Source organism: Candidatus Blastococcus massiliensis AP3 (assembly GCF_000582785.1).
GTDB classification, from domain to species: domain Bacteria; phylum Actinomycetota; class Actinomycetes; order Mycobacteriales; family Geodermatophilaceae; genus Blastococcus; species Blastococcus massiliensis.
Window position 1 is genome coordinate 251,856 of sequence record NZ_HG931175.1, and the last position, 43,762, is coordinate 295,617.

Here is a 43,762-nt window from a genome sequence, read left to right on the forward strand (position 1 = left end):
GAGTCTGGCGGCCTTCGAAGGGAGGCATCAAACTGACCAAGTCGGAGCCGTGGGCCATGATCTGAGTGACGAGATCGGCCCGGCTCAGGTCGCTGTAGCGTCTCCGCGCCTGCGCTGGTGGCAGTGCGACGCTGGCCTCCGCTGCCACAGGCATGGCGGTGCCACGTGCGCGCACCCTTCCGCTGCCGGTCAAGACGATGACTTGGTCGTCGTCGGCAGGGATGGATACTTCGACGCTGAAGTCGGCCCACCGCAGCTCCCGCCGCTCGACCCGCACGCGGAGGAACTCCTGCAGCCCGCCGGCGTACAGCGCATCGACGAGCGTGGGGCCGCGCAGCCGGTCGAGGGCGGCCAAGAAGCCGTCCAACTCTCTCGTGGTGAGTTCTCCATGCTGACGGGCGAGGCCGCCGCCGAGGCTCGAGTCCACGGCAGATGCCCTGCGCGACGTCTCGATCAGGGATATACGCGCTCGTACGGCCTCGATTTCTGTTTCGGCCAAAGTCAGCCGTTCCCGGATGCGCGCGAGATAGTCGACAGGGTCACCAATGGCTGGCTGATTCAGCATGTCGAATGCGAGGTCTCTCGCCTGCTCTGCCGCAGCGAGAGCGGTCTGCTCGCGCACCAATGGGTCCGGAGTCGGCATTCGCCGCCGGAAGATGGGCCTCAGGACTGCATAGTCTTCGTCCTCCTGTCGCCGCGGAGACACATTCTGGGTCAGGACCTGGCTGACGACGTCAGCCACTGCCCGGTGCAGTTCGTCGGCCCTGACGGTGGCGCACTTATCCCCCAAGATTCGAGTGCCGTCGCGCCATACCAATGAGCCTTCAGCCGCGGCTTGTCGACGCAACTGATAGGTGTGTTTCGGCTGGCCCGCCTCTCGAGTTTTTCCAGACATGAGCCGGTACTCGAATGGCCCCTCCCGATAGGTGCCGACGGATCCGAGGAAGGGAAGGGTTCCCCGGCTCTGGGCCTCTCGGATGACCACCCCCCGGCTCTCGGCTTCTACCGTCCAATGGTCGAGTGCTGCCTGCGCTCGAGAGAAGTCCTGGTCTGACGCGAACGGCTCCGGCGGTCGAGGAAGGTCGACTCGCATCGATGCCACGGTCTTGCCAGAGGCCTCTCGCCAATAGCGGATGCCGGCTACGGATACATGGGCGCTGTCGGGCAGCGTCATCTCCCACTCGAACACGGACTCTCGCCAGGCAATGAGCCACCTGCGCAGCCGATGGACGTCAAGGCTTCGAGCAGCGGCGAAGAGGCGCTCGCCGGACTCTGTCACGTAGCGAGGCTGTGGAGCCTGGGCAGGCGTCAGACCGAATGCACGGAGCTGCGCCTCGACGGCTGCTGGGTCCCAGGTCCACTGCTTGACCGGGCTGGTCCTCGGCGAGACGAGCCTCGAAGCGTGAAGTACCTCGCGTAGCACGTCCCTCGACTCGTGACCGATGGCGTGGACGAGTAACCGCACGAGGGGCGCTGCGGCCAAGTCGACATGCGGACGAGTAGATGTCCGGTCCCGCCGCCAGCCGGGGGGCAGGGCCGTGTAGGTGAGCGCCAAGTGGTTCTCCCGCGTCCGGGAGAACTTTCCGCCCACCTGTGCTTGCACCAGGTTGTCGCGGTCCAGAGCGGAGAACAGGCCTTGGAAATTCAACTCCAGCTGGCCTTCGGGGCTACGAGGGTCGATCTCCCGCCGGTTGTTGTCGACGACCCTATGGACACTCGTGACAAGCGTCTGATGGATCTCGCCCATGAACTGAAAGGCGCGGATCATCCGTCGGCTCGAGGCAAGGTGGAGATAGTGAGGCTGGTGCAGGGTCACCAACGCCTTGAACACGTCGGTGAACCAGTTGCTCGTGGCGGTGTCCGTTTCCTGGAAGGCCTCCGGCCGGAAGGGAGCTACCTCGGCACGCCGTTCCTCGCTACTCAGGGGCGCGTCCCGGAGCGTTCCGGGGAGCGCGTCAGCGCCGTACGTGATCACACGGCGCCGCCCTCGTCGCGCCTTGCCGGTCACGGTCGCCGATGCGAGAAACACCGCGACGAAGACGTCCTGGTCGCCAGGCTGCCGGTCCCGCTGCACCCACAGCGTCGTGAGGGTCGCACCGTGTGGTCCCTGATAGACCGACGCTCCGTGAGTGGACGGATCCAGGACCAGCTCTTTGCCGATCCGCTGCAGGCGATCGCGTGCCCAGTCGGGCAATGAGGCGTAGGTCTGGCTCAACTGGTGTCCGACGTCCTCGGCCCCGCTGACGTTACTGAGGCGCGCGCACGCCATTCGTCGGCGATCGCTGGTGCGGTGACCGAAACTGGCTTCCGCGATCTCGCGGGGGCTCAAGGACCTACTCATCACTACTGCCTCGTTCGACTTCATTGGTGGCCTGCTGTGGTGTATGCCGTGTGGCGATCGGCAGGTCTAGACCGTCACTGGACGGGCTAGAGGAATTTTCTTCAACGCTCCTGGCCGAGCCGCGCCGTCGGTCACGCTCGCCGTCCCACACGACATCCACCGATCGCATGCAAGCGACCCATCCCGAAAGGACTGCGCTGCGCCGAATCCCCTTTGTTGCCGCGGATGTGAGGGGGGCCTCGTCGGCAGACCTGCCGGTCGTTCGTTCGTCAGGCATCGCTGTTCCAGAAAAACTCGGCGTCGGTTCTGGCTCCCGCACGTGCCATCAGGCGGCGGTACTCATCCCCCGCCCAAGAGGTCATGTACGCGTGTGTCAAACCCCGAGTGGCTGGTAGCGACTGGGCCGGCGGATGCGCCCGATAGCGCCTGATCAAGCGGACCAGTCCCCGCCGACCCGCCCCTCCCCCTTTGCCCTCGATGCAGTTGCAGGACTGGCAGAGCAACCCCCGCACCAACCCGTCGGCGTCGTGCACGTGGTCGAGGCGAATGGCGCGTCCGCGATATGGGGTGTGCGGGTTGAGCGCGGGGTCGTTCAGCGCACAAGCGCCACCCTGGTACACCCAGAGGGCCTGAGCCGCGTTCCGGAAGCGGTTCCAGTCACGCTCGACGAGCGCCTGCTTGTCCGCCTCCGAGACAGCGAGGTCTCCGGCAGGGATGGGTCCCAGGGATAGGCGCAGCCGTAGGAGTGGAGGTGCCTGCTCCACCGGGCTAGGGCTCAGCAGCGGGTCCGAGCGAAGCGAGCATCCGTGGCACACAAGGCCAGCAATCCGTGTGCGGTGCCGGTCCCACTTGATCCGTGCGCTGATCGGAACCTCGTTGCCGCATCGGGCGCAACGGCCGTGCTGCAAGCGGTGCAGCTCATGACGGGGCAGGGACGATTCTGCGTGCAGTGGAAAGAGCGTCAGCTGCAACGGTTCCGTTGCGTTTCTCCGCATGCGGGCGACCGCCGGGCCTCGAGCCCGAGAACGGCGAGGCGCCGCTGGAGGCTGCCCTCCCACGTCGGGCGCCTGAGAAGTTCCGGCGTCTTGCGGGTTGGGGCTTGATGCTGGCTGCGCGGGGGCCTGCCCCGTGTCGTCGCCGTGGAGTTCGTTCACGCCCTGGACGGTGGATGCTCGGTCCGACAGGTGCCCTGGACGGGTGGCGACGAGCGGCCTCGCTCCGACCTACAGGCCGGAGCGAGGCGTCCAGACCCGCCGCCGGGTGTGGACGACCCTCGGGGCCGCCACTGACTGCCCAGAGAGCCCGACGAGCCCCAGCGTGCTGTCATCGCGCTGGGACGGGACGTGCCGTCGGTCATCCGGCGCGTCCACCGCGGAACCTATCGCCGCCTAGCGACAAGTTGCGCACGGGTGAAGTGGCCGACCTCTGAGGGTGGCGACCCGTGCCCGGCCGGAAGGCTGCCGGTGGGCGCGGGCCGTGAAGCTGCAATCCGCCGTGCAACCGGAGCCGCCGTTGACTGCGGCTCGCGTCACAGCCGTCGTTGGAGTCGGTCGAGCAGCTCATCCACGGTGTCCACCGGATGTCCGCCCTGCACGACAGGTACGTAGTGCCAGAGCAGCTGCGTGAGGTCACTGATCAGCACGAGGCAGTGACCGACTTGCAAGCGGCACCTCTCGACGTACAACTGATCACTGGCCTCCGAGCGGATGGAGTCCAACGGCAGTTCCGGGTTGGTGCGCACCCACCCCGCCCATCCGCTCGAGAGCTCACCCGGCTCGACGTCGATCCAGTAGTCGTGCACTACGCGATTCCGAAGGCGCGTGGCCTCAACCACCAACTCCAAGACGCCGGCAGCTGCCTCCTTCACCGTGGCCGGAACTGGAAGCCGGCGGATGCTTGTCCCGCATCTCCTGACCAGGTTGGCGAGCCCCCGTGGCGGCTGTTGCGTGTCTCCCCCATAGCCGAGCGCCGCAAGCGAACCCCACAACCCGCGCAGCGTCAGCTCCATCGCCACGTGCGTCTGCGCGACCGCGCCGATGCTGTAAAGCATGTAGTCGTAACGGCTGAGAGCCGTGGGCTCGGCCGCGGCCCCAGACGTGTCCACGGAACGCATCATGCCGACCAAGGCGTGGAAGCGACCGGGTCTCAGGCGACTCGGCACCGGGTGCCTCACCTGCATTCGACGACAACGCCGACAAGAGTTCCCCGTCGTTTTCCGGGCAACTGAACCTATGGCAGGTGTGATCAACGCGTTTGCCCCTGTTGAGCCCTGGGACTCCGGGGCTGCGCAGATGTCGGCCCACAACCGACCGCAACGCCGCGTCGCGCGCCTCCCACGGACGCGCCCCAGCGACTTCTACTATCCGCCCTAGTGGATGTGGCCGGCAGGAGCCCAGTCGCGACGATGCAGGACGGAGTTTGACCTGCGCATCGATCGGTTGACGAGAGCCACGTGGCACGGGGCGTCACAGCCCCCGGCGGAGCGGAGTGGGCAACTCGATGGACGGGCTCGCGCAGGTTCAAGCACGCATTGCTTCGATCCAGGCGCAGTTTCAGGCACCGGTGCGGGTCTCCGGGCGAGCGCCGTCGGACTGGGCCTCGGTGGCTGCCAGTGCCGGCCTGACCGGGGGGACGACGGACCCGTCCGCCGCCGAAGCCCCGGCAATCTCCAGCATGGGGCTCGATCTCACGGGAGCCGGCGGGGCCGTCGTGGCGAAGGCTGAGCAGTACCTGGGAGTGCCCTACCTGTGGGGCGGTACGGACCCCGCAAAGGGCCTCGACTGCTCCGGGTTTACGCAGCTGGTCTACAAGAGCCAGGGCGTCGACCTGCCTCGTGTCTCCTCGCAGCAGGCGACCGCGGGGCAGCCCGTCGCCTCTCTCCACGACGCCAGGCCGGGCGACCTCCTGTTCTTCGACTACTCACCCAGCCGCCCAGGGATTGACCACGTGGGCATCTACGTCGGAAACGGCCAGATGATCGCAGCCCCGCAGCCCGGAGAGGTCGTGAAGATGCAGTCGGCGGGCCAGCCCACAGCCATCCGACGAGTGCTGCCCGAGGGAGCCGCCTAAGCGGTGTCGGAGGACCGTGGGGACGGCGACCTGGATGTCAGCGGCCGCCCACTGGCTGCGGCTCGGCGCTCGAAGCCGCCCCCGTCGGTGCACCCGGAGCGGGCTCCGGTAGCCGGAGCCGCTTGAGCAGCAACGCGTTCACGGCGACGATCAAGGACGAGCCGGACATCGACAGCGCGGCGATCTCGGGGCGCAGGACGAGGCCGAACGCAGGCGCGAAGACACCGGCCGCGATGGGCAGCGCGATCGCGTTGTAGCCGATCGCCCAGGCCAGGTTCTGCCGCATCTTCCGCAGAGTGCCTCGCCCGATCCGGAGGGCAATAGGAACGTCCAGCGGGTCGGAGCGCATGAGAACCAGGTCGGCGGTTTCGATGGCCACGTCGGTGCCGGCGCCGATGGCGATCCCGATGTCGGCCTGGGCGAGGGCTGGGGCGTCGTTGACCCCGTCACCAACCATCGCGACTCTCTTGCCCTGGCGTTGCAGCTCAGCGACCTTGTCGGCCTTGTCGCCGGGCAGGACCTCGGCGATCACGGTGTCGATGCCGAGGTGCGCAGCGATCCGCTCGGCCGTCGCCTGGTTGTCGCCGGTGAGCATGACGACTTCGATGCCGGATTCGTGCAGCGCGGCCACGGCCGCTTCCGCGGTCTCGCGCGGGGCGTCAGCCAGGGCGATCACCCCGGCACCCTGGCCATCGACAGCGACGAGCACCGCGGTGCGGCCGGCGGCTGCCAACTCGTTGCGCCGCTCGGCGAGGTCTCCCAGCTCGACAGCCTCGGCGTCCATGAGTCGTCGGTTGCCGACGAGCACGCGGCGTCCGGACACGTCGGCGACCGCGCCATGCCCGGGCACGTTGCGGAAATCCGTCGCGGTCAGGCGGGGAACTCCCCGCTCCGTTGCGTGCTGCACGACGGCGCGGGCCAGCGGATGCTCCGACTCTCGCTCGACGGCGGCGGTGAGTGCGAGCATGTCCTCCTCGGACAAGCCGCGGCTGACGACGTCCGTGACCTCCGGCTGACCCTTGGTCAGCGTGCCGGTCTTGTCCATGACGACGGTGTCGATGCGCGCGGACGTCTCCAGAGCCGTGGCGTTCTTGAACAGGACGCCACGCTTCGCGCCCAGCCCTGTGCCGACCATGATCGCGGTCGGCGTGGCCAGGCCGAGCGCGTCGGGGCAGGTGATCACCACGACGGTGATCGCGAAGAGCATGGCCACCTCGATGCTCTCGCCGGCCAGCATCCAGGCCAGGAAAGTGGCGCCGCCTCCGATCAGGGCGACGAGCACCAGCCAGAACGCTGCCCGGTCCGCCAGCCGCTGGCCGGGGGCCTTGGAGTTCTGCGCTTGCTGCACGAGGGCCACGATTTGGGACAGGGCGGTGTCGGCGCCGACCTTGGTCGCCCGGACCCGGAGCGTCCCCGTGGTGTTGATGGAGGCGCCGATGACCTCGGAGCCTGGCGTCTTGGCCACCGGGAGGCTCTCGCCGGTGACCATGGACTCGTCGACCTCGGACTCACCGTCCTCGACGGAACCGTCGACCGGAATACGGGCGCCGGGGCGCACGAGCAGCAGGTCGCCCACCTGGACTTCGGACGTGGGCACCTCGACGGCTTCACCGTCGCGTAGGACGACCGCGCGCGCCGGTGCCAGTTCGAGGAGGGTGCGGACGGCGTCGTTGGCGCCTCCCCGGGCGCGCATCTCGAACCAGTGGCCCAACAGGACGAAGGCGGTCAGGACCGTCGCGGCCTCGTAGAAGACCTCTCCCCCGCCGGTCAGCGTCACGCCGAGGCTGTAGAGCCAGCCGGTTCCCACGCCGACGGCGACCAGCACCATCATGTCGAGGGTGCGGTTCCGCAGGGCCCGGTAGGCACCGTCGAAGAAGATCCAGGCCGAGTAGAAGATCACCGGCAGCGAGAGGATGAGCGAGAAGACGTCGTCCCGCAGGCCGAACGGCGCCGCGGCTTCGAAGCCGAGCACCTCCCGGCCGATCGGCGAGTACAGCAGGATCGGGATCGAGAGCACGGCCGCCAGGAAGAAGCGGTTGCGCATGTCGCGGGTCATGTCGTCCATCGACATCCCGGCGTGATGGCCGCCATGCCCCATCACGTCCTGCGGCGAGGCTCCAGGAGCCGCACCGTGGCCTTCGTGCCCCATCGCGGCGTGGTCGTGCGCCTCGGACGGTGGTGCTGCGTCCGTGTCGGCGTGCGTCCCGTGGCCGGCTCCCGAGGCCGCCGGCTCGGTCATCGGATCGCACATGTGCGCGGGAACCGACTGCCCGGCGCAGTGGTAGCCGCAGTCTCGGACCCAGTCGGTCAGCTCGGCGATCGTCGTCCGGTTGGGGTCATAGGTCACCGTGGCGGTCTGCGAGACGGGATTGGCCTCGACCGCCAGGACACCCGGGCGGCGGGACAGGGCCGACTCGACGACGGTCTTCGATGATCCGCGAAGGATGCCGGAGGCCTCGATCACGGCGGTCGCACTCGCCATGCCGCGCGCATTCTGGTGTGCCGCCTTGGTCATCGCGTTGCTCCTCGCTCGTGTGGCTGTGGAGTCAGGTGACGGTCACGTGCGCCCGCTGATCGCGGACGCGGGCGGCCGAGAGGACTCCGCGTCGCCAGCCGTAGCAGGGCCGCCGTCCGCGCGGGTTGAGGCCTGGGCGGAGAACCGACGCAGCCGCAGGCTGTTGGAGACGACGAACACCGACGAGAACGCCATGGCTGCGCCGGCGAGCAGCGGGTTGAGCAGGCCGGCGGCAGCCAGGGGCAGGGCGGCGACGTTGTAGGCGAAAGCCCAGAACAGGTTGCCCTTGATGGTGCTCAAGGTCTTCCGGGACAGCCGGATGGCATCGGCCGCGGCACGGAGGTCCCCGCGGACCAGCGTGAGGTCACTGGCCTCTATCGCCACGTCGGTCCCCGTGCCCATGGCCAGGCCCAGGTCGGCCTGAGCCAGGGCAGCGGCGTCGTTGACTCCGTCGCCCACCATGGCGACGACCTTGCCCTCGTCCTGGAGGCGCTTCACGACGTCGACCTTGTCCTGCGGCAGGACCTCGGCGATCACCTCGTCGATGCCCACCTGCGCAGCCACCGAGCGGGCGACCGTCTCGTTGTCGCCGGTGAGGAGGATCGGCGTCAGGCCCAGGTCGCGGAGCTGGCGGACCGCCTCGGTCGAGGTGTCCTTGACTGCATCGGCGACGACCAGGACGCCACGGGCAGCGCCATCCCACCCGACGACGACCGCAGTTCCGCCGTCCGCCTCGGCGGCCGCTTTGGCGCGCTCGAGGTCGGCAGGAAGGTGCTGAGACCACTCGGCGAGCAGCCGGGTCCGCCCCACCAGGACCGCGTGCCCTTCCACTACACCCTGGACACCGAGCCCCTCGAGGTTGGTGAAGCCTTCCACGGGCGGCAGCGTGCCGACGCGTTCGGTCGCTGCCTTGGCGATCGCCTGGGCGATGGGGTGCTCGGAGGCGTCCTCCAGCGCACCGGCCAGTCGAAGCAGCTGCTCAGGGTCTCCGTCCTCAGCGACGAGGACGTTGACCAGGGTCATCCGGCCGGTGGTCACGGTGCCGGTCTTGTCCAGGACGACGGTGTCAACCCTGCGCGTGGACTCCAGCACCTCCGGTCCCTTGATCAGGATGCCGAGCTGGGCGCCGCGACCCGTGCCGACCATCAGGGCCGTCGGCGTGGCCAGTCCGAGGGCGCACGGGCAGGCGATGATAAGGACGGCCACGGTCGCGGTGAAGGCGGCGGCGACACCGGCGCCGTTGCCGAGCCAGAAGCCCAGGGTCCCGATGGCGATTGCGATGACGATGGGCACGAATACGGCGGAGACCCGGTCGGCCAGCCGCTGCACCTCGGCCTTGCCGTTCTGCGCCTCCTCGACCAGCCGGGCCATCTGTGCCAACTGGGTGTCCGACCCGATGCGGGTCGCCCGGACGACGATGCGTCCGCCGGCGTTGACGGTGGCGCCTACGACCGCGTCGTCCGGACCGACCTCCACGGGCACCGATTCGCCGGTGAGCATTGAGGCATCGACCGCGGACGAGCCCTCGGTGATGACGCCGTCGGTGGCGATCTTCTCCCCGGGACGGACGACGAACAGGTCGCCGACGGCAAGCCGGTCGACACCGATCCGCTCTTCGCGCCCGTTGCGAAGTACGGCGACGCCCTTGGCCCCCAGTTCGAGCAGCGCGCGCAGGGCTGCTCCGGCCCGACGCTTCGAGCGGGCCTCGAAGTACCGGCCGGCCAGGATCGCGGTGGTAACGCCCGCAGCGACCTCGAGGTAGATGTTGCCGGCACCGTCACCGGCCTGGATGGTCAGCTCGAAGGGGTGCTTCATGCCGGGCATACCCGCCGACCCGAAGAACAGGGCGTAGAGCGACCAGCCGAACGCCGCCAGCGTGCCCATCGACACCAGGGTGTCCATGGTCGACGTCCCGTGGCGGAGGTTCACCCAGGCCGCCCGATGGAAGGGATAGGCGCCCCAGACGACGACCGGCGCGGCCAGGGTGAGGGACAACCACTGCCAGTTCTCGAACTGGAGGGCCGGGATCATCGCCATGGCGATGACCGGCAGGGTCAGTGCCGCCGAGATGAGAACCCGCTGCCGCAGGACCCGCACGGGGTCGTGCTCGTCGGTCACCTGGGTGTCGTCCGCCGCGGCGGGCGGTTCGGGCAGGCGAGCCGAGTATCCGGCCTTCTCCACGGCGGCGACGAGGTCGTCGGTGCTGACGCCGTCGGGGTAGGTGACCTTGGCCTTCTCGGTGGCGTAGTTGACCGTGGCGGTGACGCCGTCGAGCTTGTTGAGCCGCTTCTCGATGCGAGCGGCACACGAGGCGCAGGTCATGCCGCCGATGGCGAGTTCGACCTGGGCGTTCCCGGTGGCGGCCGGGGCTGTGCTGCTGCTCGTTGCGGAGCTCATGGTCTCTCCTGTCAGAGATCTCTGGTGTCGCTGGGAGTCCGGGCCCCGGGGGTGCACTCGTCGTCTGCGCACCCCCGGGTCCGGGGTCACTTGCCGGCGTCGCCGCCCATGTCCATGTCGTCGTGGTCGACGCCGGTCTGCACGGGTGCGTCTGGCCGCTCGGCTGCGGGTCCGAGGGGCTCGACGGCATCGCCGATCCCCAGGGAGCCCAGGAAGACGGCGGCGAGGCCCAGCAGGTAGGCGCCGACCTTGGTGCGTATGTTCACGTCACGTCACGTCCTTCCGCGTCGCGGCGCCGGGCGGCTGTCGGCCCGGGGAAGGGTTACTTGCAGCCGCACCCGCAGCCGGAGCCCTCGCTGGTCGCCATCTGGACGGCAGGCGCCTTGACCTCGTAGCCGGCCTCCTCGACGGCGCCCCGGACGGCGGCGGCGTCGACTGGCTGCTCGCTCGTGACGGTCAGGCCGCCGCTGGCCAGGTCGACGTCGACTCCGGTCACGCCGGGGATCTGGCTGACCTCCTCGGTCACGGACTTGACGCAGTGACCGCACGTCATGCCGGTCACGGTGTAGGTGGCGGTGCTCATCTGGAGTGTCCCTTCGGTGATTGTGCTGATCCGGTGTTCCGGCTTGGGTGGGCGAGGCTGTCAGGGGTCGTCACGAGCGGACGAGGCGGGCGATGGCCTCCGATGCCTCGCGGATCTTCTCGCCGGCCTCAGGCCCGCCGGTGGCGGCCGCCTGGACGACGCAGTGGCTCATGTGCTCCTCCAGCAGCCCGAGGGCCACGGACTGCAGGGCCTTCGTCATCGCCGAGACCTGCGTGAGGATGTCGATGCAGTACTGCTCGTCGGCGACCATCCGCTGCAGCCCTCGCGCCTGCCCTTCGATCCGTCGCAGGCGCGTGAGGTAGTCGTCCTTGCGGTGGATGTATCCGTGCTCGCCCTTGACGTGTCCCGCGTCCATCGAGACTCCTGTGAGTTCTCTCGTCGCTGTCTCACTACACGCGGAACCATACCCCCCTAGGGTTCCCAGTCAAGTCCTATCCCGCATAGTTTCGCGTTACCCGTGTGGGCCCAGGGGTAACGGTCTCGGTATCGGCGTCCGAAGCAGACCGGCCCCTGCGCCGGCATTCAGAGGAGCGAACGTGACCGTTGCCAGCCAGATGCTCGACACCTATCCCAAGGACCTGGGCGGCGTGGACCGGGCGAAGCTTCAGGCGTGCATCGACGCGTGTGTGGAGTGCGCGCAGGCGTGTACCGCCTGCGCGGACGCCTGCCTCAGTGAGGGCATGGTCGCGGAGCTGACGAAGTGCATCCGCACCAACCTCGATTGCGCCGACATCTGCGAGACGACGGGCCGCGTGCTGTCGCGCCACACCGGTTATGACGCCAACGTGACCCGGTCCGTGCTGGAGGCCTGCGCGGCAGCGTGCAAGGCGTGTGGCGATGAGTGTGCGCAGCACGCCGAGATGCACGAGCACTGCCGGATCTGCGCGGAGTCGTGCCGCCGCTGCGAGGCTGCCTGCCGCGACCTCATCGCTACCCTCGGCTGAGCACTCGCTCGAACGGGGCCTCGCCGGGAAGGGGCACCTCCGTCTTAGCGCAACCGTCGCGTGGTTGGGCTTCCCGTCCGCTGGTCGCCTCCGTAAGCAACGAGGTGTCAGTGACGTGCGACGCGGATGGTCGCAGAGCGCATTCTCCGGCCCAGCACGGGACGTGTATGAGGGTTTCATCCTCGGCCATGCAGGGCGCCTCCTCCCCCGTTGAGACGCGAGGGCCGCACTCGCCGCTCGTCCTCCTTGCCCGCATGAGCGAGCGCGACGAGCAGACAGTGCGAACTCCACTTCCGCCGGACCTGCTAGCCGTGGCGCCGCCTTGTCGCCACCCAGAGGGCGCAGCGTCGGCACATGAAGACGCCGGGCGTATCGCCCAACTCGTGAACCGACGATCGAGGAAGGTCCCGACCGCAGCAGCCGCACGCAACGCGCTCCTCGGTGTCAGTCTCTCGCCGGCCGAGGAGCCTCATTGCAGTGCCTCCACAAGTTGCTCGACCGTGGGAGAGCCGCTCAAGCCGTCCGGTGTGCGGTACACACGGCACGACAGTCCCACGGGGCGCTCATGGTCCAGGAAGGGGTCGCGGCCGTTGACGAGGACGGTGGGCGAGCCGCGAAACTGAGCCGCCTCCGCCTCCTCCGGCGTTGACACACGGCGGTACTCCACGTCGGCATCGCCATGGCCGACGCGTGTAAGAGCCTCCCGGAGGCGCCCATCCGTGACGGTCCAGTTCGGACATCCTTCGAAGTACAGGAGCGAAACCCGCACGTTCACCCACCATTCGTCAGATCACTGGGTTTGGCCCGGCCAGATCGTAAGGCGGCGAACCTCGCGCAGTCCCGGCAGATTGACGCGCCAGGCGTTGCCGCCCGGGCGGTCACCGACCAGGCTCCGACGACGCCGCCACAGCAGCCGCAGCGCCTCAGGCCAGGTACGACCTCGAACGGCGCTGGAAGGGCCCACATGGACCGAGTCTGGCGCGGTCTGATGCCGCGTACCAGTTGCGCTGTGGCGGAACCTCTTCCGGACCGCACCGACGTGTTGATGGACTGCGCGGTATGAGGCTGATCGTGCGAGGACGGGACTTGCCGGGCAGCACATTCGCCGAGCACATCAACGTCCACGTGGGGCTCCAGGTGGGCAGTGACCCGGCAGGTCTCGTCCGGGGCGACTCCCCTGACGCATCTTGGGAGACCGACCTGAAGGTGCTGGAGGGCTCCGAAGGCGTCGACTATCGCGGCGAGGCAGTCCAAGGCCGCCGGGGAGAGCGATTCGTCTACCTCACCTGGGGCACCGTCGAGGGCGACGCCTTCACCATGTTCCGCCGCGCCAAGGTGATGCTCAGCGATCTCCCGAAGACCCTCCGGCCCAGGCCAAAGGTCGTGGTGGACATCCCGCTTACCCAGGAGGACGGATCCCCCCGATGCGCTCGGGTCCCTGCCAACCTCATGACGTGGCGCGAAGGCTCTGCTTAGCGGCACGCCCGATAGTGCGGTGAGACGCGCCCTGCTGGCCTCTGAAGCTTGAGCGCGGCGCACTGCGCCTGTCCCGTGCTTGCTCACACCTGACCACGACGCTGACGGTCTAGTTGCTCAGCACCGGGTGGAACGCATAGCCGCCGTCGACCGATTCGACGAGTGCGGTGTCCGTGACGGCGAGGACGTGAACAGCCCCGGCGTCGTCGACACGCAGGTGAACCGCCTGCGGAGCAGCGTCCAGATGTGCGCGCTCCTCCCACGTCACGCCGCCGTCGGTGCTCGCCCAGAAGCGGCCCGCGCTGTCGATGCCGCCAACGGTCCCGCTCTCAGCCCAACTGAGCACGGCCAGCCACGAGGCACCCTCGACTGGCGACCAGGAGGTCCCCGAGTCCGTCGAACGCAGGAGGCCCTGCTCCGTAGCGGCGAGGACGATCTGGCCGTCGGGTGAGGCGGCCAGGGCGGCTGGTTCGGCCGGGATGGCGAGATCCTGCCACCGGCGGTGGTCCGAGGAGCGGCGTAGAGCTCCGTCGAAACCGAGGACGCCCGCGGAGCTGACGGCGAGGGCGTGGAAGTCGGACTCCCCCTCGCGGGACAGGGCCGTCCATGTCTGTCCGCCGTCGGTGCTCTCGATCAGGCCGACCGGTTGAGCCATGTCGACGCCGATCCCCGGGTGTCCGGACGCCAGGAAGTGACCGGGGCCGGCCACCGCGAAGCCCATGAGATCGATGGCGGGGCCGACGCGGGTCGACTCCGCGCGATCGCTGACCCGGAAGAGGCCGTCGTGGGTGGCGAGCACGGTGGTGCCGTCCGCCGGGTCGACGCCGACGCCGTGGATGTGCGCGGAGGGCAACGAACCCGCCGGGACAGCGGGGGTCGCCTGTTCGTCGGCCCCCGAGGCGGTGCAACCCGCCATGACGATTGCGGCAGCCACGCCGAGGACGACCGTGCGCAGCGAGCGTCGCCGGCCCGGGCCGCGGAGTGCGAAAGGATTGAGGGTCACAGGAACGAACTCCCTAGTCCGGTCTGGGCGAGCCAGGCACGCAGCCAGAACATGAGGTCTTCCCAGAATCCTGTGAGCAGCAGGAAACCGAGCAAGAGGAGCAAGCCGCCCCCGAAACGCATCACCGTTCGGGCGTGCCGTCGTGCCCACGCGGACATCCGGACGGCCCGGCGGGCGCCGAGCGCCATCGCGACGAAGGGAATGCCGAGTCCGAGGCAGTACGCCAGGCCGAGGATGGCGCCGCGGACCGCGGACGCCTCGTTGTAGGCAAGGCTGTTGACCGCCCCGAGCGTTGGGCCCATGCACGGCGTCCAGCCCAGACCGAAGACGAAGCCGAGGACTGGTGCCCCCGCGAGACCGCCTGAGGGCAGATGGTGGAGTCGCTTCTCGCGCTGCAGCCAGGGAACCCAGCCGAGGAAAGCCAGGCCCATGACGACGGTGACCACGCCGGCCACACGGGTCAGCACAGGCTCCCATTGGAGGAGGAGTCGTCCGAGGCCACCGAAGAGGGCTCCGAAGGCCACGAACACCACGGTGAAGCCGGCGACGAAGAGCAGCGATCCAACCAACAGTCGCCGCCTCGACAGCCGCGCCTCGGGACCACCGGCGGCCGCGGTCACGGACAGCCGGTTCTGCGCCGTCGTCGTCGCGCCTCCCGCCCGTCCCGCATCGACCGTCGATTGGGCTGTGGTGTTGTCAACGGTCGCGTCGGATCCGGCCAGTCCGGCGATGTATCCCACGTAGCCTGGCACGAGGGGCAGACAGCAGGGCGAGGCGAAGCTGACGAGGCCGACGAGGGCCGCCACGGCCATCGCGAGCAGCAAAGAACCATCGGTGACGATGCCGGCGAAGGTCTCGGCGAGGCCGCTCATGGCCCCTCCTCCGCCAACAGAGTGCTCAGCGCCTGACGGAGATCATCCTGGGTGATGGCGCCCGTGTAGACGGCGGCGACACCTCCGTCGCGGTCGATGAGAATCGTGGAAGGCACGGCATTGGCCGGAAATCCGCGGAAGGCCATGGCGACCTCGCCTCGCGGGTCGAAGAGGGAGGGGTACTCGGCGCCGACCTGGTCCATGAAGGCGATGGCGAGCTGCCGGTCGTCCTTGACGTCGACCCCGAGAAATTGGACGCCCCGGTCCCCTAGGTCCGCGTGAACGGTCTGCAGGTCCGGGGTCTCCACGCGGCAGGGACCGCACCAGGAGCCCCAGAAGTTGATGACGGCGACGTCTCCGGCGAGCTTCGCGGAGTCGAACGAGGCTCCGTCCAGAAGCTCACCGTTGAATGTCGGTGACGCGGCTCGGTTCGCCGGTGCGATGACCTGCCCCCGGGGCGTGACACCGGTGAACTCGTACTCGACGTTCGAAGTACTCGATCCGGCGTCGCCGGACGAACAGCCGGCGAGAAGCGCCGCGCTGAGCGCTGCTGCCGCGACCTTGAGCAGTAGTGAAGCGCCGGCGCGGACCGTCCGGCGCGGGGAGTACGTGGGCATGCGGGGATCCCCTTCGGCAGTGGCCGAGGACGTCGGCGAACAGAAGCGGGTGGCGCTGCCGATCCATGGGCGACAGCGCCACCCGCCGAGGGGAATCAGCTGCCGAGCTCGCTCAGCAGCGTCTCCATCTCCTCTATTTCGGCGGTCTGCGAGGCCACGATGTCCTCCGCCATTTGGACCGCGCCGGGGTAGGTGCCGTCGTCGATCTCGGTCTGCGCCATGTCCACCGCGCCGCGGTGGTGCTCGATCATCATCTCCAGGAACATGCGGTCGAACTCGGCGCCGGAGGCGGCCTCGAGGCTGGTCATGTCCTCCTCGGACATGCCCTCCATGTCGGAGCCACCCATGCTGCCGTGGTCCATGCCGCCCATGCCCTGGTCTTCGGTCTCCTCGGGAACCGGCTCCCCCCACTCCTCGAGCCAAGCGGTCATGTTCTCGATCTCCGGCTCCTGAGCAGCCTCGATCCGGCTGGCGAGGTCGAGCACGCGCGGGTCCTGTGCGCGTCCATCTGCAAGCTGAGCCATCTCCAGGGCGCCGCGGTGGTGCGGGATCATGCCCTGAACGAAGCTCACATCAGCGTTGTTGAAGGCAGCGGTCTCGCTGGCTGGGGTGTCGGAGGTGCTGGCCGCGGCGTCGGAGTTCTCGTTGCTGTCGGAGCAGCCGGCCAGGATGAGAGCGCCGGCGATGGCACCCCCGGCAATACGGACGAGTCGAGCGGTCGTGCGGGTCACTGGTTGTCTCCCTGTCGTTCGGATGAAGGCCTGCTCGTTCGGCTCGTGACCCGAGGGCCATGAGCGGACGAGTCGGCCTAGGTCCGCAGGACGCAGAGGACGGAGAGATCCGGTGGTCGGATGGCGGCGAGAAACTGTTGCGGCCGGCTCAGGGCGCCGGTCGCTCGTGCGCACGGTGGGGCCTGCCGCCGACGAAGGGACGTGACCACGGCCAGCAGTGCGATGCCGGCCAGGAGGATCGCGAGGCACGCCCCCCACAGGTGCTCGGCGACACCGTGCGACTCGGTCGGCGCCTGCTGATCACCGAGCAGTTCGGCGTCGCCCCGTTCGAACAGATCGATCTCGGCGACGGACAGGGTTCCCGTCGCGGCGGCCATGGCAACGTGCGTCGGTGCAGCCGTCTCGCTCGTCGGGCTGTCGGCACCGAGAAAGGGGATGCCGTGCATCGAGAAGACGGCAGCCAGCAGGATGAGGACGGCCATTCGGCGCACCTGCACTCCTCCCGCTCCTGTTCACGTACTAGCAGCCATAGTAGCTGCGTGCTGCCCGCGGCCGCCCGCACTGGGACGTGGCGTCGGCCCCCTCGCCCTACATATGCACTCAGACGATCCGGCGCGCCCCCACGTAACCGGCCATGTCCACGCTGCCGACCTTGACGGGCTCCCCGAAGGTCGACGCGTGCACCATCTTGCCGCCACCGATGTAGATGCCGATGTGGCTGACAGGGCTGTAGAAGTACACCAGGTCCCCGGGCTGCAGATCGGCTCGTCCGACCGCCTGCCCCATCGTGGCCTGCATCCGGCTCGAGTGCGGCAGGTCGATGCCCGCCGCGGCAAAGGCGTACTGCGTGAGGCCGGAGCAGTCGAATGAGTCAGGGCCGGCGGCCGCCCACACGTAGGGATCGCCGAGCTGCGCCATGGCCGTGTCGACGGCGATCTGCGCCGCCTCGCTGTTGGCGGTCACGGTCGCGGGCGGGGGCGCGTCGAGCGCTCGGCCACCGTGAGCCTGGTCGGCCTGCTCCTGCTCCTCTGCGCTGAGGGCTTCGTACTGGGCTTGGTACGCAGCAATCTCCGTCTGAAGAAGTGCCTGCTTGGCAGCGGCGGCGTCGACCTGCTCCTGCGCCTCGACGGCGGCCTGGTCCGCGGAGCGCCGGGCAGCCTCTGCTGCCGCACGGGCAGCGCCGACCTGGTCGATGACGTCGTTCTGGTGGCCGGCGACGGCCTCGAGCATGGCGACCCGGTTCAGGAACTCGTCCGGCGACCCGCTGGTCATGAACGCTTGTAGTGTCCCGAGCCCTCGGCCGGTGTACGCGGTCTGCGCGACACCGGCCACCGCCTCACTGAGTGCGACCAACTGCGTTTCGGCTCGAGCGACCTCGGCACCTGCTGCCGATGCAGCCGCCTTCTGTGCCTCGACGTTCTCCCTCGCCTCGTTGAACGACTCGGTCAGCACCTCGAGTTCGTGGCCACGCTCGGCGACGAGCGATGCTGCATCTGCGGCCGTGGCGGCGTCTCCAGGGGCAGCGGCGGCCGGGGCCGTGGCGAGCTCGAGGCCCACGACGGCGATGACGGCAAGTAGAAGGGTGCGCTTCCCGAGGCGTTGGATCGGGCGGCTCGAGCGCGTGAGGGTGCGGTGGGCAGTCGCCACGAGAGGCGGCTCTCCTGTCTTCCAGCGGCCGCCTACCGAGTTAGCTGACGGATTCGGGCTGGAAGACGCCCTATCTGCGGCCGTCGGCTCGCAGAATTCACCCCGGAACTACGGTGGGTCCCCGGTCCCGGACGGTTCATACGTCCGAGTTCGGCGGCGCCCGGACGGGTCCCCACGGGCGGGGACGACTGCCGAACCGGGCCCCGTCAACATAGGTCCGTGACCCTTTCGTGACAACTATGCGGGACGGATAGTTGTCACGTGTCTCGTCGAACCCCTGAGTCACCGCTGACTCAAGGGCCGCCGGGACCGTGTTGTCGACAAGTAGTGTCTCGCCGATCAGGCTCGGGTTCTCAGGCCTCGGTGCAGGCCGACCGGTCACCATCCGCACCGGCGACCACCCGTGATCGAAGGAGAGACCGTTGCCATCGCTGGGCAAGCTCGAGGCAGCCGTCATGGGCGTCCTGTGGTCCGCCGGCGGCGCTCTGACCGTCCGGGAGGTGCTGGAGCAACTGCCTGCGCAACGCAACCTTGCCTACACGACGGTGATGACCGTGTTGAGCAACCTGCACCGCAAGGGCATGGTCGAGAGGCGACCAGTGGGTCGGGCGTACAGCTACCTGCCTGCCCAGAGCCGGGAAGCCGTAGCTGCCGCATCTCTCCGGGAGGTCCTCGACGCCTCGGATGATCCGCGATCCGTTCTGCTCCATTTCGCCGAGACGGCGACGGACGACGAATCCAACAGCCTCCGCGACGGTTTGGCCAAGCGGGACGCCGACCGATGACAGCGTTGATCGCACTCGGGGCCGGCACCGCTTTGGTGGGCTGGCACGGGCACCGCCTGCTGCTTCGACTGGGCGACCTTCGGCTGGATCCGACGATCCTCCTCACCGGCTGGCTGCTGACGACGCTGGGCTTCGTCGGGTCTCTGCTTGCGGCAGTAAGTCTCGCCGCGCTACCCGTGGACAGCCATCACGCGGGCACATTCGACCTGGCCGGCCACTGCTGGGTGGCTCTCTCCTCCGGCACGCTCCCCCGAGCCGCAGAAGCAATCGCCGCCATGGGGCTTGCGAGCGCCACCCTTGTTCTTGTCCGACTTGCCCTCGTCGTGCACGCCCGGCTCCGCAGCCGCCGTCGCAACGCCCCCCACCTGCACCAGTTGCGTCTACTCGCCGGTGACTGCAGGACTACTGACCCGTTGTGGATTCAGGACGACCGGCCGATCGCACTGGCCATCGGAGGCCGTTCGGGACTCATCGTCATGAGCCAGGCGCTGCGGGATCACCTGACACCCGCCGCGGTGCACGCCACGCTCGAGCACGAACGCGCCCACCTCCGAGGCCGACACCACCTGCTGCTCGCCGTCGTGGAGACGCTCGCAGCTGCCCTGCCCTGGTGCCCCTTGCTGCGAGCGGCGCCTGGAGCGACCCGGGACCTCGTGGAAATGGCCGCAGACAGCCGGGCGGCCCGCCGATGCGGCCCCTCAGCTGTGCGGGAGGCGCTCAGCCGCCTTACCAGCCACGCGGTTCCCACAGGCGGGCTGGCCATGGCCGGACGACTGACGGAAGCGCGCCTTCAGCGACTGACCACCGGCAGCGTCGGCGCGAACCGCTACAGCCGCCTTGCGGGCTGTTCGGCTGTCGCCGTTGGGGCGCTCATGCTGCCGACGGCTGCGGCAGCGCTGGTCGCCAGCGTCGTGCAATGCGCCTTCGTCTGACGCGCCCGAGCTTGTCCCTCCGACGCACTTCCGGCACGGACGCGGACGTCTTCAGAGCTGACCGGGTTGTTCCGTCCGCTCGAGCCGCATCGGGAGCTCGTCTGCCGGTGGCGGTTCGCGCGTCGATCCTGCTGTCGCTAGTGCTCATCGGTGTACTAGCGGCCACTGTCGTCGGCCTACCAGGCGTCCTATCGGTGCGCTCTTGGCTCGACGACGCCGGCCCGTGGGCGTGGGTAGCCGTCGTGCTGGGCCAGGCAGTCGCCCTGGTTACCCCTGTTCCACGGTCGGCGCTCTCCGTGTTGGTAGGGGCGGTCGTCGGCTTCACGGCGGGCCTGGTGCTGGTCGTCATCGGTGGCGTGCTCGGTGGGCTGGGTGGCTTCGTGCTCAGCCGTTGCCTCGGCCGGGACGCGATGATCCGCGTGGCCGGTGATCGTCTACGCCGGCTCGACGATGCACTGGGCGAGCGCAGCGTCGTCGCCATAGTCGTCGCACGCCTCATGCCGATACTGCCGTTCATGCTGGTCAGCTACGCCGCCGGCCTCAGCGCGATGCGCATCGCCCCGTACACACTCGGCACGGCCGTCGGCCTGTTGCCCGGGTCAGTCATGTACACGGCCATCGGTGCGTCTATGGCGGCGTCTCCACCGTGGACCACAGCCGCGCCGGTCACCGTGGCGATCACCGTCGGCCTCGTTCTCGCCGTTCTGGGTCGACGGTTTCTAATGCGGTGCACACGGACCCCCATGGGCGACTGCTCAGCTCGGTGGACGCAAGCCCGCCAGAGTGACGGAGACCAACCGTCGGACAGCCGCTTCCGATGGCAGGCGACCGGCAGCCGCTAGGGCGTGCACGCAGAACGTTGCGAGCTCGCCCACTCCGACGTCCTCCCTCAGCCGGTTGGTCGATGCCACCTCAACCAGGATCTCGGTGATCAGGTTGACGATCTCGTGCTGGGCGCGGTCGATGTGTTCGCCGCGATGCACGAGCGCCGCCATCTCCTCCGTGCCATGGCGTCCGCGGTGGTGAAGGATGAGCGCATACGCCTGCAGGACAGCCTCGAGCCGCTCTTCAGCGCCCCCGTGCTGATCTCGGATCTCTGACAACCGGCCGAGGTGGTCGGCCACGTGGCGCTCATGGCATGCCACCAGGATCGCCTCGACGTCTGGGAAGTACTTGTACAGCGTGGCCCGACCGATGCCCGTCGTCTCGGCGATCTGCGACATCGTCACGGCCAGCAGCCCGCGCTCGGCCACGAGCGCCCACGCCGTGTCCAGGATCGCCTCGCGCACCGAGCGGCGATGCGCATCGATCGTCTCGGTCCACAGCTTCGGCACCCCGTGACTATACGCAGCGACGCGCCCGATACAGGCTGACTTGATGGCGACATATTGTCTCGCTAACGTCCACGTTGGAAGCCAGGCACCCCGCCCCCACACAGAGGACGAGCCGATGACCGAGCCGGCCAGCCGATCCGACAACGATCGCGACATCCCACCGCGCATGCCTCGCTGGGTCCGAGTCACGGCGATCGTCGCCGCAAGCCTCGTCCTACTGTTCCTGATCCTGAAATTGACCGGCGTCGGCGGCGAGCACGGACCAGGGCGTCACATGTCCGGACTCGAAACGCCCGATGTCGTCATCGTTCCGTCGACAGAGACAGCTGGAGCGACGACCGTTCGATGACGATGTCCCCTCGCCTGCGCAAGGCAGTTCTCACAGCGCACGTGACGTCGTCGTTGGGCTGGCTGGGCGCCGTGGCTGCCTACATCGCGCTCGATGTCACGGCAGTCGTGAGCGGCGATGTCGAGCGGGTTCGTTCCGCCTACGTCGCGATGGAGCTGGTCGCGCTCTACGTCATCGTTCCGTTGGCGCTGGCATCCCTGGTCGTCGGAATCATCAATGCGCTGGGTACGCCGTGGGGCTTGTTCAGGCACTACTGGGTCGTGGTGAAGCTCTTGCTGACCGCGGCCGCCGCCACTGTCCTTCTCCTCGAGACGCGAACGATCCGTTCGCTGGCCGAGGCAGCCGGGGCGGGCGCCGATCCCCGGGACCTATCGGGCTCGCTCCCCCACTCCATCGGCGGCCTGGTGGTGCTGCTGGTGATCACAGGGCTCTCCCTCTACAAACCCAGAGGCGTGACCCGGTACGGATGGCGCAAGCAGAAGGCGCCTGTGCAGTCCTAAAGGAAAAGCCAACAGGCGCATAGCCGTCAACGGGCCCAGGCCCAAACGGCCGCGAAGACCGCTGGCAAACGCGAACATGCCGGTCCTGGTGCCCGCCGCCGACCCCGGCGCCAACTGCCGGGCCTGGACCTCGGTGAGTGCTGCCTGTGCACGCCGCGCTGCCCGCGCCTGGGTCAGTCGAGCGGGAGGCGGCGGGCCACGTCGGCCAGGGGCGGGTCCCCGGGAGACTCATGCACGCAGCGGGCGAACAGCCAGCGGCGCAGCCGTACCGGGTCCACCTCGAGCAGGTCGGCCATCCGGTCGGCCAGTCCGGCCGGGTCGGCGTGCAGCCGCTCGGCGCAGTTGAGCAGGTGCTGGGTCGCGTCGTAGGCCGGGTCGCCGACGTACGGCTTGGGGTCGCACACCAGGAACGGCTCCCGCCGCGCGGCGAGCACGTTGCCCGCGTGCAGGTCGGTGAGCAGCAGCACCGCCCGGTGGGCGTCGACCGGCATAGCCCGGAACAGCGCCATGCCCTCACGGGCCAGGCCCGAGTCGACCACGCTGGGAGAGGCGGCGAGCCGCTCGGCGAAGTCATCGGCCCACCGCTCGCACATCTCCTGCAGCGGACGGAAGGCGGACCCGGCCGGCGGCGCGATCCACAGCCGGCGCAGCAGGCCGGCGATCACCTCGTCCTGCTCCGGTTTCGGCACCGCGGCCAGCGGGGTGCCGGGCCGGCACCGCTCGAGCAGCAGCGCGCTCGTGTCGGCGGTGCACTCGGCGGCGTGCAGCCGGACCGCGCCGCGCCCGGCCCAGGCGCGCAGCCGTCGGCCTCGTGCTCGGCCTCGGGATGCCGCCAGCCGACCTTCAGTACCCGCTCGTCCCCGGCCCGGTCACGGACCGGCGCCACCCATGCGGTCCGCCCGCCCGGGGCGAACGGTGCCTCCACGGTCAGCGACCACGCTCGCGCGAGCCGGGCGACGGTGCCCGGCAGCGTCGCCAGCCAGGCCGTGCGGCCCTCGGCCTCGGCGGCCGCGACCAGCGCGGCCGGCAGCGGCAGCCCGGCCACGAGCTCGGCCATCGGGCGACCAGTCACTGGCCGCCGCGGAGGGACAGCTGGCGGCGGTGGTGCTCGAAGTGCCGGGTCGGGTAGCGGTACACCTCGGCCAGCGTCAGGTATCCGAAGTACGGGTCCCAGCCGGCCGGGAACGGCATACCGCGGTGCAGTGCCGCCTCCGGCTCCCTCGCCAGGTGCCGCTGCAGCGCGGCGATGGTGCGGTCGGCCAGCGGCCCCATCCGGGCGTGGTCGAACACCCGAGCCGCACCCACCGACCCCCAGTAGTTGACGACGTGGAACGGCCGGGTGACGGAGTTCAGCAGCGCCGCCCAGCCGCGGCCGACCGGGGCCGGCAGCCGGCTGACCACGCGGACCAGCGGCAGCAGCGTCCGCACCACCAGATAGCCGAAGACCATGTGGAACAGCAGCTGCTCGTTGGTCCACCGGGTGCCGGCACTGGGCCGACGCAGGTCGGCGGCGTCCACGCCAGCGAGCAGCGCGTGCAGCCGGGCGCGGGCGTCGTCCATCTCGCGCGCGATCGCGGCCCGGTCCACTGGGGGTTCGGCCGCGGCCGCCGCCGGATCCGACCGCGGGGTACCGCTCACCCGGACACGGTGAAGGAACCGGGACCGCGACCGCAAGCTCCCCGCGCGCCGCGCGGAAGACAGCGGATGTCCAGCACCGCGGCACCGCCGTGGGCGACGTCTCAACCGTGCTTGTGCGGCGACGCCCGGGTTGCTGCCGCGCCGACCCGCCGCCGCCAGCAGGAGCAGACCGCCGGGCAGGTACACCGCCTGGATGCCGACGGCGCCGCGACGAGGGCGGGGGGCAGCGGGCGCGAAGGCGGGCCGGGCATCGCCGGTCAGGTGGCCGGCAGCCGGCCGAACAGCGCAACGCCGAGGGCGTGCGCGTCGCGCAGCGGGAGCACGACACCGGTCATGCCGCGTTGCTCGAGCGCGGCGTTCGCCTCGGTCGGGTCGTCGTAGAAGTCGATCACCGAGCAGCACTCGCTGGCCAGCGGGCCGGTGCCGGTGCGGGCCAGCAGCACGACCGCCTCCGGCGGATCGGGCACCGGCGGCTGGGCGTCCCCCTCGGGAGCGTCACCCGGGTTCCCGGCGGGCACCTCGACCCGCACCGGGCGGCCGGTGCCCGGGTCCGCGCTGTCCACGGTGGCCGGCCGGCCCAGCATCGCGGGCACGCCGAGCGCGTCGACGGCGCACATGGCGTACAGCCGCCGCCCGTCATCCAGCCGCACCACGTGTCGGGTCGGCACGGCCGAGAGCGGGAACACGCCGGTCACCGCGCCGGCGGCGTCGGCGGCGACGAGCTCGGCGGCGACCAGTTCAGCCAGCGCCGCCCGGGCCCGATCGGCGGTCAGCCCGGCCGCGGCGGCCGCCTCCGCCGTCGGCGGCACGCCCTCGCCGGTGGCCAGCGAGGCCAGCAGCACCCGGTGCAAGGCCCGGGCGTCGGCGGGCGCGGCGGCCAGCAGCTGGTCGAAGGTGCACTCGGGCAGGCCGGCGGCCCGCTGCGCGGCCACCAGGTGCGCGGGCAGTGCCCCCACGTCGGCCGGCCCCCAGCGGGGTTCGCGGTCGCCGTTCATGCGCAGCAGCTCGTCGGCTTGTCGTCGCGGTAGAGCCCGGCGGCGATGCGCAGCGCCTCACTCATCGTCAGGTACGGCGCCCAGGTGTCGGCCACGTCGTCGATTGTCATCCCGGCCTTGATGGCGTAGGTGGCGGCGAGCATCACATCCCCGGCGCCCTCGAGGGCGGCGTGCACGCCCAGCACCCGGCCGGTGTCGGCGTCGGCAACGATCTTCAGCGCCCCCAGGGTGTGCTGGTTGGTCAGCGCCCGCGGGATGTCCTGGCCGCCGAGCACCCGGCAGTCGCAAGCGTGCCCGGCGGCCAGCGCCTGCGCCTCGGTCAGCCCGGCGCTGGCCAGCTGCGGGCGGGTGAAGATGACCGCCGGCAGGCCGGTGTAGTCCACCTCGTGCTTGCCGCCGAGGGCGTTGACCGCGGCGGCGCGGCCGGTCTCGGCGGCGACGTAGACGAACTGCGGCGCGCCGGTCACGTCACCGGCCGCCCACACCCTCGGGTTGGACGTCTGCTGCCGGGCGTCCACGGCGATGAAGCCGCGCTCGTCGACCGCGACGCCGGCCGCGGCCAGGTCCAGCGCGTCGGTCTGCGCCCGGCGCCCGGTGGCCACCAGCAGCCGGTCGCCGGTCACCGTCTGCCCGGCGTCGGTGACCACCTGCACCCCGTCCGCGGCCGCGGCCACCCGCACCGCGCGCTGCTCGAGCACGGCGATGCCGGCCCGGGCGAACGCCTGCCGCATCAGCTCGACCAGCTCGGGCTCGGCGCGCGGCGCGACCCGGCCCACCAGGGTCACCCGGGTGCCCAGCCCGGCGAACAGCTGCGCCTGCTCCAGCCCGACGTAGCCGCCGCCGATCACGATCAAGCTGTCGGGCAGCTCGGTGAGCTCCATCGCGGTGGTCGAGGTCAGCGGGTCCACCTCGGCGATGCCGGGCAGGTCCGGGATCGCCGGCGCGGCGCCGGTCGCCAGCACGTACGCGGCGGCCGGCAGCGGCTGCCCGTCGACCAGCAGCGTGTCCGGCCCGGCGAACCGGGCCTCGCCGCGGCGGATCTCGAAGCCGTGCGCGGCCGCGACGTCGACGTACTTCTCCGCACGCATCCCCTCGATCAGCGCGTCCTTCTGCGCCACCACCGCGGCCAGGTCGACCGGCCCGGCCTGCGTCGGCACGCCGCGGAACGGGTTGTGCAGCGCGTGCTCGCGCCGCCCGCTGGCCGCCAGCAGCGTCTTGCTGGGAACACACCCGATGTTGACGCATGTGCCGCCGACCACGGCCCGCTCCACCAGCACGACCGACCGGCCCGCGCGGCGGGCGTGGATGCCCGCGGCCATCGCCGCGCCGCCGCTGCCGACCACCACCAGGTCCAGTTCCTCGCTCATCCCCGGACCGTAAAGCCTCCCCTGCACTGGAAGGTCAAGCCGTAGCCTGGACGCATGCGCATCGGCGAGCTCGCCGCCCGGACCGGGCTGACGGTCAAAGCCCTGCGGTTCTACGAGTCCGCCGGCGTGCTGCCCGCACCGGAGCGGCAGCCGTCGGGATACCGCGACTACGACGAGGACGCGCTGGCCCGGCTGCGGTTCGTCAAGGCCGCCCAGGCCGCCGGCCTCACCCTCGCCGAGATCCGGCAGGTCGTCACCGTCCGCGAGCACGGCGGTCCGCCGTGCCGCCACGTCACCGCCCTGCTCGACGCCCACGCCGCCGACCTCGACCGACGCATCGCGGAGGTCACCGCCCTGCGCGGGCAGGTCCGGCGGCTCCGCAACCGCGCCGAGGGGCTCGACCCCGCGACGTGCGACGCCGCCACCGTCTGCCACGTCATTCCAGCCGGCGGATAAGCGGAGCCGGGCGGCATCCTGTCGACGGCCGGCCACCGGACAGGCAGCAGATGCGCGACCCGCCTGAGGGGGCGCCAGGTTCAGCGGCGGGCGGGGTCCTGGCCGGCGTCCCCGCGCTCGGCGGCCTGCTGGACGTCCGCGGGGAAGAACAGGCCGACGGCCGTGCCGTTCTGTCGGGTGACCACGATGCGGGTCACGCTCTTCTGCTCCATCCGGTGGGTCAGGTCGGGGACCGGTTCGCTCGGTCGCACCGTGGTCATGCCGAAGCGCATCAGGCTGCCGACCGCGGTGTCCGGCGGGGCGGCGGCGAGTTGCTCGCGGCGGACCGTGCCGAGGACGACGCCGGCCGCGTTGAGGATCAGGGCCGGGCCGAACCCGACCGCGTCCAGCCGCTCGAGGGCTTCGGCGGCCGGGGTGTCCTCGGTCGCGGTGGGCACCTGCCTGCGGGTGATCTGCCCGACCAGCTGGGCGTCCCCCTCGAAGGGCAGGTCGGCGGCCAGCCAGTCGGCCTTGCCGTCGGTGTAGTCGTACACCGGGTTGAACCCGGCTGCTTCGAGCCGCCACGCGGCTCGCGGACTCATGTCCTAAACGGTGTCGTGGCAGTACACGATCACCGGCCGGGACCGGTCCAGCTGGTCGGTGCGCGCATCGAGCTCCTTCAGCGGCAGGTTGACCGCGCCGGGCAGGTGCGTCGATCGGTATTCCGCGGCCGGCAGCACGTCGACGACCTGGGCGCCGACGGCGGCGAGCTGGCGGACCTGCTCCCGGGTGGCCTCGGTTGGCATCGTCGGTGTCCCTCCGTCGCGGACCAGCCGCGCGGCACCGGCCAGGTTGATCAGACGGGGACGACGAGCGCGCGACATCCACCCAGCATCATCGACTCGGCCGACGGGCCAGCACAACGTCCCTGGACCCGCCACCCGATGGCAAGAATGTTCCAATTCCCCGTCGCCCCGACCTGGCCACCCGGCAGCGCACGCACCAAGCGGCGTCAGCTCGCGCGACCCGCTGCCACGCATCCCTTGCCAAAACTCGCGGTGAGTTATCGAACCCGCGGGCCTCGTCGTGGGAGAAGGCCCCCCGGCCTAACGGGACGATGTTGTCCGACCGGCGCGCTACGTCCGACCATGTCCACGAAGCCGCGCGCACCGCGCCCCTCCCCACCGAGACGGCCGCTGGTGGGACGGCTCCCACTTGGCGGCCAGCGGAGACGGCGAGGGGGGCGACAGCGCAACTGCACCGCCGACATCGCCGCCACCTCTGCGGACATGGTCTCGGTGAGGCCAGGACCTCTCGTGCCCGACGTCGGCTTGGCGCGAGCGTACGAGCGCCGCGACGCCCAAGGCATCGACCGGTGGAACGGCGGACTAACCGGTTTGCCCCGCCCCTGCCCGTGCGCACGAGCGAATCGGATTCGACTTGGCTATGGCAGGGCACGTGCTCAAGCTGTTGACCAGGGCATTTGGCCTGACTGACCTCACGGCCGCCTCAGGGAAATGCGTTGGGCTATGTACCAAGTCCCCCCTCGGACACCGAGTTGAACCCCCGCGGCTTCACTGGCTGATGGGGTTCTTCCGCTTCTGGCATCGGCTGTCCGTGCCGTCCGCCTTGCCGACGTACAACTCGCCGCTGCTGGTGTCCGCGACGAGGTAGACGCCCTGGACGGCGACGAGCGCTGCCCTCCACTCCGCGCGCAGGCCCCATGAGCGAACAGGCCAGGCCCGACCGGTCGCGAACGCCCGTCCGGGCCTCGGATGTCCGCGGGGACCGATGAGTCCCCGCCGCCGCCCGGGTCGTACCTTCGACGACCTGAGGAGGAGCCATGGGCACCACCGTCGATCCGGTCACCGACGTCGACCCCCGCTACGGCGAGTCCGGCGCGGGACCGCGGCCCTGGGCGGAGGCGCAGGAACTGCTCGCGGCGGCGCCGCTGAGCTGGGTGTCCACGGTCCGTCCGGACGGACGCCCGCACGTCACCCCGCTGCTGACCGTCTGGCGCAACGGCGCCCTGCACTTCTCTACCGGCGCGGCCGAGCGCAAGGCGCGCAACCTCGAGGGCAACCCCGAGGTCGTGCTCACCACCGGCGGCAACCGGTGGGACGAAGGGCTCGACATCGTCGTGGAGGGGACGGCGGAGCGAGTGCGCGACCGGGACGAGCTCGCCGCACTGGCGCGGGCGTGGGAGGAGAAGTACGGGCCGGAGTGGCACGTCGAGCTCACCGACGACGGCTTCGCCGACCCGTACGGCACCGCGCTGGTCTTCCGTGTGCGCCCGCGGAGGGCCTTCGGGTTCGCGAAGGCGCCGGCGAGCCAGACCCGCTGGCGGTTCCCCGAGGGCTGAGGACCGGCCCGCCGTCCCCCGGCCGGCATCGCGGAGTGGCGGCACCGACCGGCTGCGAGCGGACGTTCCCGACATCCGACGATCTACCGGGTGTCCGCGACCGGCTCCACGGCGACCGTAGCGAGACCTACCCGACGTGGTGGCCGCTGCCGTCGTCGACTTCCTCCGCGGCCCGCTCGCCGAGGATCCGCAGCGCGTCGGCGAGCCGCTGCGGCTCCGGCTCCAGGGCTGCTGGTCGGCCCGGCGGGGCCAGTACCGGGTCGTCTGCTCCATCCACGACGACGAGGTGCTCGTACGCGTCGTCCCGCATCGCTCACCGCGCCGACGCCTACGGGTGATCGAGGGCGCGCATCTGTGCGGTGAAGCCGACAGCGGTCCCGCACCGCCGAGACAGTCCTACGCGACGCGAGCGTGCTGGTGGGCTCGGGTGTCCCAGTCGCCCACGGGGCTCCGGCGTCAGGCGTTGTCGGTCGGGCCCTTGCGTGCTGGACTGGGCGCGTGACCCGCCTGCGCCAGCTCGTGCTCGCGGCACACGAGCGCGCACCGGTCGAGCAGGCGCTGAGGGTGCTCCTCGCCGCCCCCGCGGCGCACCACGACCCCGGCGTCGGCAGCTTCGGTCTCACCAACGCCGTCCTCGCCGCGGGCTGCGACTTCGTCGAGGTCGTCGCGCCATCGACGACGGGGACGGCGGCCGGCAGGTGGCTCACGCGGAACGGCGGGGACGGCGGCTACATGCTCATGGTCGACGGGCCGCGGGCGCTCACTGCGTCCGACCGCCTCGCGGCACTCGCCGTGCGCGAGGTGCACCGCGGCCAGCACCCCGACATCGTGGACGTGCACCTGCACCCGCGGGATACCGGCGGCGTGCTCCTCGCTCTCGACGCCGTCGACCCACCCGGGTCGTGGCGGTGGGCGGGACCGGCCTGGACGGGTCACGGTCCGCGGTGCGCCGGTGGGCTGCGCGCGGTCACTGTCACGGTCCTCGACCCGGCCGAGGTGGTGCGCCGCTGGGCGGCGCTGCTGGATGTCCCGGTGGTCGACGGCGAATGCCGGCTGCGGCTCGACGACGGTCGTCAGGACCTCTCCTTCGTCGCCGGCGCAGTCGACGTCGCCGCCGTGACCGCGGTGCGTCTGGCGTTGCCCGGAGCGCCTCGCTCGGCCGACCTCGGCGGAGTGCGCTTCGAGGTCGTCCCACTGGAGGAGGAGACGTGACCGACATCGAGACCGGCACCGACCACCTGCTCGCCCGCGTCGAGGACGGCGTCGCCGTGCTGACGATGAACCGCCCGGAACGACGGAACGCGCTGTCCGACCAGATGCTCGCCGCGCTCGGCGCGACGCTCGCACAGGTGGAGGCGGACGACGCCGTCGGTGCCGTGGTGCTGACCGGGGCGGGTGGCGCGTTCTGCGCGGGCGGTGACGTGAAGGGCTTCGCCGAGCGCTCCCCCGGCGCGCCCGAGGCATCGAAGGAGCGACTGCAGCGCGCCAACCAGCGCGCGACCAGCGGGCGCCTGTGGCGGATGCCGAAGCCGACCATCGCGGTGCTGCCTGGGGCCGCTGCCGGAGCGGGCCTCTCGCTCGCGCTGGCGTGTGACCTGCGCTATGCGGCGTCGTCCGCCGTGCTCACCACGGCGTTCGCCCGCGTCGCCCTCGCCGGCGATTACGGCAGTGCGTGGTTCCTCGTACGCCTCGTCGGTCCGGCGCGCGCCCGCGAGCTGCTGTACCTCTCGCCGCGGCTGACCGCGGACGAGGCCCTGCGATGGGGGCTGGTCAACGCAGTGCTGCCGCCGGACGCGCTCGAGCGCGAATCGTTGGCTTTGGCGCGGCGGTTGGCCGATGGACCGCGTACGGCGCTGGCGTCGATGAAGGAGAACGTCACGCTGGCGATGACCACCCCGCTCGAGGAGTACATGGACGTCGAGGTGACACACCATCTCGCGACGTTCGCCACGGCCGACCACGCGGAAGCCGCGCGCGCCTTCGTCGAGAAGCGCGACCCGGTCTTCGGCGCCCACGAGGCCCGCCCCGGGGGCCCCTAGCGGCGGCCCGCGGCACCGGCGACGAGGCCCCCGCCTCACGAACTGTTGCTGCCCGGGTCGGCACCATCGCTGAGCCACGCCGTGCCGACGACCTGCGCTCCGTGGCGGTGGCGATGCACTGCACCGAGGCGGATGTCTCGGTGCAGCACAACGCGACCGCCCGCGAGCTCGCGATGTCGAGCAGGCTCAGCCGATCGGCACCGGCACTCGGGCGCGACTCGCGGGAGCGGTCCCCACCTCGCCCTCCACGCGCACCACGGGAAGCAGCCGGTCGAGCCACCGCGGAAGCCACCAGTTGGCCTTGCCCAGCAGCGCCATCGTCGCCGGTACGAGCACCATGCGCACCAGTGTCGCGTCGAGGGCGATGGCGACGGCGAGCCCCAGTCCGATCATCTTGACGAACGGGTCCGGGGTCGCGACGAACGACAGGAACACCGCCGTCATGATGAGCGCTCCGCAGGTGATGACGCGGGCGCTGGACGCCAGCCCTCGCGCGACGGCCTCGACGTTGTCCCCGGTGGCGTCGTACGCCTCTCGGATGCGCGAGACGAGGAAGACCTCGTAGTCCATCGACAGGCCGAACAGCACGGCGAAGAAGATGGCCGGCAGCGGCGAGGCGATGGGCTGGGTGCCCTCGAGCCCGATCAGGCCGCCGAGCCAGCCCCACTGGAAGACCGCGACGACGACGCCGTAGGCCGCGCCGATCGACAGCAGGTTCATGACGACGGCCTTGAGGGCGACCGTGACGGACCGGAACACCACGACCAGCAGCAGGAACGACGCGGCCAGGACCGACCCCAGGAGCAGGGGCAGGCTCGACGTGAGCGAGGTGTCCAGGTCGATCGCCAGGGCGGCCTGGCCGGTCACGTGCACGCCGTCGGGCGCGCCGGACCGGATCCGCTCCAGCGTCTGCGCCGTGGCCGGGTCGGCCGGCGCGGTGGTCGGCAGCGCCGTCAGCACGGCCGTGTCGCCGTCCGTCGAGAGCCTCGCCTCGGCGACCGAGCCGATGCCGGGGTCGGCCGCGATGCGCCCGGCGAGCAGCGGGACGTCGTCGGCGCCCGGACCGGAGCCCGAGAGGTCGGCGACGACGAGCAGCGGCGCGTTGATGCCAGGCCCGAATCCCTCGGCCAGCAGGTCGTGCGCCTCCCGGTGCGTGGCGCCCACCGGCGCGTCGCCGGCGTCGGGGAAGCCGGTCTTCATGAACAGCGCGGGCGCGGCCAGCGTCAGGAGCAGCACCGACGCCCCGACCAGGTACCGCCAGGGACGCGCGGAGATGCGGTGGGACAGCCGCCACCAGACGGTTGCCTCGACGGGACGCGCCGGACGCCGCCGGCCGACCACCCGACCGGCGTCGATGCGGTCGCCGAGCAGCGACAGCAACGCAGGCAGCAGGGTGAGCGCCGTCGCCACCGCGAACAGGACGACGAGTGACGTCGCCAGGCCGATCGACGCGAGCACGCCCATGCCGGTGAGCACGAGGGCGGCCATGGCCAGCACCACGGTGACCCCGGCGAAGAACACCGCGGTACCGGAGGTGCCCATCGCGGCCGACAGGGCCGTCGCGTTGTCCTGGCCGGCGATCCGGTTCTCGCGGTAGCGGGACACCAGGAACAGCGCGTAGTCGATGCCCACGCCGAGCCCGACCATCGCGGCGATCACGGGCCCGGAGCTGGAGACGTCCATCGCGCCGGCGAGCAAGGTGATGCCGCTGAGCCCGGCGGCCACCGCGACCAGCGCCAGCACGATCGGCACGAGTGCGGCCACCACCGTCCCGAACGCGACGACGAGGACGACCAGCGCGACGAGGACGCCGACCGCCTCGGCGCCCGACGGCTCGGGCTCGGTGTTGAGGAACACCGCCTCACCGCCGACCTCAGCGGTGAGCCCGGCGTCGCGCGCCGGGGCGAGGGCCGCGGCGAGCGCCTCGGCCGGCTCCGGCCCGAGCTCTCCGGACGGCGCGTCCAGGACGATGTCGGCGAAGCCGATCCGCCCGTCGGGCGAGACGGCGCCGCTCGCGAAGGGCTCGGTCACCGCGGTGACGCGCTCCACCGCGCGCAGCCCGACGAGCGTCGCCTCGACGTCCTCCCGGTAGGCGGTGAGGAGTTCGCCTTCGGGTGCCGCGAACGCCGCGACGGCAGAGCCGACGGCCGCCTCGGGGAAGCCCTGCTCGAGCAGCTCGGTGGCGGCGGCGCTGTCACTGCCAGAGACGGTGAGGTCGTCGACATAGGCGCCGCCGAGCGGGCTCGACAGCGCGACGACGAGCGCGGCGAGCAGGACCCAGACGCCGATCGTCCGCTTCGGGCGGCGGGCGCTGGCGGTGCCGATCCATCGGATCCAGCCGTTCATGGTCGCTCCAGGGAGTCGGGAGGAGGCGGTCACCCCGGACTCTCCGCGGAAGCCGCGCTGCCGTCGCCCGGCGCGGGACGGGCTCGGGGCGGCGCCGCCTCCCCCTGGAGGAGGAGACCGGTCTCCGACTGCGGACCGGCGACAGCAGCGCCGGGCGCCCCTACGTTCAGCGCATGCGCCCCGGCCCGTTCACGCGCTGGCCCAGGGCGGCCGACGCCGCCCTCGCCGCGGTGCTGTTCGTGCTCACGCTGCTCTTCACGACGACCGGGCCGGAGGACTCATGGGTGCTGCGTGACCTCGGCGACGTCCCGCTCTGGGTGGTGCTGCTGTTCGCGGTCGGCAGCGGCGCGCTGTACTGGCGCCGCTCCGCACCTGTCGTCGTCCTCGCCGTCGTCCTCGCCGCGTGGGCGCTGACCCTCGGCAGCGGCCACGCCGACCTCGGCGGCCATGCGCTCTTCGCCCTCTACGCCCTCGGGCGCTACGGGTCGGTCGAGCGGTGGGGACACGTCGGGGTGGACGTCGCGCTCGTCGTGCTGGTGCTCGACGGCGTCACCGGCGACGTCCCGTGGAGCGGGGTCGCGTTCGGCGTCGTCGTGTTCTTCGCCGTCTGGTACGTCGGCCGCCGGCTCCGGCTGCGCGCCGAGCGCGCCGTACTGCAGGAGCGTGAGCTGAGGGAGCGGGAGCGTCGCATCGTGACCGAGGAGCGGTCCCGCATCGCGCGCGAACTGCACGACGTCGTCGCGCACCGGGTGAGCCTGATGACCGTGCAGGCCGGGGCGGCCAAGACCGTCGCGGCGGACGACCCGGTGGCGGCCGCGCGTGCGATGGGCGCGGTCGAGGAGGCGGGCCGGCAGGCGCTGGACGAGCTGCGGTACCTGCTCGGCGTGCTGCGCCCGTCCGCCGTCACGGACGACACCGCACCCCAGCCGGGCCTGGCGGACCTCCCCGCCCTGGTGGGGCGAATGCGCGAGGCGGGTCTGGACGTCGACCTGGACATCGACGATGTGACGGGCGGGCTGCCCGCGCGGGTGGAGCTGTCGGCGTACCGCATCGTCCAGGAGTGCCTGACGAACGTGGTGAAACACGCGGGCCCCGGCGCACGCACCGGCGTCCGGCTCACCACCGACAGAGGGGATCTCGTCGTCGAGGTGCGCGACGACGGCAGCGGAGCGACGTCGCTGCCCGGCGCCGGGCACGGCATCGTCGGCATGCGCGAGCGCGCGCAGCTGCTAGGCGGCACCCTCGACGTCGGCCCGCGTCCGGAGGGCGGGTTCGCCACGCGGGCCCGTCTGCCGCTCGACGGCGGGGCGGCATGACGATCCGGGTGGCCGTCGTCGACGACCAGGCGCTCGTGCGGGGCGCGTTCGCGATGGTGCTGAACCACCAGCCGGACATCGAGGTCGTCGCGGAGGCCGGCACCGGCGTCGAGGCGATCGACGTCGCCCGCCGGCACCGGCCCGACGTCGTGCTGATGGACATCCGCATGCCGGAGATGGACGGGTTGGAGGCCACGGCGCGCATCGTCGCCGAGCTCGGCGACGCGGTGCGGGTGCTCATCCTCACGACGTTCGAGCCGGACGAGTACGTGTACCGGGCGTTGCGCGCGGGAGCGAGCGGCTTCGTCCTCAAGGACCTGCCGCCCGAGCAGCTCGTCGTGGCGGTCCGCACGGTGACCGACGGTGGCGCGCTGCTGGCGCCGTCGATCACCCGGCGGCTGATCGGGCGGTTCGCGGCGCAGCGCTCGCCTGACACCGCCCTCGCCGGACGGCTGGCGAGCCTGACCGCCCGCGAGCGCGACGTCGTCACCGCCGTCGCGAGGGGGCGGAGCAACGCCGAGATCGCCCGCGAGCTGTACATCGGGGCGGCGACGGTGAAGTCGCACGTGTCGAGCGTGCTCACCAAGCTCGGCCTGCGCGACCGCGCCCAGGTGGTGGTGTTCGCCTACGAGGCGGGGCTCGTCGAGCCGGGCGCCTGAACGCGGCGACGTCAGCCACGTGGAAGGGTCCTCGTCAGCGACGAGAGGCGGAGCGAGTGCATTCACCGGTGCCCGACTACCTGACGGAGATCCTGGACGCCTGCGCCCACGACGCGGGCGCCCTCGCCGACTACATCCCCGAACTGGCGTCGGCCGACCCGGACCGGCTCGCCGTGTGCCTGTCGACGATCGACGGGACGCTCTACAGCGCCGGTGACAGCGGCATCGAGTTCTCCATCCAGTCGATCTCGAAACCGTTCGTCTACGCGCTGGCCCTGGCCGAACGCGGGCTCGACGACGTCCTGCAGTCGATCGGTGTGGAACCCAGCGGCGAGGCGTTCAACGAGCTCTCGCTGGAACATGAGTCGCGACGGCCCCGGAATCCCATGATCAACGCGGGGGCGCTCACGGCCCACGCACTGGTCGGCGATCCGGGGGACGACGTCGACGCCCGCGTGGAGCGGGTCCGGCGGCTGATGTCGGACTTCGCGGGCCGAGAGCTGCACGTGGACCGGACGATCTACGAGTCGGAGGTGTCGCAGGCCTACCGCAACCTGGCCATCGCCAACATGCTGCGCAGCTACGGCGTGATCACCTTGGATCCGCAGGACGTGGTGCGCGGGTACACCCAGCAGTGCGCGATCTCGGTGACCACGGCCGACCTGGCGACCATGGCGGCCACGCTGGCTGCCGGCGGTGTCCAGCCGACCACCGGCACGCAGGTCGTGCCGGTGGAGGTGGCCCGGCAGGTGCTGAGCGTGATGATGAGCTGCGGCATGTACGACGCCGCCGGGGACTGGATGACCACGGTCGGTTTCCCGGCGAAGAGCGGCGTCTCCGGCGCCATCCTCGGGGTGATGCCCGGGCAGCTCGGGATGGCCACGTTCTCGCCGAGGCTGGACTCGCACGGCAACAGCACGCGGGGGGTCCGATTGTGCACCCGCATGTCCGCCGACATGGGGCTGCACATCATGCAGGCCCCGGAGCCGGCACGGTCGACGGTCCGACGGGACCGGACGCTCCGTGGGCCGGACGGCTCCCTCGCACGCGTGTGCAGCCTGCAGGGCTCGCTGCAGTTCAGCAGCGTGGAACGCGTGCTGCGGACGGTGACCGACCGCAAGCCCGTCTCGGTGTTCGTCCTGGACCTCCGGAGGGTGTCGTCGGTGAACGACGTCGCCCGGCGGATGCTCGCGGAGATGCTCCGCCGGCTCCAGCTGGACGGCGCCGAGGTGGCGCTGCTCGACCCCGACCACGTCCTGCACCTGTCCGACCAGGCGGTCGTACGGCTCCCGGAACGGTGGAGCTCGCTGGCGCCGCTGGAGGGCTACGAACGCGTCTGACCTCGCTGCCCCGGGCGTGCCCGGATGGAGCGGGCTGAGGCAGCACGGTGGCGCCACCCCTACGGGGTGCATCCCCACCGGGCGCTCAGGTTTCTGTTCCACCGCGCCGAAGGCAGAAGCATGTCCTCGATGGCCACGGTCGACGCGGCGTCACCGGGGCACTCCGGTGACGGTCCGGCCGGGCGGCTGACCGCGCAGGTCACCGATCTGGAGGCCCTGTCCCGGTTCTCCGTCGACGGCATCGCCGAACGCGCCGATCTCGTGGCCGCAGAGGCCGAGGCAGCCGATCTGACCGTCGTGCGCCTGCGGGCGCAGTTGGTCGGAGCGGACATGCGGCGTCGCCGGGGTGACCATGCCGAGGCCGGCCGGATCGTCCAGGACATCCGCCGCTGGGCGACCGAGCACCAGCAGTCCCACCTCCGGGCGCGCAGCGCCTTCGTGCTCGCCGCGATCTTCCAGGAGCTCGGTGACCTGGCGACGGCGCTCGAGCACGCCGTCGAGGCCGTGGACCTCCTCGACGAAGCCGCGCCCCCCGAGCTGCGGATCGACCACTCCCTCCGGTTGGCCGACTGCCTGGGCCAACAGGGCGACGAGGCGTCGTCGCAGCGCTACGCCGAGGCCCTGACCCTGACGCAGGAACTCGGCGACGCCGATCGTGAGCTGCTGGTGCTCAACAACTGGGCCTACGTCGCCTCGCTCCAGGGCCGGTACGAGGAAGCGCTGCCCATCGCCGAACGGCTCGAGGCCCGTGCGGCCGAGCAGGGCGAGTCACTCGGCGTGGGCCGCCTGGACACCCTCGCCCGCGTGCTCATCGGGCTGCACCGGCTGGACGACGCGGAGGCGGTCCTGCTGCCCGGGCTGGACCCCGCGGAGCTGGAGGCGTCCGCGGACGGGGACGCCGGCGCGGACTTCCTCCTGACCGTGGCCGAGGTAGGGCGGCGACTCGGGCGACTGGTCGAGGCGCAGCGGATCCTGGACGACTGCGTGAACCGCTGCGACCGGCACGGCCTCACGGCGATCCGGGTGCGCGCCCGCCAGGAGCAGGCCGAGCTGCACGCCGCCCGCGGGGATCACGAGGCTGCCTTCACCGAGTACAAGGTCTTCCACGAACAGCTGATGCAGCTGCAGTCGGCCCAGCGCGACGCCCGCGCCCGCGCGATGCAGGCCATGTACGAGACCGGCGAGGCGCGCCGGCAGTCGAGGCGCTACCGGGAGATGTCCCTGCGCGATCCGCTGACCGGCTTGTACAACCGCCGGCACATCGACGAGCAGATGTCCCGCCTGCTCGGACCCGGCAGCCTCCCGGCCGGGCCGGTGAGCATCGCGCTGGTCGACCTCGACCACTTCAAGCGGATCAACGACACCTTCGGCCACGACGTCGGCGACGCCGTCCTCCGCCGGATGGCCGAGCTGCTGCAGGCGGCGGTCCCGGCCGACGGCGCGCGGGCAGTGGGCGGGTCGTTCGTCGCGCGGATGGGCGGTGAGGAGTTCCTGCTCGTCCTGGTCGACACCGAACCCGCTGAGGCCGCCGCCGCGGCCGAAGAGCTCCGCTCCGCCATCGAGCGCCACCGCTGGGACGACCTCTCAGGAAGCCTCCCTGTCACCGCCAGCATCGGTGTCGCCACCGCCGCTGACGGCGATCCCTCCCCCGCTGAACTGCTCGGCCGCGCCGACGCACTGCTCTACCGGGCCAAGGCACAGGGGCGCAACCGCGTCGTCACCGAGAGCCCGTAGGCCCTCCCCCCTCCCCCGTCAGACGCTCGCGGGCTCGCGGAACAGGGCGCGCAGCCGCTGCGCGATCTCGGCCCGCACGGGAGCGCCCGACAGCACGACGCCGACCATCGTCAGCGACGTGTGCGTGTGACCGCGGGCAGCCACGTGTTCCACCGGCACACCGGCCGCGCGCAGCGCCTCGACGTAGGCGACGCCCTCGTCCCGCAGCGGATCGAACTCGGCGGTGACGACGATCGCGGGCGGCAGCTCCCCCAGGCGACCGCGCAGCGGTGAGGCCGCCGGGTCCGTGCGCTGCGCCGGATCGCAGTAGTGGTCCCAGAAGTAGCGCATGAGCTCGCTGGTCAGCACGTAGCCCTCGGCGTTCTCCCGGTAGGAGCCGGTGGCCATCTCCGCGTCGGTGACCGGGGTGAGCAGCAGCTGCCCGCGCAGGACGGGTCCGCCCTCGTCCCGTGCCCGCTGGGCGACGACGGTGGCGAGATTGCCCCCGGCGCTCCACCCGGCCACCACGAGGTCGTCCGGGATGCCGCCGAGCTCGATGGCGTGCGCGGCGGTCCACTGCAGCGCTGCCCATGCATCCTCGACCGCCGCCGGGTGGGCCGCCTCGGGACCGTGCCGGTAGTTCACCGACACCACCACCGCCTCGCTGCGCACGCACAGGTCCCGGCAGAACGGTTCGTCGGACGCGTGGTTCCCGATCACCCAGCCGCCACCGTGGAAGTACAGGACGACGGGGTGCGGCCCGGGCGACGACGGACGGAACAGCCGGTACTCCAGGTCCCCGGCCGGTCCGGGCAGCACGCCGTCGACGACCCCGCCGACCTCGGGGCCAGGGGGCCGGTCGGCGTCGGCCATGGCCATGAACTCCCGCAGCTGCTCCGGAGGCAACGAGTGCAGCGGCGGGAGCCCCAGCTCTCCCATGGCCTCGAGGACCAGCGCCACGTCGGGCTGCAGCCGACGGACGACGCCGTCGACACACTCCTCGCCCGACGGCCCGGTCCGGCGGAAGCCCAGGTAGCCGCGCTCCACGACCTCCTCGCACGCAGCCCGGTACCTGTCCACGCCACCGATGTAGGGGTAGAAGACGCGCGGCTTGCCGGGCACGTTCGCGCCCATGTACCAGGAGTTCGCCGTGGGGTGCAGCGTGATCGCCGCGTAGTCCGCGACGTGCCGGTCCCAGCCCTGCTCGGCCGTCGGGGTCGGCTCGATCGTCGTCCAGCCGCCGGCGCGCAGGGCGACCAGGCAGTCGGTGACCCAGTCGACGTGCTGCTCGATGGAGACGGCCATGTTCGAGAGCACCGACGGGCTGCCCGGCCCGGTGATGCTGAAGAAGTTGGGGAAGCCCACCGTCATGAGCCCGAGGTAGGTGGAGGGCCCGTCTGCCCACTTCTCCTTCAGGGGAACCCCGCCGCGGCCGGCGATGTCGACGCCCACGAGCGCGCCGGTCATGGCGTCGAACCCGGTGGCGTAGACGATCGCGTCGAACTCGGACGACTCCCCGGACGTCTCGATCCCTGTCTCGGTGATCGTCGTGATCGGTGTCGAGCGCAGGTCGACCAACCGCACGTGCGGCAGGTTGAACGTCTCGTAGTACTTCGTGTCCAGGCAGGGCCGCTTGGTCCCGAAGTAGTAGTCCTTCGGGCAGAGTGCCTCGGCGGTCGCGGGGTCGGAGACGACCGACCTGATCTTCTCCCGGATGAACTCGCAGATGATCTCGTTCGACGCCGGGTTCACGCCTTGGTCGGCGAAGATTCCGTAGATCTCGCGCAGCTCGCCGGCCTCCCAGGCGGCCTCCAGCCGCTGCCGCCGCACATCCTCCGGCGCCGTCACCCCCATCACGTCCGTCTTCTCGCCGGGGACGCCCATCGAGGACCGCTTCGCCTCCTCGCGGTAGCCCTCCCGGTCCGCCCTCAGCCGTTCGACCCGTTCGGCCGGCAGCGGCCCGTTGTGCGCCGGGATCGAGAAGTTCGGCGTCCGCTGGAACACCGTCACCTGCGCCGCATGCTCGGCGATGAGCGGGATCGACTGGATGCCCGACGAGCCGGTGCCGATGACGGCGACCCGCTTGCCGGTGAAGTCGACCCCCTCGTGCGGCCAGCGTCCGGTCGAGTAGACCTCGCCGCGGAACCGTCCGGCCCCCTCGATGTCGGGCTCCTTCGGCACGGACAGGCAACCGCTCGCCATGACGTAGTAGCGGCAGGCGACGGTCTCGCCGCCCGAGGTGCGCACCTGCCAGAGGCCGGCGGCGTCGTCCCACTCGGCCCCGTCCACCCGCGTGCCGAAGGTGATGTCGCGGCGCAGGTCGTAGCGGTCGGCCACGAACTGCAGGTAGCGCAGGATCTCCGGCTGGGTGGCGTACTTTTCCGACCAGGTCCACGCCTGCTCCAGCTCCGGGTCGAAGCCGAACGTGTAGTCGGTGGTGGGGATGTCGCACCGGGCGCCCGGATAGCGGTTCCAGTACCAGGTGCCGCCGACGTCGTCCGCCGCCTCGAAGGCGCGCACGGAGAAGCCCGCGCCGCGGAGGCGGTGCACCAGGTAGAGGCCGGCGAAGCCCGCCCCCACGACGACGACGTCCACCTGCGGCTGGACGTCCTGCGCTCCTGTCTCCGTCATGCCCCACCCCTCGATCGTGATGCCGGTCACGCCGCCCTGGGGCTCAGTGTGCACTCGAAGGAGGCCGGTGGAGCGCTACTGCGCCGTGTAGCCGCCGTCGACGGTGTACTGCGCACCCGTCACGAAGCCGGCGCCGTCCGAGAGCAGGAAAGCGACCACCTCGGCCACTTCGTCCGCAGTTCCGAGCCGGCCCATCGGGTGCGCCGCCGCCAGCACCTGGTGCAGCTCCGCGGGCAGCACCTCGAGCAGCGGCGTCTCGATGTAGCCGGGGTGCACCGAGTTGATCCGGATGCCCCGCGCGGCGTAGGCGAGGGCCGCCGCCTTCGTCATCCCGGTGACGCCGTGCTTCGCGGCGGCGTAGGGCAGGACCAGCGAGCTGCCGACGAGGCCGAGCACCGACGACATGTTCACGATCGCGCCGCCGCCCGCCGCGAGCATGGCGGGGATCTCGTACTTCAGGCCGTAGAACACCGCGTCGAGGTTCACGGCCATGAGCCGGCGGTAGTCGTCGACCTCGATGTCGGCGACGTCGCCCCCCGGCCCGATGATGCCGGCGTTGTTGAAGGCGAGGTGCAGTCCGCCGAACTCGCGCACGGCCAGGGCGACCGCGGCCTCGACCTGGGCGGGATCGGTGACGTCGCCGACCGCCGCGACGGCCCTGCCGCCGCTCGAGACGATCCGTTCGACGAGCCGGTGGGCGCCGTCCTCGGAGAGATCGTTGACGACGACGTGCGCTCCGCCCTCGGCGAGCCGCAGCGCGACCGCCTGGCCGATGCCCGACGCCCCGCCGGTGACCAGCGCGGTCCTGCCCGTGAAATCGAATGCCATTCCTGGTCCTCCCTGTGGGAGGCCGAGCATGTCATCGAGGTCGTGCCGATCGGCGTCGGCTCAGTCCAGGTCGCGCGACGGGTTCCGGGCCGTCCTCCGCCGGTGAACGACCGCGTACCCGGCCACGACGGCGATCACCCCGGCGCCCATCCCCGCGAGCGTCCAGCGCAACCCGACGGCGTCGGCGAGCAGGCCCAACGGCAGGGCGGCGATGCCGAAGGCGCCGAAGCTGAGCATGACCAGGCCCTGCACCCGGCCGTGGTACTCCGAATCCGCCAGGTCGAGCAGCTGGGACTGGTTGCTGGTCTGGAACGCGAGCATCGCCGCGCCGACGGCGAGGAGGACCACCACGGCCACGTAGGCGTTGGGCGCGATCGCGAGCAGGCAGACCGCGAGCCCGAAGACGGCGCCCGCACCGACGAACACCCGCGTCCGCCCGACCCGTGCGCCGCTCCGCCCCAGGACCAGACCCGCCGCGACCCCGCCGACCGCGGACGTCGCCGAGAGGATCCCGTAGCCGACCGAACCGAGGCCGAACAGGTCGCTCGAGATGGTCGGCATGAAGGCCAGGTAGGGCATCCCCAGCATCGTGACCCCGATGCCGCAGCACACCAGCGGGCCCAGCTCGGGATGCCGGCGGACGTAGTGCAGCCCGTCGGCGAGCTCCCCGAGCGGTGACCGGCCGGAGGCCTCCGCCACCCGCCGCCCGGGCGGGAGGGCGGTGGTCAGGAGCACTCCGACGACCGCCAGGGCCGCGCTGAACAGGAAGATCGCCTCGATGCCCCACGCCACCGCACCGATGACCACCCCGGCCAGCGCTGGTCCGAGCACGCGGCTCACCTCGGCGTTGACCAGCAGCAGCCCGACGGCCTGAGGCATCGCGGTCCGGGGAACCAGCTCGGCGAGGAAGGCCATCCGGGCAGGGCCGAAGAGCGCGAAGCCCACCGCCTGCAGCACGCTCGCGCCGAGCAGCATCCAGTACGCGATGACGTCGAAGACGACAGCCAGCCCGATCCAGGCGCTCGACACCGCCAGCAGGAGGACCGAGAGCTGCAGCACCAGCCGCTTGGGCAGCCGGTCGGCGGCCACGCCACCCCACGGGGTGGCCAGCAGCAGAGCCACTCCGAAGGCCAGCAGGATCCCGCCCAGGGCAGCGTTCGAACCGGTCAGCTCGAACGCCAGCCAGCCGCGGGCGATGGCCTGCGCCATGACGCCGAGGAAGACCGCGGCGGAGTTCAGGTAGAGGACCAGGAAGCCACCCACCCGCAGGATCCCCATGGCGCCGAGCGACGTGGTCGCCGGCGGCAGCGGAGGGACGGTCTCACCGGGGACGGGGACCGCCGGCACCGCCACCTCGGGCAACGCAGCCGGCTCCGGGGCGGCCGGCTCCGGCGCGGGCCCGTCGCGCTGTGCGTCGACGCGTCCGACGGCGTCCCCGCTCATGGTCCCCCTCGCCCGGTGCTCGTGCGCAGCACCCGACAGTCCAGCACCACCTCCCGGAGGACGGGCGCTCCTCGACCCTGCCACACCGGGCGTCCGGCCTCGGGTGCGCCCCGGGTTCCTGGCCGGCACTCGCCGAGCACCCGCGACGGGAAGGTCCTGGGATGCTTGCGTGTTCAACTGGTCGAGACCCCCGCCGCGGACACCGCTCGGTGTCGCCGGGCCGGGGAACAGCACCCGCACGACCTATCGGAGGTGCCCGTTGTCCATCGCCACCCTCGACCACGACGTCCAGCCCGTTGCGCCTGCCGTCCCGCCCCTGACGGCGTTCGACCGCTGCGACGCGTCCGCGGTGGTGGGCGGCCCGAACGGCACGTCCGCCCGCGGCGCCTGCAACGCCCAGGCATACGTCAGGGCAGTGCTGCCCAGCGGCCAGGACCTGGTCTTCTGCGCCCACCACGGGCGCAAGCACGAGGCGGCACTCGCCGCCGCGGGCGCGACGATCCGCGACGAGACGGACACGATCGACGCCTAGGT

Annotated in this window: 45 protein-coding genes and 1 riboswitch; of the genes, 18 read left to right on the plus strand and 27 right to left on the minus strand. The window is 71.1% G+C overall.

From position 1 onward, the window contains the following. From BN344_RS20375 to BN344_RS15375, 3 genes are all read right to left on the minus strand, one after another. The coding region (locus tag BN344_RS20375) for a hypothetical protein (protein ID WP_166518256.1) at positions 1–2,329 on the minus strand (2,329 nt) is incomplete at its 3' end. A gap of 281 nt (positions 2,330–2,610) precedes the next feature. After that, positions 2,611–3,336, minus strand: coding sequence for an endonuclease domain-containing protein (locus BN344_RS21230; protein WP_081788672.1), 726 nt, complete (start codon positions 3,334–3,336; stop codon positions 2,611–2,613). 533 nt (positions 3,337–3,869) lie between these two features. After that, positions 3,870–4,445, minus strand: coding sequence for a hypothetical protein (locus BN344_RS15375; protein ID WP_155858914.1), 576 nt, complete (start codon positions 4,443–4,445; stop codon positions 3,870–3,872). Between the two features lie 383 nt (positions 4,446–4,828). On the opposite strand from BN344_RS15375, the gene BN344_RS15380 reads away from it, so the two are divergent. Next, on the plus strand, positions 4,829–5,410 hold the full coding sequence (locus tag BN344_RS15380) for a C40 family peptidase (RefSeq protein WP_051515998.1): 582 nt from the start codon (positions 4,829–4,831) through the stop codon (positions 5,408–5,410). Between the two features lie 37 nt (positions 5,411–5,447). On the opposite strand, the gene BN344_RS15385 is transcribed toward BN344_RS15380, so the two are convergent. The 5 genes from BN344_RS15385 to BN344_RS15405 all read right to left on the minus strand — a co-directional run bounded on the left by BN344_RS15385 (position 5,448) and on the right by BN344_RS15405 (position 11,281). Then, positions 5,448–7,925: a heavy metal translocating P-type ATPase gene (locus BN344_RS15385; RefSeq protein ID WP_197022346.1), complete on the minus strand. Its 2,478-nt coding sequence runs from the start codon at positions 7,923–7,925 to the stop codon at positions 5,448–5,450. A 42-nt stretch (positions 7,926–7,967) separates the two neighbouring features. Continuing rightward, positions 7,968–10,322 carry a heavy metal translocating P-type ATPase gene (locus BN344_RS15390; protein WP_040339469.1) on the minus strand — a complete coding sequence of 785 codons (2,355 nt, stop codon included), beginning with the start codon at positions 10,320–10,322 and terminating at the stop codon, positions 7,968–7,970. Between the two features lie 86 nt (positions 10,323–10,408). Beyond that, entirely contained in the window at positions 10,409–10,588 is a 180-nt protein-coding gene (locus BN344_RS15395) for a hypothetical protein (RefSeq protein ID WP_040339470.1), read from the minus strand. A 56-nt stretch (positions 10,589–10,644) separates the two neighbouring features. Further along, complete coding sequence (locus tag BN344_RS15400) at positions 10,645–10,905, minus strand: heavy-metal-associated domain-containing protein (protein ID WP_040339471.1); 261 nt, start codon at positions 10,903–10,905, stop codon at positions 10,645–10,647. 70 nt (positions 10,906–10,975) lie between these two features. Beyond that, complete coding sequence (locus tag BN344_RS15405; protein ID WP_040339472.1) at positions 10,976–11,281, minus strand: metal-sensitive transcriptional regulator; 306 nt, start codon at positions 11,279–11,281, stop codon at positions 10,976–10,978. Between the two features lie 181 nt (positions 11,282–11,462). On the opposite strand from BN344_RS15405, the gene BN344_RS15410 reads away from it, so the two are divergent. After that, positions 11,463–11,870 (plus strand): four-helix bundle copper-binding protein, encoded by a 408-nt coding sequence (locus tag BN344_RS15410; RefSeq protein WP_040339473.1) that lies wholly within the window; start codon positions 11,463–11,465, stop codon positions 11,868–11,870. A gap of 469 nt (positions 11,871–12,339) precedes the next feature. Here the strand turns inward: BN344_RS15410 and BN344_RS21275 are convergent, their stop codons facing one another. After that, positions 12,340–12,645: a DF family (seleno)protein gene (locus tag BN344_RS21275; RefSeq protein WP_424945182.1), complete on the minus strand. Its 306-nt coding sequence runs from the start codon at positions 12,643–12,645 to the stop codon at positions 12,340–12,342. Positions 12,646–12,929: 284 nt separating this feature from the next. Here BN344_RS21275 and BN344_RS15420 point away from each other — a divergent pair, with 284 nt between their 5' ends. Then, positions 12,930–13,346 (plus strand): DUF5990 family protein, encoded by a 417-nt coding sequence (locus BN344_RS15420; protein ID WP_040339474.1) that lies wholly within the window; start codon positions 12,930–12,932, stop codon positions 13,344–13,346. A 109-nt stretch (positions 13,347–13,455) separates the two neighbouring features. Here BN344_RS15420 and BN344_RS15425 read toward each other — a convergent pair whose 3' ends face one another. The 6 genes from BN344_RS15425 to BN344_RS15450 all read right to left on the minus strand — a co-directional run bounded on the left by BN344_RS15425 (position 13,456) and on the right by BN344_RS15450 (position 18,126). Beyond that, positions 13,456–14,349 (minus strand): F510_1955 family glycosylhydrolase, encoded by an 894-nt coding sequence (locus BN344_RS15425; protein WP_231486914.1) that lies wholly within the window; start codon positions 14,347–14,349, stop codon positions 13,456–13,458. Further along, on the minus strand, positions 14,346–15,221 hold the full coding sequence (locus BN344_RS15430; protein ID WP_051515999.1) for a cytochrome c biogenesis CcdA family protein: 876 nt from the start codon (positions 15,219–15,221) through the stop codon (positions 14,346–14,348). Before BN344_RS15430 ends, BN344_RS15425 begins: the two co-directional genes overlap by 4 nt. Continuing rightward, on the minus strand, positions 15,218–15,838 hold the full coding sequence (locus BN344_RS15435; protein ID WP_040339475.1) for a TlpA family protein disulfide reductase: 621 nt from the start codon (positions 15,836–15,838) through the stop codon (positions 15,218–15,220). The genes BN344_RS15430 and BN344_RS15435 overlap by 4 nt, the downstream gene beginning before the upstream one ends. 95 nt (positions 15,839–15,933) lie before the next feature. Next, positions 15,934–16,569, minus strand: coding sequence for a DUF305 domain-containing protein (locus BN344_RS15440; RefSeq protein WP_040339476.1), 636 nt, complete (start codon positions 16,567–16,569; stop codon positions 15,934–15,936). Between the two features lie 77 nt (positions 16,570–16,646). Further along, positions 16,647–17,051, minus strand: a complete 405-nt coding sequence (locus tag BN344_RS15445; protein ID WP_040339477.1) for a DUF6153 family protein — start codon at positions 17,049–17,051, stop codon at positions 16,647–16,649. A gap of 118 nt (positions 17,052–17,169) precedes the next feature. Continuing rightward, positions 17,170–18,126 carry a C40 family peptidase gene (locus BN344_RS15450; RefSeq protein ID WP_231486916.1) on the minus strand — a complete coding sequence of 319 codons (957 nt, stop codon included), beginning with the start codon at positions 18,124–18,126 and terminating at the stop codon, positions 17,170–17,172. Between the two features lie 104 nt (positions 18,127–18,230). Then, a riboswitch (cyclic di-AMP (ydaO/yuaA leader) is annotated at positions 18,231–18,382 on the minus strand. A gap of 256 nt (positions 18,383–18,638) precedes the next feature. Between BN344_RS15450 and BN344_RS15455 the strand changes: the two genes are divergently transcribed. From BN344_RS15455 to BN344_RS19170, 3 genes are all read left to right on the plus strand, one after another. Further along, positions 18,639–19,001 carry a BlaI/MecI/CopY family transcriptional regulator gene (locus BN344_RS15455; RefSeq protein WP_081788673.1) on the plus strand — a complete coding sequence of 121 codons (363 nt, stop codon included), beginning with the start codon at positions 18,639–18,641 and terminating at the stop codon, positions 18,999–19,001. Beyond that, on the plus strand, positions 18,998–19,933 hold the full coding sequence (locus tag BN344_RS20380) for a M56 family metallopeptidase (protein WP_051516000.1): 936 nt from the start codon (positions 18,998–19,000) through the stop codon (positions 19,931–19,933). The genes BN344_RS15455 and BN344_RS20380 overlap by 4 nt, the downstream gene beginning before the upstream one ends. 107 nt (positions 19,934–20,040) lie before the next feature. Continuing rightward, the gene (locus BN344_RS19170) at positions 20,041–20,775 is read left to right on the plus strand and encodes a TVP38/TMEM64 family protein (protein WP_051516001.1); all 735 of its coding nucleotides are present in this window, start codon (positions 20,041–20,043) and stop codon (positions 20,773–20,775) included. Here the strand turns inward: BN344_RS19170 and BN344_RS19665 are convergent. Beyond that, positions 20,689–21,267 (minus strand): TetR/AcrR family transcriptional regulator, encoded by a 579-nt coding sequence (locus BN344_RS19665; protein WP_081788675.1) that lies wholly within the window; start codon positions 21,265–21,267, stop codon positions 20,689–20,691. The genes BN344_RS19170 and BN344_RS19665 overlap by 87 nt on opposite strands. 115 nt (positions 21,268–21,382) lie before the next feature. On the opposite strand from BN344_RS19665, the gene BN344_RS19670 reads away from it, so the two are divergent. After that, a complete protein-coding gene (locus tag BN344_RS19670; protein WP_081788676.1) occupies positions 21,383–21,616 on the plus strand; it encodes a hypothetical protein in 234 nt (77 codons plus the stop codon). Between the two features lie 71 nt (positions 21,617–21,687). Then, a complete protein-coding gene (locus BN344_RS15470) occupies positions 21,688–22,116 on the plus strand; it encodes a hypothetical protein (protein WP_197022347.1) in 429 nt (142 codons plus the stop codon). A gap of 173 nt (positions 22,117–22,289) precedes the next feature. Here the strand turns inward: BN344_RS15470 and BN344_RS19675 are convergent, their stop codons facing one another. From BN344_RS19675 to merA, 5 genes are all read right to left on the minus strand, one after another. Then, complete coding sequence (locus BN344_RS19675) at positions 22,290–22,883, minus strand: aminoglycoside phosphotransferase family protein (RefSeq protein WP_231487034.1); 594 nt, start codon at positions 22,881–22,883, stop codon at positions 22,290–22,292. Then, a complete protein-coding gene (locus BN344_RS20810) occupies positions 22,778–23,173 on the minus strand; it encodes a hypothetical protein (protein WP_051516002.1) in 396 nt (131 codons plus the stop codon). Before BN344_RS20810 ends, BN344_RS19675 begins: the two co-directional genes overlap by 106 nt. An 11-nt stretch (positions 23,174–23,184) precedes the next feature. Next, positions 23,185–23,754, minus strand: coding sequence for a DinB family protein (locus tag BN344_RS15485; protein ID WP_197022348.1), 570 nt, complete (start codon positions 23,752–23,754; stop codon positions 23,185–23,187). 257 nt (positions 23,755–24,011) lie between these two features. After that, positions 24,012–24,749: an alkylmercury lyase family protein gene (locus BN344_RS15490; RefSeq protein WP_051516003.1), complete on the minus strand. Its 738-nt coding sequence runs from the start codon at positions 24,747–24,749 to the stop codon at positions 24,012–24,014. Further along, positions 24,746–26,116 carry a mercury(II) reductase gene (merA, locus tag BN344_RS15495; protein ID WP_040339481.1) on the minus strand — a complete coding sequence of 457 codons (1,371 nt, stop codon included), beginning with the start codon at positions 26,114–26,116 and terminating at the stop codon, positions 24,746–24,748. The genes BN344_RS15490 and merA overlap by 4 nt, the downstream gene beginning before the upstream one ends. Positions 26,117–26,170: 54 nt before the next feature. Here merA and BN344_RS15500 point away from each other — a divergent pair, with 54 nt between their 5' ends. Next, on the plus strand, positions 26,171–26,572 hold the full coding sequence (locus BN344_RS15500) for a heavy metal-responsive transcriptional regulator (protein WP_040339482.1): 402 nt from the start codon (positions 26,171–26,173) through the stop codon (positions 26,570–26,572). Positions 26,573–26,652: 80 nt separating this feature from the next. On the opposite strand, the gene BN344_RS15505 is transcribed toward BN344_RS15500, so the two are convergent. Both BN344_RS15505 and BN344_RS20385 read right to left on the minus strand, forming a co-directional pair. Beyond that, entirely contained in the window at positions 26,653–27,153 is a 501-nt protein-coding gene (locus tag BN344_RS15505) for a CBS domain-containing protein (RefSeq protein WP_040339483.1), read from the minus strand. A gap of 3 nt (positions 27,154–27,156) precedes the next feature. Then, positions 27,157–27,357, minus strand: coding sequence for a rhodanese-like domain-containing protein (locus BN344_RS20385; protein WP_166518257.1), 201 nt, complete (start codon positions 27,355–27,357; stop codon positions 27,157–27,159). A 1,037-nt stretch (positions 27,358–28,394) separates the two neighbouring features. On the opposite strand from BN344_RS20385, the gene BN344_RS15520 reads away from it, so the two are divergent. The 4 genes from BN344_RS15520 (at position 28,395) to BN344_RS15535 (ending at position 30,952) form a co-directional block, all read left to right on the plus strand. Continuing rightward, complete coding sequence (locus tag BN344_RS15520) at positions 28,395–28,913, plus strand: pyridoxamine 5'-phosphate oxidase family protein (protein WP_040339486.1); 519 nt, start codon at positions 28,395–28,397, stop codon at positions 28,911–28,913. A 139-nt stretch (positions 28,914–29,052) separates the two neighbouring features. After that, on the plus strand, positions 29,053–29,415 hold the full coding sequence (locus BN344_RS20815; RefSeq protein ID WP_231487036.1) for a type II toxin-antitoxin system RelE family toxin: 363 nt from the start codon (positions 29,053–29,055) through the stop codon (positions 29,413–29,415). After that, positions 29,412–30,125, plus strand: a complete 714-nt coding sequence (locus BN344_RS20395; protein ID WP_051516004.1) for a VOC family protein — start codon at positions 29,412–29,414, stop codon at positions 30,123–30,125. The genes BN344_RS20815 and BN344_RS20395 overlap by 4 nt, the downstream gene beginning before the upstream one ends. Further along, positions 30,122–30,952: an enoyl-CoA hydratase-related protein gene (locus tag BN344_RS15535; protein WP_040339488.1), complete on the plus strand. Its 831-nt coding sequence runs from the start codon at positions 30,122–30,124 to the stop codon at positions 30,950–30,952. The genes BN344_RS20395 and BN344_RS15535 overlap by 4 nt, the downstream gene beginning before the upstream one ends. Before the next feature lie 186 nt (positions 30,953–31,138). Here BN344_RS15535 and BN344_RS15540 read toward each other — a convergent pair whose 3' ends face one another. After that, complete coding sequence (locus tag BN344_RS15540; protein WP_040339489.1) at positions 31,139–33,298, minus strand: MMPL family transporter; 2,160 nt, start codon at positions 33,296–33,298, stop codon at positions 31,139–31,141. Between the two features lie 173 nt (positions 33,299–33,471). On the opposite strand from BN344_RS15540, the gene BN344_RS15545 reads away from it, so the two are divergent. From BN344_RS15545 to BN344_RS15560, 4 genes are all read left to right on the plus strand, one after another. Then, positions 33,472–34,614, plus strand: coding sequence for a sensor histidine kinase (locus BN344_RS15545; protein WP_040339490.1), 1,143 nt, complete (start codon positions 33,472–33,474; stop codon positions 34,612–34,614). Next, a complete protein-coding gene (locus tag BN344_RS15550) occupies positions 34,611–35,273 on the plus strand; it encodes a response regulator (protein WP_040339491.1) in 663 nt (220 codons plus the stop codon). The genes BN344_RS15545 and BN344_RS15550 overlap by 4 nt, the downstream gene beginning before the upstream one ends. 68 nt (positions 35,274–35,341) lie before the next feature. Next, a complete protein-coding gene (locus BN344_RS15555; protein ID WP_197022349.1) occupies positions 35,342–36,613 on the plus strand; it encodes a glutaminase in 1,272 nt (423 codons plus the stop codon). A 129-nt stretch (positions 36,614–36,742) separates the two neighbouring features. Next, positions 36,743–38,347, plus strand: coding sequence for a GGDEF domain-containing protein (locus tag BN344_RS15560; protein WP_040339985.1), 1,605 nt, complete (start codon positions 36,743–36,745; stop codon positions 38,345–38,347). 18 nt (positions 38,348–38,365) lie between these two features. Here the strand turns inward: BN344_RS15560 and BN344_RS15565 are convergent, their stop codons facing one another. The 3 genes from BN344_RS15565 to BN344_RS15575 all read right to left on the minus strand — a co-directional run bounded on the left by BN344_RS15565 (position 38,366) and on the right by BN344_RS15575 (position 43,228). After that, positions 38,366–40,957: a flavin-containing monooxygenase gene (locus BN344_RS15565; RefSeq protein WP_040339986.1), complete on the minus strand. Its 2,592-nt coding sequence runs from the start codon at positions 40,955–40,957 to the stop codon at positions 38,366–38,368. A 75-nt stretch (positions 40,958–41,032) separates the two neighbouring features. Beyond that, positions 41,033–41,785: an SDR family NAD(P)-dependent oxidoreductase gene (locus tag BN344_RS15570; protein WP_040339492.1), complete on the minus strand. Its 753-nt coding sequence runs from the start codon at positions 41,783–41,785 to the stop codon at positions 41,033–41,035. A 60-nt stretch (positions 41,786–41,845) separates the two neighbouring features. Further along, positions 41,846–43,228 carry an MFS transporter gene (locus BN344_RS15575; RefSeq protein ID WP_040339493.1) on the minus strand — a complete coding sequence of 461 codons (1,383 nt, stop codon included), beginning with the start codon at positions 43,226–43,228 and terminating at the stop codon, positions 41,846–41,848. Positions 43,229–43,487: 259 nt separating this feature from the next. Here BN344_RS15575 and BN344_RS15580 point away from each other — a divergent pair, with 259 nt between their 5' ends. Beyond that, the gene (locus tag BN344_RS15580; RefSeq protein ID WP_040339494.1) at positions 43,488–43,760 is read left to right on the plus strand and encodes a DUF7455 domain-containing protein; all 273 of its coding nucleotides are present in this window, start codon (positions 43,488–43,490) and stop codon (positions 43,758–43,760) included. The last annotated feature ends 2 nt before the right edge of the window (positions 43,761–43,762 follow it).

Bases quoted from the DNA above. Each gene is read 5' to 3' on its own strand.
- BN344_RS15400 (WP_040339471.1), bottom strand. From the start codon at position 10,905: ATGAGCACCGCCACCTACACCGTGACCGGCATGACGTGCGGTCACTGC.
- BN344_RS15505 (WP_040339483.1), bottom strand. From the start codon at position 27,153: ATGAGTCCGCGAGCCGCGTGGCGGCTCGAAGCAGCCGGGTTCAACCCG.
- BN344_RS15490 (WP_051516003.1), bottom strand. From the start codon at position 24,749: ATGAACGGCGACCGCGAACCCCGCTGGGGGCCGGCCGACGTGGGGGCA.
- BN344_RS15550 (WP_040339491.1), top strand. From the start codon at position 34,611: ATGACGATCCGGGTGGCCGTCGTCGACGACCAGGCGCTCGTGCGGGGC.
- BN344_RS15420 (WP_040339474.1), top strand. From the start codon at position 12,930: ATGAGGCTGATCGTGCGAGGACGGGACTTGCCGGGCAGCACATTCGCC.
- BN344_RS15560 (WP_040339985.1), top strand. From the start codon at position 36,743: ATGGCCACGGTCGACGCGGCGTCACCGGGGCACTCCGGTGACGGTCCG.
- BN344_RS15570 (WP_040339492.1), bottom strand. From the start codon at position 41,785: ATGGCATTCGATTTCACGGGCAGGACCGCGCTGGTCACCGGCGGGGCG.
- BN344_RS15575 (WP_040339493.1), bottom strand. From the start codon at position 43,228: ATGAGCGGGGACGCCGTCGGACGCGTCGACGCACAGCGCGACGGGCCC.
- BN344_RS15390 (WP_040339469.1), bottom strand. From the start codon at position 10,322: ATGAGCTCCGCAACGAGCAGCAGCACAGCCCCGGCCGCCACCGGGAAC.
- BN344_RS15565 (WP_040339986.1), bottom strand. From the start codon at position 40,957: ATGACGGAGACAGGAGCGCAGGACGTCCAGCCGCAGGTGGACGTCGTC.
- BN344_RS15545 (WP_040339490.1), top strand. From the start codon at position 33,472: ATGCGCCCCGGCCCGTTCACGCGCTGGCCCAGGGCGGCCGACGCCGCC.
- BN344_RS15435 (WP_040339475.1), bottom strand. From the start codon at position 15,838: ATGCCCACGTACTCCCCGCGCCGGACGGTCCGCGCCGGCGCTTCACTA.
- merA (WP_040339481.1), bottom strand. From the start codon at position 26,116: ATGAGCGAGGAACTGGACCTGGTGGTGGTCGGCAGCGGCGGCGCGGCG.
- BN344_RS15500 (WP_040339482.1), top strand. From the start codon at position 26,171: ATGCGCATCGGCGAGCTCGCCGCCCGGACCGGGCTGACGGTCAAAGCC.
- BN344_RS15385 (WP_197022346.1), bottom strand. From the start codon at position 7,925: ATGACCAAGGCGGCACACCAGAATGCGCGCGGCATGGCGAGTGCGACC.
- BN344_RS15540 (WP_040339489.1), bottom strand. From the start codon at position 33,298: ATGAACGGCTGGATCCGATGGATCGGCACCGCCAGCGCCCGCCGCCCG.
- BN344_RS15445 (WP_040339477.1), bottom strand. From the start codon at position 17,051: ATGGCCGTCCTCATCCTGCTGGCTGCCGTCTTCTCGATGCACGGCATC.
- BN344_RS20380 (WP_051516000.1), top strand. From the start codon at position 18,998: ATGACAGCGTTGATCGCACTCGGGGCCGGCACCGCTTTGGTGGGCTGG.
- BN344_RS20385 (WP_166518257.1), bottom strand. From the start codon at position 27,357: ATGCCAACCGAGGCCACCCGGGAGCAGGTCCGCCAGCTCGCCGCCGTC.
- BN344_RS15430 (WP_051515999.1), bottom strand. From the start codon at position 15,221: ATGAGCGGCCTCGCCGAGACCTTCGCCGGCATCGTCACCGATGGTTCT.
- BN344_RS20810 (WP_051516002.1), bottom strand. From the start codon at position 23,173: ATGGCCGAGCTCGTGGCCGGGCTGCCGCTGCCGGCCGCGCTGGTCGCG.
- BN344_RS15405 (WP_040339472.1), bottom strand. From the start codon at position 11,281: ATGGACGCGGGACACGTCAAGGGCGAGCACGGATACATCCACCGCAAG.
- BN344_RS15520 (WP_040339486.1), top strand. From the start codon at position 28,395: ATGGGCACCACCGTCGATCCGGTCACCGACGTCGACCCCCGCTACGGC.
- BN344_RS21230 (WP_081788672.1), bottom strand. From the start codon at position 3,336: ATGCGGAGAAACGCAACGGAACCGTTGCAGCTGACGCTCTTTCCACTG.
- BN344_RS19670 (WP_081788676.1), top strand. From the start codon at position 21,383: ATGACCGAGCCGGCCAGCCGATCCGACAACGATCGCGACATCCCACCG.